The 56,588-nt window shown below is 60.1% G+C and carries 57 protein-coding genes and 1 tRNA gene (2 of these 58 running past the window's edge); 22 read left to right on the forward strand and 36 right to left on the reverse strand.

What is annotated here, in order from left to right:
* Positions 1–1,255, reverse strand: partial view of a methyl-accepting chemotaxis protein gene (locus BM151_RS05010; protein WP_177213024.1) — the 5' portion only. Its footprint begins 1,883 nt before the window's first position; 1,255 of the gene's 3,138 nt are visible here — the first part of the coding sequence; it begins with the start codon at positions 1,253–1,255; its stop codon lies beyond the left edge, outside the window.
* Positions 1,256–1,725: 470 nt separating this feature from the next.
* Between BM151_RS05010 and BM151_RS05015 the strand changes: the two genes are divergently transcribed.
* The 3 genes from BM151_RS05015 (at position 1,726) to BM151_RS05025 (ending at position 7,252) form a co-directional block, all read left to right on the forward strand.
* Positions 1,726–6,099 (forward strand): EAL domain-containing protein, encoded by a 4,374-nt coding sequence (locus BM151_RS05015; RefSeq protein WP_143093040.1) that lies wholly within the window; start codon positions 1,726–1,728, stop codon positions 6,097–6,099.
* 256 nt (positions 6,100–6,355) lie between these two features.
* A complete protein-coding gene (locus BM151_RS05020) occupies positions 6,356–6,541 on the forward strand; it encodes a hypothetical protein (RefSeq protein ID WP_090058424.1) in 186 nt (61 codons plus the stop codon).
* Between the two features lie 228 nt (positions 6,542–6,769).
* Positions 6,770–7,252: a YHS domain-containing (seleno)protein gene (locus BM151_RS05025; RefSeq protein WP_090058427.1), complete on the forward strand. Its 483-nt coding sequence runs from the start codon at positions 6,770–6,772 to the stop codon at positions 7,250–7,252.
* Between the two features lie 241 nt (positions 7,253–7,493).
* On the opposite strand, the gene BM151_RS05030 is transcribed toward BM151_RS05025, so the two are convergent.
* The 11 genes from BM151_RS05030 to BM151_RS05080 form a co-directional block, all read right to left on the reverse strand.
* Positions 7,494–8,255, reverse strand: a complete 762-nt coding sequence (locus tag BM151_RS05030) for a hypothetical protein (RefSeq protein WP_090058429.1) — start codon at positions 8,253–8,255, stop codon at positions 7,494–7,496.
* Positions 8,255–8,563, reverse strand: a complete 309-nt coding sequence (locus BM151_RS05035) for a hypothetical protein (protein ID WP_143093041.1) — start codon at positions 8,561–8,563, stop codon at positions 8,255–8,257. Before BM151_RS05035 ends, BM151_RS05030 begins: the two co-directional genes overlap by 1 nt.
* 492 nt (positions 8,564–9,055) lie before the next feature.
* Positions 9,056–9,583, reverse strand: a complete 528-nt coding sequence (locus tag BM151_RS05040; RefSeq protein WP_090058434.1) for a hypothetical protein — start codon at positions 9,581–9,583, stop codon at positions 9,056–9,058.
* A 52-nt stretch (positions 9,584–9,635) separates the two neighbouring features.
* On the reverse strand, positions 9,636–10,082 hold the full coding sequence (locus BM151_RS05045; RefSeq protein ID WP_143093042.1) for a hypothetical protein: 447 nt from the start codon (positions 10,080–10,082) through the stop codon (positions 9,636–9,638).
* A gap of 510 nt (positions 10,083–10,592) precedes the next feature.
* Positions 10,593–12,578: a phage tail tape measure protein gene (locus BM151_RS05050; RefSeq protein WP_090058439.1), complete on the reverse strand. Its 1,986-nt coding sequence runs from the start codon at positions 12,576–12,578 to the stop codon at positions 10,593–10,595.
* A gap of 18 nt (positions 12,579–12,596) precedes the next feature.
* On the reverse strand, positions 12,597–14,210 hold the full coding sequence (locus BM151_RS05055; protein WP_090058441.1) for a terminase large subunit: 1,614 nt from the start codon (positions 14,208–14,210) through the stop codon (positions 12,597–12,599).
* 3 nt (positions 14,211–14,213) lie between these two features.
* Positions 14,214–14,609: a phage terminase small subunit P27 family gene (locus tag BM151_RS05060; protein ID WP_090058443.1), complete on the reverse strand. Its 396-nt coding sequence runs from the start codon at positions 14,607–14,609 to the stop codon at positions 14,214–14,216.
* A complete protein-coding gene (locus BM151_RS05065; protein ID WP_090058446.1) occupies positions 14,606–14,920 on the reverse strand; it encodes a phage head closure protein in 315 nt (104 codons plus the stop codon). The genes BM151_RS05060 and BM151_RS05065 overlap by 4 nt, the downstream gene beginning before the upstream one ends.
* Before the next feature lie 2 nt (positions 14,921–14,922).
* Positions 14,923–15,345: a DUF3168 domain-containing protein gene (locus BM151_RS05070; RefSeq protein WP_090058448.1), complete on the reverse strand. Its 423-nt coding sequence runs from the start codon at positions 15,343–15,345 to the stop codon at positions 14,923–14,925.
* Positions 15,338–15,817, reverse strand: a complete 480-nt coding sequence (locus BM151_RS05075; RefSeq protein ID WP_090058451.1) for an HK97 gp10 family phage protein — start codon at positions 15,815–15,817, stop codon at positions 15,338–15,340. Before BM151_RS05075 ends, BM151_RS05070 begins: the two co-directional genes overlap by 8 nt.
* Complete coding sequence (locus tag BM151_RS05080; RefSeq protein WP_090058455.1) at positions 15,814–16,110, reverse strand: head-tail connector protein; 297 nt, start codon at positions 16,108–16,110, stop codon at positions 15,814–15,816. Before BM151_RS05080 ends, BM151_RS05075 begins: the two co-directional genes overlap by 4 nt.
* Positions 16,111–16,262: 152 nt before the next feature.
* On the opposite strand from BM151_RS05080, the gene BM151_RS05085 reads away from it, so the two are divergent.
* On the forward strand, positions 16,263–16,583 hold the full coding sequence (locus tag BM151_RS05085; RefSeq protein WP_090058458.1) for a hypothetical protein: 321 nt from the start codon (positions 16,263–16,265) through the stop codon (positions 16,581–16,583).
* 176 nt (positions 16,584–16,759) lie between these two features.
* The gene (locus tag BM151_RS05090) at positions 16,760–17,260 is read left to right on the forward strand and encodes a hypothetical protein (RefSeq protein WP_090058460.1); all 501 of its coding nucleotides are present in this window, start codon (positions 16,760–16,762) and stop codon (positions 17,258–17,260) included.
* Between the two features lie 11 nt (positions 17,261–17,271).
* Here BM151_RS05090 and BM151_RS05095 read toward each other — a convergent pair whose 3' ends face one another.
* On the reverse strand, positions 17,272–17,958 hold the full coding sequence (locus BM151_RS05095; RefSeq protein ID WP_090058463.1) for a hypothetical protein: 687 nt from the start codon (positions 17,956–17,958) through the stop codon (positions 17,272–17,274).
* Positions 17,959–18,145: 187 nt separating this feature from the next.
* On the opposite strand from BM151_RS05095, the gene BM151_RS21400 reads away from it, so the two are divergent.
* Complete coding sequence (locus tag BM151_RS21400; protein ID WP_143093043.1) at positions 18,146–18,487, forward strand: hypothetical protein; 342 nt, start codon at positions 18,146–18,148, stop codon at positions 18,485–18,487.
* A 16-nt stretch (positions 18,488–18,503) separates the two neighbouring features.
* Here BM151_RS21400 and BM151_RS05105 read toward each other — a convergent pair whose 3' ends face one another.
* The 14 genes from BM151_RS05105 to dksA all read right to left on the reverse strand — a co-directional run bounded on the left by BM151_RS05105 (position 18,504) and on the right by dksA (position 33,986).
* Positions 18,504–18,845 (reverse strand): HNH endonuclease signature motif containing protein, encoded by a 342-nt coding sequence (locus BM151_RS05105; RefSeq protein ID WP_090058468.1) that lies wholly within the window; start codon positions 18,843–18,845, stop codon positions 18,504–18,506.
* A complete protein-coding gene (locus BM151_RS05110; RefSeq protein ID WP_143093044.1) occupies positions 18,838–19,473 on the reverse strand; it encodes a hypothetical protein in 636 nt (211 codons plus the stop codon). The genes BM151_RS05105 and BM151_RS05110 overlap by 8 nt, the downstream gene beginning before the upstream one ends.
* 3 nt (positions 19,474–19,476) lie before the next feature.
* The gene (locus tag BM151_RS05115; protein WP_090058472.1) at positions 19,477–21,009 is read right to left on the reverse strand and encodes a phage major capsid protein; all 1,533 of its coding nucleotides are present in this window, start codon (positions 21,007–21,009) and stop codon (positions 19,477–19,479) included.
* On the reverse strand, positions 21,006–21,383 hold the full coding sequence (locus tag BM151_RS05120) for a gene transfer agent family protein (RefSeq protein ID WP_090058475.1): 378 nt from the start codon (positions 21,381–21,383) through the stop codon (positions 21,006–21,008). The genes BM151_RS05115 and BM151_RS05120 overlap by 4 nt, the downstream gene beginning before the upstream one ends.
* Positions 21,376–22,563, reverse strand: coding sequence for a phage portal protein (locus BM151_RS05125; RefSeq protein ID WP_090058477.1), 1,188 nt, complete (start codon positions 22,561–22,563; stop codon positions 21,376–21,378). Before BM151_RS05125 ends, BM151_RS05120 begins: the two co-directional genes overlap by 8 nt.
* Before the next feature lie 91 nt (positions 22,564–22,654).
* Entirely contained in the window at positions 22,655–24,232 is a 1,578-nt protein-coding gene (locus tag BM151_RS05130) for a DUF6538 domain-containing protein (RefSeq protein ID WP_090058480.1), read from the reverse strand.
* Between the two features lie 91 nt (positions 24,233–24,323).
* A tRNA-Val gene (locus BM151_RS05135) sits at positions 24,324–24,398 on the reverse strand.
* Positions 24,399–24,549: 151 nt separating this feature from the next.
* A complete protein-coding gene (locus tag BM151_RS21760) occupies positions 24,550–24,996 on the reverse strand; it encodes an HU family DNA-binding protein (RefSeq protein WP_090058483.1) in 447 nt (148 codons plus the stop codon).
* Between the two features lie 379 nt (positions 24,997–25,375).
* On the reverse strand, positions 25,376–27,781 hold the full coding sequence (gene lon, locus BM151_RS05145; protein WP_090058485.1) for an endopeptidase La: 2,406 nt from the start codon (positions 27,779–27,781) through the stop codon (positions 25,376–25,378).
* A gap of 460 nt (positions 27,782–28,241) precedes the next feature.
* The gene (locus BM151_RS05150) at positions 28,242–28,769 is read right to left on the reverse strand and encodes a hypothetical protein (protein WP_143093045.1); all 528 of its coding nucleotides are present in this window, start codon (positions 28,767–28,769) and stop codon (positions 28,242–28,244) included.
* Positions 28,770–28,849: 80 nt separating this feature from the next.
* On the reverse strand, positions 28,850–29,995 hold the full coding sequence (tgt, locus tag BM151_RS05155) for a tRNA guanosine(34) transglycosylase Tgt (protein ID WP_090058490.1): 1,146 nt from the start codon (positions 29,993–29,995) through the stop codon (positions 28,850–28,852).
* 314 nt (positions 29,996–30,309) lie between these two features.
* Complete coding sequence (locus tag BM151_RS05160; RefSeq protein ID WP_090058493.1) at positions 30,310–31,671, reverse strand: nucleobase:cation symporter-2 family protein; 1,362 nt, start codon at positions 31,669–31,671, stop codon at positions 30,310–30,312.
* Positions 31,672–32,154: 483 nt separating this feature from the next.
* Positions 32,155–33,327: an FAD-dependent monooxygenase gene (locus BM151_RS05165; RefSeq protein WP_090058495.1), complete on the reverse strand. Its 1,173-nt coding sequence runs from the start codon at positions 33,325–33,327 to the stop codon at positions 32,155–32,157.
* Positions 33,328–33,563: 236 nt separating this feature from the next.
* Positions 33,564–33,986, reverse strand: coding sequence for an RNA polymerase-binding protein DksA (dksA, locus tag BM151_RS05170; protein WP_090059209.1), 423 nt, complete (start codon positions 33,984–33,986; stop codon positions 33,564–33,566).
* A gap of 190 nt (positions 33,987–34,176) precedes the next feature.
* Between dksA and BM151_RS05175 the strand changes: the two genes are divergently transcribed.
* A complete protein-coding gene (locus BM151_RS05175; protein WP_090058497.1) occupies positions 34,177–35,019 on the forward strand; it encodes an AAA family ATPase in 843 nt (280 codons plus the stop codon).
* A gap of 21 nt (positions 35,020–35,040) precedes the next feature.
* On the opposite strand, the gene BM151_RS05180 is transcribed toward BM151_RS05175, so the two are convergent.
* A complete protein-coding gene (locus tag BM151_RS05180; protein WP_090058499.1) occupies positions 35,041–35,361 on the reverse strand; it encodes a DUF2934 domain-containing protein in 321 nt (106 codons plus the stop codon).
* 292 nt (positions 35,362–35,653) lie between these two features.
* On the opposite strand from BM151_RS05180, the gene BM151_RS05185 reads away from it, so the two are divergent.
* Positions 35,654–36,121 carry a GNAT family N-acetyltransferase gene (locus BM151_RS05185; protein WP_090058502.1) on the forward strand — a complete coding sequence of 156 codons (468 nt, stop codon included), beginning with the start codon at positions 35,654–35,656 and terminating at the stop codon, positions 36,119–36,121.
* A gap of 39 nt (positions 36,122–36,160) precedes the next feature.
* Here the strand turns inward: BM151_RS05185 and BM151_RS05190 are convergent, their stop codons facing one another.
* A complete protein-coding gene (locus BM151_RS05190) occupies positions 36,161–37,357 on the reverse strand; it encodes an acetyl-CoA C-acyltransferase (RefSeq protein WP_090058505.1) in 1,197 nt (398 codons plus the stop codon).
* A 116-nt stretch (positions 37,358–37,473) separates the two neighbouring features.
* Here BM151_RS05190 and BM151_RS05195 point away from each other — a divergent pair, with 116 nt between their 5' ends.
* Positions 37,474–38,028, forward strand: coding sequence for a TetR/AcrR family transcriptional regulator (locus BM151_RS05195; protein WP_090058508.1), 555 nt, complete (start codon positions 37,474–37,476; stop codon positions 38,026–38,028).
* Between the two features lie 268 nt (positions 38,029–38,296).
* Here BM151_RS05195 and BM151_RS05200 read toward each other — a convergent pair whose 3' ends face one another.
* Positions 38,297–38,749, reverse strand: coding sequence for a type II toxin-antitoxin system RatA family toxin (locus tag BM151_RS05200; RefSeq protein WP_090058511.1), 453 nt, complete (start codon positions 38,747–38,749; stop codon positions 38,297–38,299).
* Between the two features lie 76 nt (positions 38,750–38,825).
* On the opposite strand from BM151_RS05200, the gene hpt reads away from it, so the two are divergent.
* Together hpt and BM151_RS21575 are read left to right on the forward strand one after the other, a co-directional pair.
* The gene (gene hpt, locus BM151_RS05205; protein ID WP_090058514.1) at positions 38,826–39,386 is read left to right on the forward strand and encodes a hypoxanthine phosphoribosyltransferase; all 561 of its coding nucleotides are present in this window, start codon (positions 38,826–38,828) and stop codon (positions 39,384–39,386) included.
* Positions 39,383–39,526: a hypothetical protein gene (locus tag BM151_RS21575; RefSeq protein WP_177213026.1), complete on the forward strand. Its 144-nt coding sequence runs from the start codon at positions 39,383–39,385 to the stop codon at positions 39,524–39,526. Before hpt ends, BM151_RS21575 begins: the two co-directional genes overlap by 4 nt.
* A gap of 92 nt (positions 39,527–39,618) precedes the next feature.
* On the opposite strand, the gene BM151_RS05210 is transcribed toward BM151_RS21575, so the two are convergent.
* The 3 genes from BM151_RS05210 to lipA all read right to left on the reverse strand — a co-directional run bounded on the left by BM151_RS05210 (position 39,619) and on the right by lipA (position 42,792).
* The gene (locus BM151_RS05210) at positions 39,619–40,497 is read right to left on the reverse strand and encodes a LysR family transcriptional regulator (RefSeq protein WP_090058515.1); all 879 of its coding nucleotides are present in this window, start codon (positions 40,495–40,497) and stop codon (positions 39,619–39,621) included.
* A gap of 165 nt (positions 40,498–40,662) precedes the next feature.
* Positions 40,663–41,778: a THUMP domain-containing class I SAM-dependent RNA methyltransferase gene (locus tag BM151_RS05215; protein ID WP_090058518.1), complete on the reverse strand. Its 1,116-nt coding sequence runs from the start codon at positions 41,776–41,778 to the stop codon at positions 40,663–40,665.
* Positions 41,779–42,792: a lipoyl synthase gene (gene lipA, locus BM151_RS05220; protein WP_425429534.1), complete on the reverse strand. Its 1,014-nt coding sequence runs from the start codon at positions 42,790–42,792 to the stop codon at positions 41,779–41,781.
* A gap of 156 nt (positions 42,793–42,948) precedes the next feature.
* Between lipA and BM151_RS05225 the strand changes: the two genes are divergently transcribed.
* Entirely contained in the window at positions 42,949–43,497 is a 549-nt protein-coding gene (locus tag BM151_RS05225; RefSeq protein WP_090058524.1) for a peroxiredoxin, read from the forward strand.
* A 166-nt stretch (positions 43,498–43,663) separates the two neighbouring features.
* On the opposite strand, the gene BM151_RS05230 is transcribed toward BM151_RS05225, so the two are convergent.
* The 3 genes from BM151_RS05230 to BM151_RS05240 all read right to left on the reverse strand — a co-directional run bounded on the left by BM151_RS05230 (position 43,664) and on the right by BM151_RS05240 (position 46,834).
* Positions 43,664–44,305, reverse strand: coding sequence for a hypothetical protein (locus BM151_RS05230; protein WP_090058527.1), 642 nt, complete (start codon positions 44,303–44,305; stop codon positions 43,664–43,666).
* 3 nt (positions 44,306–44,308) lie between these two features.
* Positions 44,309–45,232: a hydrogen peroxide-inducible genes activator gene (locus tag BM151_RS05235; RefSeq protein ID WP_090058532.1), complete on the reverse strand. Its 924-nt coding sequence runs from the start codon at positions 45,230–45,232 to the stop codon at positions 44,309–44,311.
* 393 nt (positions 45,233–45,625) lie between these two features.
* Positions 45,626–46,834 carry a DUF6456 domain-containing protein gene (locus BM151_RS05240; RefSeq protein ID WP_090058535.1) on the reverse strand — a complete coding sequence of 403 codons (1,209 nt, stop codon included), beginning with the start codon at positions 46,832–46,834 and terminating at the stop codon, positions 45,626–45,628.
* A 368-nt stretch (positions 46,835–47,202) separates the two neighbouring features.
* Between BM151_RS05240 and BM151_RS05245 the strand changes: the two genes are divergently transcribed.
* The 10 genes from BM151_RS05245 to ppk2 all read left to right on the forward strand — a co-directional run.
* Positions 47,203–47,532, forward strand: a complete 330-nt coding sequence (locus BM151_RS05245; protein ID WP_245781101.1) for a DUF6477 family protein — start codon at positions 47,203–47,205, stop codon at positions 47,530–47,532.
* Positions 47,533–47,716: 184 nt separating this feature from the next.
* Positions 47,717–49,300, forward strand: a complete 1,584-nt coding sequence (gene guaA, locus BM151_RS05250) for a glutamine-hydrolyzing GMP synthase (RefSeq protein WP_090058540.1) — start codon at positions 47,717–47,719, stop codon at positions 49,298–49,300.
* Positions 49,301–49,431: 131 nt separating this feature from the next.
* Positions 49,432–49,710: a putative quinol monooxygenase gene (locus BM151_RS05255; RefSeq protein WP_245781102.1), complete on the forward strand. Its 279-nt coding sequence runs from the start codon at positions 49,432–49,434 to the stop codon at positions 49,708–49,710.
* Positions 49,711–49,740: 30 nt separating this feature from the next.
* Entirely contained in the window at positions 49,741–50,640 is a 900-nt protein-coding gene (locus tag BM151_RS05260) for a DMT family transporter (protein WP_090058546.1), read from the forward strand.
* Positions 50,641–50,802: 162 nt separating this feature from the next.
* Positions 50,803–51,915, forward strand: coding sequence for an OmpP1/FadL family transporter (locus tag BM151_RS05265; protein ID WP_177213027.1), 1,113 nt, complete (start codon positions 50,803–50,805; stop codon positions 51,913–51,915).
* Between the two features lie 471 nt (positions 51,916–52,386).
* Complete coding sequence (locus BM151_RS05275) at positions 52,387–53,304, forward strand: DMT family transporter (RefSeq protein WP_090058555.1); 918 nt, start codon at positions 52,387–52,389, stop codon at positions 53,302–53,304.
* Positions 53,305–53,361: 57 nt separating this feature from the next.
* Complete coding sequence (locus BM151_RS05280; RefSeq protein ID WP_090058558.1) at positions 53,362–54,234, forward strand: ATPase; 873 nt, start codon at positions 53,362–53,364, stop codon at positions 54,232–54,234.
* Between the two features lie 31 nt (positions 54,235–54,265).
* Positions 54,266–55,189 (forward strand): homoserine O-succinyltransferase, encoded by a 924-nt coding sequence (locus tag BM151_RS05285; RefSeq protein ID WP_090058561.1) that lies wholly within the window; start codon positions 54,266–54,268, stop codon positions 55,187–55,189.
* A 5-nt stretch (positions 55,190–55,194) separates the two neighbouring features.
* Positions 55,195–56,139 (forward strand): alpha/beta fold hydrolase, encoded by a 945-nt coding sequence (locus BM151_RS05290; protein WP_090058564.1) that lies wholly within the window; start codon positions 55,195–55,197, stop codon positions 56,137–56,139.
* Between the two features lie 51 nt (positions 56,140–56,190).
* Positions 56,191–56,588 carry the beginning of a polyphosphate kinase 2 gene (gene ppk2 / locus BM151_RS05295; protein WP_090058567.1) on the forward strand. It continues 490 nt past the right edge of the window, so only the first 398 of its 888 coding nucleotides appear in the window; the start codon lies at positions 56,191–56,193; the stop codon falls past the right edge of the window.

Here is a 56,588-nt window from a genome sequence, read left to right on the forward strand (position 1 = left end):
GCGCATGGCGGAAATCGTCGAGCGCCGTGGCGATCTGACCGATCTCGTCGCCCCGTTCGATACCGGGAACCTCGACGCTGTAATCGCCCTCGGACACGGTGCGCATCGCGGCTTCGACACGGGTCAGCGGTTTGGAAATCGCGCGGGCGATGAAATAGGCCAGAACGGCCACGATCAGGGTCATCACCGCGCCCTGGATGGCGATGGTCTTCGCCAGTTGCGTGGCGGGTTCGAGGATCTCGTCGATCGTCTGTTCGACCACGAGCCCCCATTTCACACCATGCGTGCGCACCGGCACATAGGCTGCCATCTGCTCATGATCGTGGCCGGTCTCGGCGTTGACGTCCATCTCGCGCATCACCCCGGATTCCCCGGCGATGACATTGTGAGAAGAGGCCTCATCCATCGCGGTGTGGAGAATATCATCGCCATTGCCGTGGATGGTGTTGGAGCGCAGCAACATGTCCTCGCCCACGATATAGGCATCGCCGGTCCGGCCGAGCCCGGTCGAACGGGTGGTGATCATGTCGACCCGTTCCGTCGGAAGCTGAATGGCGATCACACCGCGGGTCTCGCCGCGGCGATCCAGAACCGGCGCAGCCAGGAAGGCGGCCGGCGCGCCATTGGACGGTGCGTAATGGGTGAAATCGGCGAAGAAGCTGCGGGGCGCGGTCGCGGCGAGGGCAGAGCGCACCACCGCACCGAGATTGCTGTCGGCATATTCACCATCGACAAAGTTGGTCGCGTAATCCTGTTCCTTGGCCATGGTATAGAGCAGGTCGCCCGTGCTCGAGAACAGGAAGACGTCGTAATAGCCTTTGTCCTTGGCGAGCTTGCGGAAATAGTCGTGGTAGAGCTTGTGAACCTGGCTGTAGGCCGATCCGTCGGCGGCATATTCGAGCTCGTCTTTCCGACCAAGTTCATTCGGGTTCTTGTCGATGTACCAGGATTTGAGATAGCCGCTGCGATCCCCCTCGAGCGCCAGCCAGGATTCTTCGAACCCGCGCACTGCCGAAAGCACGGCCGGGTTGTCCGCCTGGCTGAGCAGATCGACGTCGAGACCGTCGAGCCAGCTCTGAAGCTCCAGAGATTTCGCCTCGGCCACGGTGAGAAGCGCCTCTTGCGACTCGGCCAAGAGCGCTTTCGACGCGTTGCGGTAGGACACGACATTCGAGATCGCGATGGTCAAGACTGTCAGAGCGATCATGATCGCGGGCAATTTCTGGGCCAACTTGATCCGACTAAAAACCTTCATTTCTGTTCTCCTGGCCTCATAACTCACATCTTCGGGTGGCAGATGCGTGGGACAAATATTGATCAACAGGCGGGCACAGAGGCCCTCGTCCCAATGATCCATGCAGAGAAGGAATGAAGATTCGTTTAAGTCGCCTGTATTTTGCCCGCGCGTTCCGCGGGATTCTGGCCCCATTCTCGCCGCGAAAGGGTCGGCAGAGGACCGGCGCAGCGCGCGATATCGAGCCGCCGAGGCCAAAAGCAATCCGCCGGAAACCATTGCCCCTGTCCAAAAAGCCAGTTTGACACAGCTTTTGCCCGCAAAGGGAGAGCAGAATGTTGCCCTTTCAACCTAGAAGTCACTTTGCAAAGCGTAAGCCACGATGTTAATTAGTTATTTAGGAATTGCCTTCCGACAGACGATTTGGCCCGCACCGACCCTCTTTTGGGAACATCGACGTCCCTCACCCTTCCTCCAGGCGGAAAAAAACTGTGAAAAACACAGGAGAGCCAGCAGCGACACCGAAGCCGCGCAGAGACCATGATCGGGTCCTGCTCAATCTGCTCGGGCCAATGATCTTCCTGATGATGATGCAGGGCGTGGCGCATTTCTGGACCGGTGAGACATTGCCCCTCGCCTTTCTCGGCCTGGTGCATCCCACCGTGCTTCTGACCATGGCCGCCGTCACCATCGATCTCGCGCTTTTGTTGCGCAACAGCGCCAGAGGCCATCACCGCCGCACCCCCTATCTGGCCTATGGTGCGCCGCTGTGCCTGGTGCTGATCATCCTGCGGCTGGCGGATTTTCAGGGGCAGCCGCTGGGGGCAAGCCGCTGGCTGATCGGCAGCGTCGCCGACACACCGCATGTCAGCCTGGTGACCCTCGGGTGCTTCCTGCTGCTGTCGATGGTGCCCCTGTTCGGGCGGTCACGCCGGATTGGCGCCTGGCTGAGCCTGACGATCTTCGCCACCATCACGGCGACGGCGCTGGCCGGACTCGGCGCGGCCTTCGTCCATACCGACCTGCCGCCCTCTGCCTTTACCGCCACCGAAGCCTTCCTGTTCCTCGGGCTTGTCGGCCTGTCGGTACCGCTGTCGCGCGCCATGAACCTGTTGCACACGCCAGAGACCCCGCGGATCGACACGCTGCTGGCGCTGGTGCTCGGCGCCATCGGCTTGCGGATGTTGTCCGATTTCTGGTTCAGCAGCTGGAGCGGCTACGAGATCCCCCTGTTCATCCTCTCGACCCTGCTCGCGGTCTTCCTTGCAGAACAGGTTCTGCGCCCGCTGGAGCGCGCCGCAGCCGGCTTGGCGCCCGCCCCCTCGCGACGCCCGCCCCAGCCCTCTGCAACAGCGCGGCGAGACGTTCTCGAAGGCGCGCTCACGGCGCCCGCCCCGGCGCCGCTGCCGCATGCCCAGACCCTGGTTCAAGTTCGGGCTCAGGCTCAGGCTCAGGCGCAGGCCAAGACGCAGGCCGAGGACGACAGCAAGCTTCATGCCGTCGATGACGATCTCTCCGGCCAGACGGCGCGGTTGCCGCGACCGCTGCGCTTTCATCACTGGCTGGTCTTTCAGGCCAGCTATCTGCAACGGTTTCTCTGGGTCGGGCTGGTGCTCTATGCCGTCAGCGTCTTGCCGGAACTGCTCTTCCAGCGCCTGATCCCCGAGCTGACTGTGATCTGGTGGGCGGTGCCCGTTCTGGCCTATTATCTCCTGCTGACACCGATCGAGAAATGGCGCGGACAGTTCCTTGTCGGAACCGTGGCACTGATCCTGGCGCGGTTCACCCTTGGGGCGCCGGCGCCGGTCGCCTTTGCCAGCTCGCTGTTCGACAGTGCCATCGCCGGGGCCATTGCCGCGATCGCCGCCCAGACTCTCGAGGTCTCGCTGGTCGAACGCCGGGTGGTGCATTTCGACAGCCGGCCGCAAGCCATCATCGGCTTTTTGCTCTCGGCGCTGTTCTCCTATTTCCTGATCTCTCTGCTCGACGATGCCGCGCTCGGCATGATGGGAGAATTCCGCCCCGGCGCCGAGGTGCAATCCGACTGGCTGACCAATCTCACCGGCTTCAGCCTGCTCGCGCCACTCTTCATCGGGCTGATCTGGAAAATGCATTTCGGGCTGACCACCACGGCCCGACCGATTTTCCCGGCCATCCCCCTGACCCTGATGCTCTCAGCGCTCGCCTTCGTGGCCGGGCGCTTTCCATTCGAGGACTTCGGGGCCTCACCGGTTCTGGCCGTGGTGCTGGGCATGCTGCTGCCGCTCACCACCCTGACCCTGCCGACCCTTCTGCAGATCGGCCTCGCCAATTTCATCGTCTCCTCCGCCCTGCTCTTCGGCGCCGCGCTGAATTCGCAGCAAAGCTATTTCGAGAATTCCTTTCTGGTGATCCTGGCCTCGAGCCTCGTCGCCGTCGCCGGCGCCTACAAGCAACAGCGCACCCGCGACCGCTTGCTGCGCACCGAATTGCTCGAGAACAGCCCGTCGATGATGATCACGCTGGATTCGCAATATCGCATTTCCACCGCCTCCGACCGGATCTGTGCCTATCTCGGCGCGCCGCGCGAAGAGATCATCGGCCGCACCCCGACCGATGCCGGTTTCCTGCGCCTGCCCGAGCAGACCATCCAGTCGATGCGGCAATTCCTGCGCCATGCGCCGGACAAGAATCTCACACTCGAGATCGACCTCCGGCGCCGCGACGGCTCCATGCGCAAGGCGCTCGCGGCCATTCATCGGGCCAAGACCCCGGGCATGGCGCAATTCTATATCATCCAGATCACCGATACGACGGAGATCAGCCGCAACAGCCGTCTCTACAAGCTGACGCTGGAAGAAGGCCCGGCGCTTCTCCTGGTGCAGGACAGCGCGCGCCTCACCCTCGATATCGCACCGGCGCTGTGCAAGCTCCTGGGCTATTCCCGGGCCGAGATGCTCGGCAAGGACATGGCCGATCTGACCACGACACAATCGCGGAGCTTTGTCGACAAGATGCGGTCCCTGGGAGACGCTTTCACCCCGCCGCCCAGCAAGGTGCTCGAATTCACCACCAAATCCGGCCGGGTGTTGAAAATGACCGCAGAGCGCCGTGTGATCGACCCGCAGGCCTTTGGCGAACAGCCGAAATATGTCGTGCTCTTCTCGGATGTGACCGAGCTCGAGGCGCAGCGCAGCCTGACCGAGACGCTGTTGAACCGCAATGCCGCCATCGTGATTTCCCAGGATCGCGACTGGCGCATTCAATCCACCTCGGATGCCTGGACCGCGCATTTCGGCTACACGCGCGAAGAAACCCTCGGCCGCGATCTTCTGGACTTCATCCCCGAAGACGACCACGCCCGCTCGAAAAGCTTCCGGCGCCATGTTCTCGCCAATGTCAGCGGCAAGGAGACCATGTCCAACACCCTGTCACTGCTGACGAAATCCGGGGAACGCCGGATCGTCGAACTGCGCAGCGTCATTGAACAGAATGAGGACAACTGGCTCAACATCATCATGGTGGTCGACATCACCGAAGTCTCTCTGGCGCGTCAGAAACTCGAACATCTGGTGGCCCATGACGAGCTCACCGGACTTTTGTCCCGGCGCGGCTTCAAACATCTCTTCGCCGATGGCAAACGCCGCCGTGACGTCGATCTGTTCATGATCGATGTCGATCACTTCAAGAGCGTCAACGATGCCTATGGCCATGAGGCCGGCGACGAGCTGTTGCGCAAGATCGCCAGGGTGCTCAGCGAGATGACCGGCAAACCGGGCTATGGCGCAAGCCGGATCGGCGGCGAGGAATTCGCCATCATCCGCCCGGCCACGCAGGGCAGGCCAAGCCGCAAATTCGCCGAGGAGCTTGCCGCCGCGATCGCAGAAGTCTCTGTCAGCACCTCCTCGGGGCCGATTTCGCGCACCGTCTCCGTCGGCCTGATCCGGCTCGAGCGCGACGGCGGGCTCGAAGAGGCGATCAAATGGGCCGACTGGGCGCTCAGGGAAGCCAAGGCGGACGGGCGCAACAAGATCGTCGTGGCCGATGACAGCTTCTCCGAGCGGCTGCGCCAGACCGGCATGCTGACCAGCCATCAGGACATCATCACCGCGCTCAAGCGCGACGAGATCGTCAAATATGTCCAACCGATCTTTGATGCCCGCGACGAGACGGTCGTGGGCTTCGAGGCGCTGATGCGCTGGGAACGCCCCTCGGGCGAGGTGATGTCGCCGCGGCATTTCCTGCCACAGCTGCAAAACGTGCTTCTGGCCGAGGACTTCGCCGAAGTGCCCGGACAGTTGCGCGCCAGCCTGCTCAATCGGCTCGAGGCCAGCCCCGGCTGTTACGTCAGTTTCAACACCCGGCTCGAGGCGCTCTCCTTCCCCGGCGCGGCCAAGTCGATGATCCGCGAATTCAACGCGATGCTGACCGGCCGGCATCGGGTGGTGCTCGAGATCTGCGAGGACGCGATCACCGACCGGATCGACATGGATCAGGCGATGACCGAGATCGCCATTCTGCGCAATCACGGCTTCCTCATCGCGCTGGATGATTTCGGCAAGGAGGCCTCGAACCTCAACCGTTTGACCCATCTGCCGATCGATATCGTCAAGATCGACAAATCCCTGATCGACCGGATCGTCACCGACCGGCGCTCGCGCGAGGCGCTGCGCTCGATCATCTATCTCGCCGATGCGCTCGAATTCGAGATCATCGCCGAAGGGGTGGAAACCACGGCACAGCGCAAGATGCTGTTGGACATGGGGCTGCACCTACATCAGGGCTTCCTCTATGCCCGTCCGATGCCCGCCACCGAAGCCAATCACCTTTACCCCGACCCTGCCGCTCTCGGCGCGCAGCACACCGAAAGTGCGGAAACCGACTGAGCCCCCGCGCGGCACGGTCTGCGCTGGCCCTGTTTCCGGATGACGCCAAAGACCGCGAATTTCTCTTCGCGGCCGCGTCGCATCGGGCGGAGCCATCGCGAAATGACTTCCAGTTTCCGGAAGGAAGAGTTTCACATTTACCCAATACCGCCGATTTATGGAAAGACCTACTGTCCCGGGGAGAAACGACGAGAGACGTAACCCCCGCCCGCGCGACGCCCGTCGCCCGTGGCGCGCCCTCACCGGGAGGACAGACATGCAAAGACCCTTCAAGACCTTCGCCCCGCTCCTCATCACCGCGCTCCTGGGCGCCGGCGTGACCGTCACGGTCGTCAGCCTGGCCGCGATGATCGTCGGATTGGGACGTGGCTCCCTCACGGCGCAGGAGATCCTGCCCGATCCGTTACGGATCCCCCTCGCCGTCGCCATGGCGACCGCCTAGCCCGATCAGGACCCGATACAGGGCCCGATACAGAGCCCGGTACAGGGCGCGGTACAGGGCGCTGTTACTAGCACCGGGTTTCGCCCACCGCGGCACAGGCGCCTCCACCTCTGCAAGATTGCGAATTTCCGGACGCCCGCAGCCCGCGCGGCGCCGGATCTCCCGATCCCGACGGCATGTCGCCGCGGGAAACCGCCAGCCATTGGCACTATTCAAAGGACACAGACCATGATCACCAAGACCACCCTCTGCCTCGCCTCCCTCGCCTTTCTCAGCTTCGCGGCGCCGGGCTTCGCCGAGGATGAATACAACGTCTCGACCGGCTATTCGCTCGAAGGCACACCGCTGGGCCTGCGCGGTTTTGACCCCGTCGCACTGACCACGCTCAACGCCATGGCAATCGGCGACGCCACCCATGTGGTCGAACATGACGGCGTGGCCTATTATTTCGCCTCCGAGATCACCGCGAAGACATTCAGCGCCGATCCCGAAGCCTATATTCCGCAATATGGCGGCTTCTGTGCCTTTGCCATCGCCATCGGCAAGAAGCTCGACGGCGATCCGCGCTATGCCGATATCGTCGACGGCAAGCTCTACCTGTTCGTCAACGCTGCGGTGTTCGAGACCTATAAGAAAAACCCGGAGGAGACCCTGCGCAAGGCAGAAGAGATGTGGCCCTCGATCCAGCACAAGGCGGTCGGCAGCCTGTAACCCTCCCGGTCCCGGCTGACACCAGGCCAAAAGACGAAACGCGCCCCGCAAGGGACGCGTTTCTGAAAACCGATGGTGGGTGATAAGAGATTTGAATTTTGCCCCGAGTTAATGATTTCAATTACTTACAAGTCATTTTGTAACCATGTTACCGCCCACAAAACGGACCAGATGACGTAGCGTCAACTGTGGGCAAAATTAAAGGCGAGGCACCGAAGCACCTCGCCCAAAACATTGGCTATTAGTATTCCTTCCCGATAAAATCGGTAAAGAATTGAAGCTTATCGCGATCTTGCTTGAACCTAAGACTGAATGTCTCAGCGGAAGTATTGCGCGAGAGCGCCCAATAGAGACGCGCCTCGCCAGCTTGTTCTTCCGCCTCTGTCGCGTTCAACGAAAGAAGAACGTCGAACAAATTCACGTTGGACCAATTGCAGCCAATATCTGTCACCCTCATTGTCAAAGACTTGGCACCATCCCGGTTCGGCGAAACAGTCAGCAATACCGCAGCGTTCCACTTCTGCGCCAGACGCTTCAAGCCGCGATAAGTAGCACCGCCTTCCGAAGCCATGAATTCGGGACAATCCACGACAATCAAATCAAATTCGGTTCCAGCCATTTGGCAACCGACAAGCGCAGCATCCAATGCGCCCGCCGTCAACTCATTAAGAGGAAAATCAACAACCTTCAGAATACCGCATTCACTCGCATCACTCACGGTCTCATCGGGCATGTTATCAATGAGCCTAGCGACGATCTCTTTTGCCACTTCAAGAGCGACATAAAGAACGTTGAAGCCAGCCTGAACTGCATTCTTGGCCATATCTCCGAGTGCGAGAGACTTTCCGAAACCATCATTGCAAAGAAGGCAGGAAAGCTCTTTGCGGCCCCACCCACCATGATACAGGTGACGATCAAATTCCGTATAGCCTGTGGTAATGCCGGACACTGTTTGTGCCGCCGCGCCATCAATCAGAGAGTTTGTAAGCGTATCCAGAGCCATTATGCCCCCTCCCCGTTCACTTCGCCCTCACCACGACCAAGAAAAAGCCGCGCGAAGCTGGCATGGGTCCGACCCTCATCAAGCCACTGTTTGAAATCAGCGGCACCAAGAGTGTCCACAACGTAGCCATTAGCGTCATGAGACATTTCGCTATGATCATCCGAGAAGCGCGCCAAAAACTCACTGAGCATTTGGACGGCTTGCCCACTTTCAGGCATGTGCAAATAACCTTCTGCCAACTTTTGAAGCATCTTCCTCTTAGACATTGCTTCGTTAGGATAATTGCGATATTCGATATTAGTGCTCACTGCTAATACTCCTTAGATTGAGCTTTGATTAAACCGGTGCTGCAACACCGGCAGGGTTTAAGAGCAGCGAATCAAAATCGCTGTTCTTACCTTTTTCACTGACACGAACGCAAGAATTATGCCGTTGGCATTTTGCCAATTTGGCACATGACGTAGCGTCACCTGACTTTTGGGATTAAATTTTAGGCAGCCAACACCTCACAATCCTCACGACACATTTCCGGCATGATCCCGGCAGACGCCAACGCCTCTTTGATCGCGGTTTCCGGGTCAATCGGGTGCGTGGCTGCGCTCGCAAGGTTCGCCGCAAGTTCAAACCACGCGGTGTCGGGAAGGTAATGGTTCTGCATTTCGTCTGCTCCAAATCGGTTTCGATATGGATAGATTCTAAACCTGCGCGGAATCCGAGAGCAAGACAGAAAATCACCTAAATGTATGATTTTATTGGATAAAGTAAGTAAGCACTTAGTCACTTCACAAAATAGCCAAACATCAGAACATGCCATAGTTCTTTTGCGCTTCGAGTGCCGCTTGTTCCGCATCGGCTTGCGCCTTGGCTTCGCGCTTTTTCTGGCGCGCCTCTTGCTTAATCACCAACGCAGCCTGAATCCTTTCTTCGGACCAGCCCGCCTTTTTCTTCTCACGCCTAAATCGGTTGTCGCTACTCTGATCAGATTTCGCCTGCTTTTCCTCCGGCGAGAGATTGCCATAGCGCTTCTGCTCTTTTTCGGCGTGACGCTTTTTCGCATTCTCGTCGTGCTCGTCTCTCGTCTTACCTTCGATCTTCTCATACGACCGAACGACACCACCGTTCTCAGCAGCATATTCGGCCCGCTGCCTCTGCTTTTGCGCCTCGTATTCTTGCGGATCGCGCTCGGCCTTCCACCGCCTCGCATTACGCGCTGAATGGAGGTCTGCGTTCTCTTGCTTGATCTTCGCTCGCGTGTTTCTGATCAGGTCACGCTGTTGCGGTTTAAGGTTGGAACGACCTTGTGTGTCGTCGCTATTTTTGCTATTCATTTCCTACACCAAGTTATCAAAGAGGTGAGCGTTCCCGCGCTCGCCTCTTTTCTTATTTTGCGGCCTCTTCGATCACATTTGCCAGATCGGTCGCCACGTCGAGATTGAGCGGGTATTCTTTCTTCGTGATCGGCGAGACCAGTTTGAGGCCGTTCCCTGCGCGCTTCACCTCAATACCACTCAAAGCCGCAGCACCTTCGATCCAGCGTTTCTTGCGCTCAATATCCTTCGCAGTGAAAGAACCGGCAGACGCCAAGACCTCGGCGACGGTCGGCCCCTCACCCATCGGAATGAGCGCTTCCATATCGCCCGCGACGATCTTGATACCATCCTCAGACTTGGCGACGTCCACGCCCGGAATGTCAGCCGGGATTGTTCCCGCTTCGATCTCGCTGCGGACGTAATCGCCGATCACCTCGGAAATGGTTTTGTTTTTGGCTTCCGCGATCATGCGAAGTTGTTCAACGCGTTCACCGGGAAGACGAATGTGGTTACTCATAGGGTATTCCTTATTACTAAATTCAGATATAAGTTAACAGTTAACTGTTAGTGCGTCAATCGGAAATTTGGAGAAAAATGTTTCTGCGTATTTCTTGAGAGCACTTCAAACCGGGGGAAAAGTGTTTCTGCGCATTCCGCAGGAAGGTGTTTAGACAGCCACAGGAGGAATGTTTCTGCGTATTTCTTGCCTGTTAGGTATATATATAAATTATTAGTATTTATTAAACACTCAAGAAATACGCAGAAACATTTGTTACGTCCAAAACGACACGCATCCTCATAACACCCTCCTCCGGCTAACTCTTCCTCCCTCTCCCGGCCATATCAGGCTCAGCCCCACAAGGCACCAAAACCCGCCGTTCCGGTTCTGCCACCCCTGCCCCACACGGTAGCACGCGCGCACAGTCTCACAGAGAGTCACCAGACGCCCGTTGCGGCCTTCCGAGTCCACACCCACCGAAAGACCGCTACAGGCGCTCTAAGGCGCCTCTCAGCGCACTTTTGAAAATCAGGCCGCAGACCGCCGCAACACACCACCGGGGCGCATCATCTTCGTGATTTCGGACTGGACCAACGCTTTCATACTGCGTTCGGTCTCACTGGCGATCTTGGCGGCAAGGTCACGGTTCTTTTCCGGCGATCCGCCCGAAGCGTTCACGCTGATATTCGGCGCAATGGTGATCGAAGGTGCGGCGCTCATGGTCGGCTGTGACAGGCTGCTTGCCTTCGCCGCACCGACGAACCCGCCGCTCGCATAACCGCGAAGTGCAGAGCGATGCAGCGCATCGAGGTTCGCAACTCCGAGGCGTTCGGTCGCACGCTTCGACATAACGAATTCACCTCCATGCACGACACCCTTCGGCTCAAACGTGCCACCATCGCCAGTGTAGCCACCCGAAGCGAACGGCAGGAGACCACCAACCGCAGACGACACCCCGCCAAAAGCCCCAGAAAAGAGTTGCATCAAGAGCTTGTTCATGGCCGCCTGTGCGAGCTGCGCCAGTAAATCAAGAACCGCTTGTTCGGCAGATTTTGCGCCAGAGAAGACGCTCATGAACATTCCACTCAAAGCCTCTGCACCCCGTTGGCCCGCACCTTCGACCTGTTCGAGTTTCTTCGCGGCCTGCTCCGCATTCATGCCTGCCGTGACATACGCCTTTGCAAGCCGATCAATCTCGGCACTCAATTCCGGCGTGATCGCACGGCCTTCCGCCTGAGCCGCTGCCAGAAGCTGCGCACGCACACGGGCATATTCAACCGCATCACCGTAGCCCTGCGCCTGTGTCGCCGCCTGTTGCGCGGCTTGTGCTTCCGCCACATAGGCAAGGCGCTGGCGTTCCAGAGCCGCCACTGCGCCTTCATAGCCGCCCTGAGACCCTGCGCCGCCACCTGCGCCCGGTCCGGTGCCTGACGTGCCTCCTACGGGCGTCTCTGGTGGCGTCCAAGCATCACCCGAGGGCGACCAAGCCGGGGTGTTTCGCTGGCTCAAAATACCGATGATCTTGTTTTCTTCCGCGTCCAGTTCAGCAATGCGTTCCTGAAGGATTTCCGAAGGTGTCCCACTGCGTGAGCGCTTGCGATCAGACCAACCCGATTGCTCTTGATCGGTCGCATAGAGACCGGCTTTCTCTGCCATGATTTCGGCTTGGCGGCTTTCAAGTGTGGCGGTGCGCTGCGCTTCGAACGCCCGGAACCCGTCGATAAACTCCGAGAGCGAATAGGCCGCTGAGATGATCGCAGACTTCAAAGTCGTGCCGACCGTGTTCGCAACGGTCGTGAATTGCCGGTCGAGAATATCAGCCTTTGCAATCAAGTCATCACTCATGACCAGCCCGAGGTTCACGGCCTCGCGTTTGGTCTCTTCGATCTTGCGCGCGCCCTGCCCCAGAAGTTCAACAAAGCGCTCGCCGCCGGTGCCACCGAACAATTCGTCAGCGATCCGAATTTGCGCCGCCTTGTCCATCTGTTCGAGACGTTCGAGAATTTCGGACATGAGCGCAGACGGGTCTTTGAGTTTTCGCGCCAATTCTTCGGCGGTGTATCCGAGACGTTGAAAAGCATCCGCCCCACTGCCCTTGCCGGTCATGACGAATTCGTCGGCGCGAAGATTGAGTTCTTTCAAGCCATCGATCAGGCTATCAACCGGAATTCGGTTTTGCTCTGCGACGTGCGCCCAGATTTGAAAGTCTTCGGCACTCACACCGGCACGGCGGGCTTCATTGCCCACGGTTGCCACTTCCCGCGCAAGCACACGGGTCTGTGCAATCGCGGTTGCCGCGGCCCCGGCGATCAAAGTCACGCCTGCGGCAACGCCAGCGCCTGAGAATTTCACACCGCCAAACGCCTTGTTCATTTTGCCAGCGGTGCGTTTGGAACGGCTCTCAGCGTCGCGGGCAAATCTTTGCTGTGCGCGGTTTGCTTTCGCTAGTGCCTTTTCAAGTCGATCGATACGCCCCTCAATTGGGACAATCAGGCCGGGAAGTTCATTCGTCATTGTTCAAATACTCTTAGTTTAAAATGTAAAAAGTCCGCCCGAATTCGGGTCGTTGTAGGCACTCATGTTGGATTGACCGAGAGTCAGGCGGTAGACCGCCATGGCCGCAGCAACGGCACCGTCAATGCGGTCGGTCTTCTTGCCTTTGTGCATCTTCACCAGCCCGCTATCGGTGCGGACAGCGACCACGCTCGCGAGGTGATGCCGCAAGATCGGGTGTCCATCGTGGCGAATGAGCTTGCCGTTCACGATACGCTCAAGATCGGCACCGGCTGCGCCCATCGTCAGCGGACCTTGGCGCACTTCCACAACCGGCAAACCATCATCGTAAAGTCGTTGCATGATCCGTTGCGCAAGGTGCGGGTCAAAGCCGATTTCGCGCACGTCATACGTCGCGCACAACTCGCGAATTTCGTCTTCAACATCCTCTTCCGAGATGATCGGACCAGCACAGAGGCGAATGAGCCCTTTATCGGCCCATTCCTGATACGGCACCCCATCACGGTCAGATCGGGCTTTCAGGTCTTCCCCTGGCACAAAGAACGTGGGCTTCAACGTCACCTGCCCGTCAGGATGTTGGAACGCCGCGACAACGGCGGTCAGGTCGCCAGAGCGCGACAGGTCAACCCCAAGCCAACACGGCAGGGTTTCGAGGTCTGCCGGATCGTCATCAAACTGGCGCGCGTCATAGGTTGCGAAGTCAAAGAGCGGGTCGCGGCTGTTCGCAAACCAGCGGTTCAAGTTGTATTGTTCGAAGCTGTAACGCTCGCTCGGACTGTCCGCCGCTTTCTTCGCCACAGACCGCAGCCCGTCCAGATCGGGGAAGCCGTAAGGCAAGCCGGGGTTGACCTTGTGCCAAACCTCTTCGTCGTCCCATTGGTCGCCCTCTTCCGGCTCAAACAGGATCGGCAACACCTCTTCGTTTTCGATCTGACCGAGGGCAACACCGCGCGCATAGTTGTAGAGATCGGCGGCAAGCCCTTCGTTTCCGCGACCGGCAGTTGTCGCAATGACCGTCAAGCCACCTGCCCGCTTCACCATGCCCGATTGCAGCGCTTCCCAAAGATCATTGCCGCGCCATGTGTGGATTTCATCGGCGAGCACAAAGGTCGGCGTCGTGCCGTGCTGTGCGCGCCCGTCCGAGGATACAGACTTGAGCGAAGACCCGTCCAACGCGCTCTTGATCGTCTTCGGCGCGTTGTGGGCGTCGTAAATCTTGGTCACGCCTTCAAGACGTTTGTCTTGGCGCACAATCTCCGCAGCCTCACGGAAACCAATGCCCGCTTGTTCACGGTCTGACGCAGCAAAGATGATCTGACCCGCCGCTACCCGCTCAGGTCCGAGAAGATGCAGAAGTGCGAGCGCCGCAGCCAGCGAGGTCTTGCGATTACCGCGCGGGATCATGAGAAAAACCTGTTTCACGATCCGCGACCCGTCAGGTTTGCGCGGGCCGTAAATCCGGCGAACGATACGCTCTTGCCACGGCGCGAGCTGAAAGGCGCGTTTTGGTGCCGTGCTCGCCGGATGCCGCAGACGCCGCAAGAATTCCACCGCGCGCTCACCGAAGCCCATCGGATCGGGAATAGGTGAATTGTCCGTCACCCATGTCGGATAGGTGCTCTTCGTGCTCATGGCTTACACCGCAAGCGGGTCGTCGTCGTCCGCATCCTCTGGCGCATTTGAGCCGATCCGGGCGCGTGACGTGGGCGTGAGGCCGTATTCGCTGGCGAACTGCCGTGCGGTCTGTGCTGCGCGGTTCATCACACCGAAGAGCTTCACGTCGATATGCCCACCGGCGGCGGCGCGTTCCTCTTCGATCTGGCGCACGATACCGACCGAGATGCAGTAACTTTCCACGCCCGCAAGATCGGCTTTCGTGATGATCCGTCGCGCGATCAGTTGCGGCATGATCCGCTTCCATTCGGCTTTGGCGTGGGCGCTAAGATATTTCGGCGCGGTCGGTGCCTTCGTCAAAGCGTCTGTGTCGGGGGTCAGGGCGGGCTTAATGCCGCGCATGTGTATGGCGCTCATACCGCTGCCCCTGTGATTTGCAGACCACCACGGCGATCAAGCTCGACAATCTGGCGAATGTCATAGCTCTGCCCTTTGTATGTCACCCGGTCGTCGGTCGTGATCGTCGCAGGCGTCCAGCGGATCACAAAGACCCGTGTCGCTTTCTCGCCTTCACCGAGATCAAGCGTGACCTGATCCGCCATGAGGTCACGCACTTCGGCGCGCACGGTCAGGAAGGTTTCCCACGTCTCAAGGGTCGCGCCGGTCTCTGTGATCTCTTCGGCCTTACGCTCAAAGCTCACTTGCCGGTCAAGATTACCTGCTTTCATGGTCACACCTTCCACCGAATTACGGCCTCAAGGCTCATTGCGCCATGTGTGAGCGTCAGGTTCGGCTGCGGATCACGCACCCAAACCACACTCGGCTTGTGCCATTCATCCACGAAAATCTCACCATTCGCATTCGGACCAAATTCCAGCGCGTCAAACACCGCCGCACCGATCTGGTGCGCCGTGTCTGCGCCATCCTCTTGCGCCCACATGTGCAAGATCAGGGACACACGGGCGGCGCGGTTTGATCGTCCAGCACGTCCGAGGTAATCCGTCGCCGCGTTGGAAAACAGGATTGAAGGAAGGTTGTCAGGGCGACCACCAGCGGCACGAATGTTCTTCGGCTCGACAAGCGCGGTCACATCCGGCGCCGCAATCAAGGTCTGGCGAATAGCGGTCTGAAAACCAAGAACAGGGTCAAGCATTGCCGCCCCCGTTCTTCGCAGCGTTGCGCACCGCCTTACCAATGGCGCGACCGATCCGGCGCTTGTTCCGATCCTGCGTCAGACGGATTGCGGGCAAGAGAAACGGCTGTGCGTCGGTGCCGGGGTGGTCTGTGCCTTCAAACTGCCCGCCGTTCTTGTGCGGATCGGTGCCGAATTCGACAAGATGCCCGTGGCGTTGATCGGGATTACCGACCGTCACAAGGGCTTGGTTCTCATTTGCTTGGCGACGTCCACCACCCTGCGCATAGGCTGGCGTGACACCACCGGGCGCGGTCACTTCAATGGAGTCGATCAGGTCGCCTGTGTCTTCCGGTGCGAGGGCTTTGGCGACGTTGGCGAGATCATTTGCCGAAGCGATCAGTGCGGGTTTGATCTCTGCAATGATCTCCGAGGGGATGGCTTCAAGACGTGCAGCAAGGCGTTTGGACTGTGCTTTGAGATCGCTTGTCATGTGGCACCACCCACATTCCACTTGCGATGCGCTTGCAAGAGATCATGGACCCCGAACGGCACCACAGCGGCTTTGCTGCCAGCTTGTGCGGCTTCGCGGTTCTCATACCAAAATCCCGCAAGCATGAGCACCGCGAGCTGAATATCCGGATAATTGACGTTAACATAGGAGCTACCTGTGTAGCGGGTCGCATACTGTTCGGCGGCGTCGAGGTAGGTCGTCAAAAGATCGTCGTCGAGATCGTGCTCAAGATTCAAATGGGCTTTGAGCAAGGCCACAGGGATAACGGACATGAAAAATCAATCGGCTTAAAGAATGTTAATAAAATTAACATATAGCAAATTAAACGTATTGTGAAGTTCGCCATAGCAGACATATTGCTATTCAAGATTTAATGAGCGTAACTTTTAGCGCGATATTGATTTAAGCCTTGAGGAGAAAAGATATGACCAACGGCTATGCCCTCACTACATTTCTGAACGACAACCATATCGAAAAAGATCAATTTGGACGCGGGAACTTTCCTGCCGACGTATCTCTCAATTCTGCAAATCCTATTTCGGCAGAAATGACAGTCCATTTCGATCTGTTTAGCGACTTTTCTGAACACCTAACTCTTGAAGAGGTCGGTGGCTTTATCGCAGGACAGACGCCAATCGGCTTCAAAAGGGATTTCGGGGAATGGGTTCATTCCGGGAAAAAACTTACGATTTCTGGGAACTATCCAGCCACCGGCCCTTACACCGTAGAAATCTTGTTGAAGTGATGAGACACACGACCAAGATCCAAAAAGTTATTTAACGCAAATCGTGTGCGAACCTCCCCCCGCCGGTCCTCTGCTATAGGGCAAAGTTCAAGACTACCCCCGGCACTGTTACCTATTGCACCCTCATACCTTCCAGCACTATGAATCAGACAAAGAACATATGAGGAACGTGCAGAATGGACCTAACAAGTGTTTCCGAGATCATTGGCCTTGCCACAGGCGCAGTTGGTCTCACGGGCAAAGCCGCATCCACAGCAGAGACGATCAAAGGTTTGATCTCGTCTGACAAAGAACCAGACAAGGGCGAAACGGCTCAGCTACTGAATACCCTAGCTTCACAGCTAACTGCCGCGAACCTAATGAACGTGCAGCTCAGTGAGGCTCTTCGATCACTAAGTGCAGACCTTCAAAAACAAGATGAATTTGAGCGAGAGAAGGCGCGTTATGAATTACATGAAACCGGAGATGAAGCGCTTGTGTTTAAGCTTCGCGAGGACGCAGCGAACGGCCAGCCGATGCACTACCTTTGCCCTGTTTGTCTTCACCGGGATAAGCTCTTTAGTTACCTACAGGGCGACAACAAGATAAAATTCTGTCAAACGGACTCAACGCACTTCTTTCATTTCGCCCCTAGAGAGCCAAGGAAACCAAGACGGGGTTCAGCTTGGGTTGTGTGATAGTGATCGCGTCACGCACTACGCAAATCACCCACCGTCAGCACCTTCTCAGTCGGCATACCTTTCCGAAGGCGCGTCTTAATCGTCGCGGCGTTGATACCTGTGCGCCAAGACCATTCTTTCACAGTCAAGGTCTCGCCGTTGTGGGTAATCGTCAATTCTGGCGGTCCACGCCGCCACGTCTTCTTTTGAGCTTCGCGACAAGCACGACCCTGCACCTCTTGGCGCGCCTCTTCCTGTGCATCTTCGACACTCACCGATAGAGCTTTAGCCAGAGGCCAGCCACGGCCAAGACGCGCATGAATAGTGCTCACCTTGAGGCCCGTGCGTTCTGACCATTCCGCAAGCGTCAGGGTTTCGCCGTTGTGCGTATAGGTCGGGATTGATCGCTTCTCTTGCTCTTTCCGCTGGCTGGCGTTGAACTCAATCTTTCGCTTCTGCACACCATCCAAAAGCTCTTCTGCGGTCGGTGCCTCTGCGATCCGCTTCCGCATGTGTTCGATCACCTGCATCATATCCGGATCAGCACCATCACAGACGATTTGTAAGTCTTCGTTCTCGGTCGTCAGGAATGTGCGTGTCTCTTCGATCATCCGCAGCTTTGTTTTTCGTGAGGAACCACTCTCGCCACCAATGCCGAATGTGGCGTCTTCCACGGCAAGCAAGAGCACAGCGGTCCAGAGATCGCGCTCAGCCATTACTGTTCCCTTTCGATGGGAGCGAACCACCTCCAAAAAGAGACCAGAAAATCCGTATGATGATAAAATAACACATCTTAATTTGGTCACATTTACGCGATTGCCGATAAGAGAACGGCTGCATAGAAAAGCTGCACGCAATTTCGCGTGGGAAACATTCATCTTTAGATTTCATTCGGGGGAAACTGTGAAAAAAGTTCTGACAGCCGCCTTTATTTCCGTTGCTGCGCTTACCGCCTGCGAACAAGCAAGCGTTCCAGAAATGACGCACTACAATGGCAGACCGCTTCAACTTGTAGCCAAAATGACACCGGGCATGTTCGATGAAGAGGTCAAGCTCTATATCGACAATGAACTCGTCATCAATGAGCGCTCGCAACCTTTCGGCGGCTCGTCTCAGACGTTTGAGGGAACTTGGAAAGGTCGCAAGGTAGTTGCCCGCGCCACCGCTGTGCAGAAGTTCATGACCAGCTACATCATGGTTGACGTCTTTATCGACGGAACACTGGTCGATACACTCACCATCTAAATTTCGAATAGCGCGCTCAGACATGGGCGCGCTCTTCCCGTTGCTTCTGCCGGTCGTGGCACGGCTTGCACAGCGCTTGCCAATTGCTCTTATCCCAGAATAGCCGGTCGTCGCCTTTGTGTGGAATGATGTGATCCACCACGGTCGCGGGCGACCCGCAGCGGGCGCAAACAGGGAAGTATTTCAGGAACTCAAGACGGGCTTTGCGCCATGTGTGGTTGTAGCCCCTCTGAGCCGCCATAGGGCGTCTTTGGTCGTGGCGTTTGTTCCGGGCGCGGGTGCGGGCGATCTGACACGCACAGCGCTCGCCATGCGGCACCACGCGACCGCAGGAACAGACGTGCGGCGGTTTAGGCATTCAGCCTCGCTTTCAGGCCGTGCAGCTTGTTTCGATCAAAGGCCGGGTCGTGTCCAAGCTCTTCAATCTCTTTCAGGCGTTCCGGCGTGTAATCATTTGCTTGCGGTGCGGGGTCTTCCTCTGCGCTGCCGTGAATGGCTTTCAACATGGCAAGCTTGCCTTTGAAGGCTTCGGTGATCTCGGTCGGTGTTGCCGCCCATGTTTCTTGCGGCGTCCAGCCAAGCCAGCCCGTGCCGATCTGGTAAAGCTCTGCGTAGGCGTCAGACCATGAGAGCGCTTTGCCGGTCTTCTTGGGTGTCTCTGCGCCCTGTCCTTCATCATCGCCGGTGGGGTTCAGGAACCTGCTCAGGAGCGCCACACAGGGGCCTTCCAGAGTCGCCTTGATCTGTTTGAGGGGTTTACCCTCCAGAGAAGACAAAAGAGCCTCAGCGGCAACGTGGGACACCGCTGAGGCTCGAATGAGCGTTTGCACCGTGTTCAAGTGGAATTGGTCGAAGTGAAGGAGAAAGCCCGACCAACCGTTATACAAACGCTCAAGGGTCATCGCAGCCCGCAAGGTCGGTCGCAGAGTCACGACATGACCACCGTGACGAACTGTGACCTCTTCCAAGCGGGCGAGCGGTGTCATGGCTTATGCAGCCATGAGCAACTTACGGAACGCAGTCGGACGCACGACACCGGCACCAACGCGGCGGCGGGCATGGTAACGCATCAAACCGGATGTGCGCACTGTGTAGGGGTCGGCCATCACAGCGAGAGACAGGCGGTCATAAATGCGGTAGCCGCGTTTGAAGTCACCGAAGATGATCGGTTCGGCACCGTCTGCCACGTCAGGCATGTCCACAGCTTCGACCACCGGGCGACCGAGGATCGTCTCAGGTTGACCGGACTGATAGGACGGCTGCCACAGATAGTTGCCGTTGCCGTCTTTCATGGTGCGGATCGTGGCGAGGGTCGCGCCGTTCATGACGAACGTCCCGGCGTTCCGGTAGGTCGCCGGGAGCGCATACATCATCGCGATAAGAGCGTCAGCATCGAGGTCGGTCGCGTGACCGTTCGAGGTCGCGGCGATATTGGTGTCTTGCATAAAACCGGACGGCTCAAGAGCGGTGCTGCCGTTCACGAATGACAGGGCTTCTTTCTGACCGAAGTCTTCGGACAGGGCGAGATTGACCTCACCGAGAACGTTCGCACTGTCTTCTGCAAGTTGAAGCGACAGGTCCACATAGGTCGCCATTTCCTTGATCGCCAGTTCACCTTGATCAAAGGTCGGCTCACTGCCGGTGCGGGTATCGGTTTCACCAACCCAAACGGCATTGGTCACAGAGGTCCGTTTCGGCAAAAGAACGGTATGGGACGCGGTGGTGCGCACATCGGCAATGCCACGGATCGGCGAGAACTCGACAAGGTTGCGAATGAACTCGCTCGAAGTATCTTCCGGTGCGAGCACATAGTTCGGATTGTCGTTCGCAACGGTCAGCGATTTCTTTTCGGCGTCGTTGCCTTGCAGGTAAGAGACGAACGCTTTCTGTTCGGGCTTCTGACCGTTCACAATAGCCGGTGCGCCGGTCGGGCGGTTCGATTTGGCTTCCAGAGCGTCAAGACGCGCGTTCACGCGGTCGAAAGCTTTGGTGTCCATTTGCGGTGCATTGGCCGGTGCCGCTTTGGCTTCCGGCTCATTGGTTTCGATGTCTTCGTTTTCCATGAGAATTTCCTTGTTCAAATTTGAAGATTTTAAAGAGGTGATCTGCGCCCCCGGATGAGCCGGAACGGCAACAATGCTGATTTCGTGAAGTTCAAGCGCAGTAATCTTGCGCCCCTTGCCCACGCGCTTTGCGTCTTTTGTGAAGAACCCAATGGAAAGCCCTGAGATCGCACCTGATTTTACCATCGCGCGCACTTCACGGGCGCGTTCAACGTCTTCGATCAGAAGACGCCCCTTCACGGTCAAACCGGCGTCGGTTTCTGTCAGTTCATCCCAGACGCCCACCACCTGCGCTTGGTCGTGAGCGAAGAGCATGGGAAGGGTTTTCGGACCTGAGAACGCGCCCTTTTCGATCACATCGCCCACGCGGTCGGCAGAGCCGAACGGCCACGCAATGCCGGTGATCTCGCCCGTGTCCGTGACGCTCAGGTCGGCTTTGATTTCGAGACGGTCGGTCATGCCGCGACACTCAGGGAAGCCCCCAGATCACCGGTCGCGGCGACTTCGGTCTCTTCATCTTTGGCGCTCACACCGCTCCAACGGGCTTCCATGATCTCGAATGCGAGCGGGAAGACCTCAGACAGCGGACGGTTTGCGGCGTAGGCGTCACAGAGACGTTTCGCGTCTTCCGGGTCAGCACCGCCACCGATTAGACCGAGGCGAATGACCTCTGTGAGAAGGTTCACCGGATAGGCACCATTCACGAACTGGAAATAGAGCGCACCGACACCAAGGCCGGTAATCCGTTCAAGTTCAGCAAGCATGGGATCGGTCAGGCAAAAGGCGTGGTCGCGATCACCGAAAAAGCCGGTGTAGGTAATCTGTTCATTCATTGGAAATGTCTTCTTTCTCAGGCGCGGAAATTGCGCCGGTTGTCGTGTAAGGGTTCTGCAATTCGTTGCCGTTGGCGTGGGGCTGCAAATTCAGCCCTGCCCGCACTTCATTCGCAGTCATGACACCCATGCTGCGATATTGGCCGTAAGCGGCGGCACGGGCGGCGGTGTCGGTCGTGGTGAGATCATCGGTCACGAACTCCGCATAAAGCTCACGGCGCTCTTCCGGCGTCAGGAGACAACGCGCATAAGCCCATGCCCAATTGGTCAGCCACGGTTTGAGCGTCACTTGAAGGAACTGGCGCGCCATTTCTTCGGTGTTCGACCATGTGCCACGGGTCAGCTCGAAAAGCATCGTGGGCGGGACACGGAAGACACGGGCGATTTCTCGGATTTGTTCGAGGCGGTTCTCGGCGAACTGTGCGTCGGTGAGCGTCATCGTCACCGCCTCATAGCTCATGCCCTCGTCAAGAATGGCCGTGCCGCCGGAATTGCCGGAACCATGTGCAGCGGTCCAGCTTGTCGCCAGATTGCGTTTGGCTTCATCACCAAGGGCTTTCTCGGATTTGATGATGCCGCCGGGTTTGCCACCATTGGCGAAGAGGCGCGCGATATGAGCCTCAAAGGCAAGCGCAAGCCCGATAGCCTCGCGACCGAGAACAATCGGTGAGACACCACCAAAGGCTTCAACGTGTAGAATGTCTGTGAATGTGTAGCGGCGCGGACCGTCTGCATGTTGCACGATGTAGGTGGGTTCGCCGTAACTATCTGTTTCGATCTGCAAGGCGGAAGGCTCAATGCGGTGAAGCTCAACCGGGTCGCCAATGCCGTTGCGCACCACCAAAGCACAGCCACGACCGTAAAGAAGCGCGTCGGTCGTCAGTTGCTCGCGAAGAGCTTGCGCAGACGTCCACGGGTTCGCTTCGTCGTGCATGAGCTTATACGCGGGATGATCGGTAACAGACGCCCTACCCTCGCGCTCATAGAGCTTCACAGGCAAGCTGCCGACCGTCTCAGAGATCAGAGAGACCGCACAGGCCACCGCAGGAACGCGCATGGCGGACTCTGACGTGACGGTCTGACCAGTGATTGAAGGCGTAATGTTGAAAATGGGGAAAGCGGCGGACGTCGAAACGCCCACCGCCTTCTTAGTAAATCTTGAAAGGACTTTTTGAAACACGAACTAAAAACACTTGAACTAAATAACGGTATCATAATACCCCATTAAGCGCATAATGTGAATCCCTGTTCGAAAGAAAGTTTCAGGAGATTTAGGTGAGATCGTATGCCGGTAGCTGATTGATCGCGTTGACCTTGGTCGCAAGCGTCACGTCGCCGTAGTTGTCGCCCGCAGTCTTTCCGGCGTGTCCTTGAATTGCATCGGCCACACGGTCAGAGATACCAAGCTCACGGCATTGCGTTTTCAGCCGGTGCCGCCATGCGTGGTTTGGTTGCGCAAGATCATCAGGCGTCAGCTTTTCAGCGCGAAGCCATTCTGAAAGCTGGTTCGAGATACGAACCGCCTTTTGCAAATACTTCGCCGGATCGGTCCCATTGTGGAACAAGGGACCATTGCCAGAGGCTTCCACAAACGCCGGAAAACCCTCTTTGACGATCTGAGGGTGCAAAGGCACGTCACGATAGCCGCCAGCCTTCACAGTGCCCGCCTCTGGCGTGATACGGATTACCCAGACGTCACCCTCTTGCCGCACATCCTCTTTCCGAAGCTGTGTGATCTCAGTGACCCGTGCGCCGGTGAAAGCACAGATGATAGGAACCCAACGTTTAGCGGCGACCAATTGCGGCTTTTCGCGAACCCTGCCCCATGCGTCTTCGTTTGGTTCATATGACCTAGAGGCTTTGAGCACCTTAACAGCTTCCGTGTCGGTGTAGCCCTTCTCACGGGTCACAACCCGTTTTTGCTTGCTTTGCTTCACCGTCGCAGCGACATTCTCGGAAAGGCGCTCATTCTCAAACGCCCACTGCAACAGCGAGCGCACCGTTGAAAGGTAGACCGTGCTCACGGTTGTTGCCGACTTGCTTTTCAGAAGATCGTCACGCCATGCAATCACGTCCTTACGGGTGATTTTGGCCGCGTCGTCATGTTTGAGAAATTTGCGAAGGTTCTCAATTACCGTGGTGAGGCGCTTGCCCCCATCCTTCATGGAACCGGCTTGTTTGCGCATCGCCACATAATCAGACCAAAGGCGTTTAATGCTCACCGGCTCTGGCGTGTCTTGCGGGGGCTGTGCGTCTCTAATGATCGGCGCGCTAGGTGTGCCGGTAAAATCGCCTTCGTCGCGCTCTGCAACCCGTCCTAAAGCCTCTAGCTCTGCACTACACAGCGCACGGGCAATCACACGCCATTCATCGCTTCCGATCTCCGCAGCGAGGTTGCCAGCCGCCCGGAACCGTTCAACCTGATAGCCGACCAATTCCGACAACTCTGCATCGTCGGCACGTCCAGCAACCGCATTGCGAAGCCGCGAAACTAGGTCATCATCAATACCAACGTTTGCATATCGGCGATCATTCCTAAGTTCGTCATCAAAGGCGAGGCGCTGCGTGTAGTGGCTGTGCGCGATCTGTTGCGGCGTCAGGATGTAGCGAGGATCAGGCGCAATGTTCCGCCCGGTCTGTTGCGCATACATTCGTTCGGCGTCCGCGATCTCGCGTTGATGGTTCGCCACGGCACCCGGCAAAAGCTTGAGCGCTTGGCGGTAGTCACCACCGAGAGGGGTTCGCAGTTCCCACTTATTACTAAAGAAACCCCGAAGGTGTTGCGGCACAACTACCCGTGCATGATAACGCCCCGACCGATTCACTAAATGACGAACTTTTCCGGCCATTTTTAAATCCCGTTTGTAACCAAAGTTGTAACCTTGAAACGGACATAAGCCCTTATTTGCAAGGGTTTTCTTTGATTACAAAGGGATAGGATGGTGGGTGATAAGAGATTTGAACTCCTGACATCTTCGATGTGAACGAAGCGCTCTACCACTGAGCTAATCACCCAAGGGTCACTGTCACCAGTGATCCGGTGGCGCGGTTTCTAGCCTCTGGCTTGCGGGAGCGCAAGAGGGTTTTTCGAAAAATTCCGCACCTGAGTTTGCAGGCAGGAGACCGGCGCAGAGATGGCACCGATCCCGGCCTCGCGACACGGGTCTCAGCGCTCTTCGCTGGCGCTGCCCTCCGCGTCCTCGGCGTCCGGCGTCTCGTTCAGCATCGCCTTGGAGCGGCGCAGCTTGGCGATGATTACATGGGCACCGGTCGCCTCTTTCTGGCGATTCACGGAAATCTTGCCCAGGGGCGGCAGGTTGAGCTCCGTACCCTCCTGAAGCGCATCGCCGATGATTTTCAACGTTGCTACCATCGCCTTTTTGGCCTCGGAGCGTTTGACGCCCGACAGCTCGGCAACTTTTTCGATCATCTCTTTCTTTTTCATGGTTTCGACCACACTGGTTTTGGGCGCTTGGACCGGCGCGGGAGCGGCGCTCACGGCGATGGTCTTTTGCGGCGCGGGTTTCGGTTTCGCCGAGGCGGCAGGTGCTTTGCGCTGAGGCGTTTTTCTTGCCGTCCCGGTCGCTTTCGATGCGGATTTCCGCGGTGCCATGGAAGCCCCTTTCTGGACGTCCCGGTCTGAAACGCCGATCTGGATGTTGCGGGGTCATTTGCCCTCACAAGACTCTTAACGCCGGAGCCGCGCCGCGCGCAAATGGGAATTTTCGAAATCGTTTCCCCAGCGTGAAGCGCGTGGAAAATGCATCATTCTCAACAGGTTTTGCTCAACAGCCGCCCATCCGCAAAGGCTCCCGGTATCGCCATGAGCCCCATGTCGCCCACACCAAGGGACACGCCATGAAACCCACACAAAGAAAACCACGGAAAGAAAAAGCCGGCCCTCAAGGCCGGCTTTTCCGAATGTCATATCCGGCGCAGGATCAACCGTCCCCGGGCCCCTGCCCGGCGCGTGATCTCGCCGCGTTCAGGGCTCAATGCGCCAGAGCGCCCTGGCTTTCGCCGCTGCCGGAGAGTTTCGCCAGACGCGCGGCCTCCTCGGCCGCCTCGTCCCATTCCACCGGCTCCGGCTGACGCACCAGCGCGTGTTTCAGCACTTCGGAGACATGGGTGACAGGGATGATTTCCAGCCCTTCCTTGACGTTGTCCGGGATCTCCGCGAGATCCTTGACGTTTTCCTCGGGGATCAGAACCGTCTTGATGCCGCCACGAAGCGCTGCGAGGAGTTTCTCCTTCAGCCCGCCGATGGCGGTGGCATTGCCGCGCAGGGACACTTCGCCGGTCATGGCGATATCTTTGCGCACCGGGATCTGGGTCAAAACCGAAACGATGGTGGTGACCATGGCGAGACCGGCCGAGGGGCCGTCTTTCGGCGTTGCGCCATCGGGCACGTGGACGTGGATGTCCATCGTGTCAAACAGCGGCGGTTTCACCCCGATCGAGGGCGCAATCGAGCGCACATAGGAGCTTGCCGCGTCGATCGACTCTTTCATCACATCGCCGAGCTTGCCGGTGGTCTTCATCCGCCCCTTGCCGGGGAGTTTCAGCGCCTCGATCTGCAACAGATCGCCGCCAACGGAGGTATAGGCCAGCCCGGTGACAACCCCGATCTGATCCTCTTTCTCGGCCAGACCATAGCGGAATTTCTTCACGCCCAGGAAGTCTTCGAGATTGGCCGGCGTCACCGCGACGCTTTCCACCTCTTTCTTGACCAGTTTGGTCACCGCCTTGCGGGCGATCTTGGCAAACTCGCGCTCGAGATTCCGCACCCCGGCCTCGCGGGTGTAATAGCGGATCACATCCATGATCGCCGCGTCAGAGACCGAGAATTCCTTGGCCTTGAGGCCGTGGTTCTTGATCTGCTTCGGCAGCAAATGCTGTTTCGCGATCTCGGATTTCTCCTCTTCGGTATACCCCGAAAGCGGAATGATCTCCATCCGGTCGAGAAGCGGCCCCGGCATGTTGTAGCTGTTCGAGGTGGTCAGGAACATCACGTTGGAGAGATCGTATTCGACCTCCATATAGTGGTCCACGAAGGTGGAGTTCTGTTCCGGATCAAGCACTTCGAGCATCGCCGACGCCGGATCGCCACGGAAATCCTGACCCATCTTGTCGATCTCGTCCAAGAGGATCAGCGGGTTCGTGGTCTTGGCCTTTTTCAACGCCTGGATGATCTTGCCCGGCATGGAGCCAATGTAGGTCCGGCGGTGACCGCGGATCTCGGACTCGTCGCGCACACCGCCCAAGGAGATGCGAATGAACTCGCGCCCCGTGGCCTTGGCGACAGATTTGCCGAGAGAGGTCTTACCGACGCCCGGCGGGCCGACGAGGCACATGATCGGGCCTTTCAGCTTCTGCGAGCGTTGCTGCACCGCGAGATATTCGACGATGCGTTCCTTGACCTTCTCAAGCCCGTAGTGATCGGTATCGAGGATCTCCTCGGCTCGGCTCAGATCCTTTTTCACCCGCGACTTGGTGCCCCACGGAATGGACAGCATCCAGTCGAGGTAGTTGCGCACCACCGTGGCCTCGGCCGACATCGGCGACATGTTCTTGAGCTTCTTGAGCTCGCCAAGCGCCTTTTCCTCGGCCTCTTTCGACAGCTTGGTCTCGGCGATCTTTTCCTCGAGCTCGGCAATTTCGCCTTCGCCCTCTTCGCCGTCGCCCAGCTCCTTCTGAATGGCTTTCATCTGCTCATTCAGATAATATTCGCGCTGGGTGCGCTCCATCTGGCTCTTGACCCGGGTCTTGATCTTCTTCTCGACCTGCAAGACGGACATTTCGCCCTGCATCAAGCCATAGACAGCCTCGAGACGTTCATCGACCCCCAGGGTTTCGAGCAGTTTCTGCTTCTGCTCCACCTCGACGCCCAGATGACCGGCGACGAGATCGGCGAGTTTCGCCGGTTCACGGGTCTCGGAGACGGCGACCAGCGCCTCTTCCGGGATGTTCTTTTTGACCTTGGCGTAGCTTTCGAACTCTTCGCGCACCGAACGCAGGAGCGCCACCACGGCCTCGGCATCGCCTTCGACCTCGTCGAGCGGCACGACCTCGGCCTCGAAATAGGCGTCGTTTTCGCGGAACGCTTCAAGCCGCACCCGGCGCTCGCCCTCGACCAGCACTTTCACCGTGCCATCGGGCAGTTTCAGAAGTTGCAGCACATTGGCGAGAACGCCAACGCGGTAAATCCCGTCTTCGGTCGGGTCGTCCACCGCCGGATCGATCTGCGCCGAAAGCAGGATCTGCTTGTCTTGCGACATCACCTCTTCGAGCGCTTTGACCGATTTTTCACGGCCGACGAACAGCGGCACGACCATGTGGGGGAAGACCACGATGTCGCGCAGCGGCAGGACGGGATAGGATTGGAGTTGCTCGTGCATTTTCATTCCTCGTATTGGCAAAAGAGCCCGGCCCCGCTCGGCGGCAGCCTCCGCTCTTTCCTGTCTTGACCCTATATCTGGGGGCCTGTCCCCGTGATTTCAACCAAGTCAAGTTTCGGCTTGCCGGGTAGTCTGCCCCTCATGGCGCGGCGCCGCAAGGGCGGATTTGCCTCGGTTTGCGCGGGATTTCACCGCGCGGAAACCAGATTTCATCTTGTGCCGGAGCCCGATGTGCCGCGGGGTGGGAAAAACCAAAGAAATTCAGACCGGTCCGGTGCCAGTCTCGCTCAGGCGCCGCGCTCTGGGCGCGACCGCCCGTTTTCCAGGCATCTTTTCGGGCATCGCGGTTATCCACAGGCAGCGTCCTGAAATCCGGTGCAAGGCCCGGAAGAAAAGGCTTGGCAGAATCGTGCCACCACGTGCCACCATGAGATCTCCCGCCACACCGCGATGGACGAGGTTATTCGGCGCTCGTCCCTGTCCCGGTCGCCGGGGTCAGATAGCCGGTGCCGATCACCTCCGAGTGCCCCCAATCGCCCGGATAATCGATCCTGAACAGCATCAGGACCCGATCCGTGAAATAGGGGATCAGCGTGACATCGCCCGAGAGCCCTGCCCCAGCTAGGAAACCGGCGCGGAGCTGCGGCAGGTCCTCGGGGCCACAGCGCGTCTCGGACAGCGCATCGGCGATCCACGCGGCCTCGGTGGTCGCCAGAAGATCGTCCACCTGATCGACATCATAGCCGGTTTCCGTGGGCGCGAGCTGCACCGGGACCCCGATCAACTCATCGAGAAAGGCGTTGAGGAATGATCCATCCGCCTCGATCAGGGCCCAGTCGCCCTCGATCTCGCGCAGGGTGGAGATCGTTTCGGCTTCAACCTGCACCGAGAGCGCGCTGTCCCATTCACCGGCGATTTCGGCAAGGATTGCGGCGGCATCGCGACGCCCGCAGAGGCTCTCGCCTGTCAGCACGGGGCCTGCAAACATGGAACCAACGAACATGGGGCCAACAGACACAGATCCGGCGAGAAGGCACAGGGCAACAGGGCCAAAGCACCGTTTCAGCATCAGATCGGCTCGATATCGCCCAGGGCCCGCGTGGCGTGGAACTCTGCCTCCCAGGCCGCAAACCCGCCTTCCGCGATGGCGTCGCGCATGCCTTGCATGATTTCCTGAAAATAATGCAAGTTGTGCCAGGTCAGCAGCATCGAGGAGATGATCTCCTGCGAGCGGAAGACATGGTGCAGATAGGCACGGGAATAGTTTGAGCAGGCCGGGCATGTGCAATGCTCATCCAGGGGCCGCGGATCGTCGGCGTGGCGGGCGTTCTTGATATTGACCTGACCTCTGCGGGTCCAGGCCTGACCGGTGCGGCCGGAGCGCGAGGGCAGAACACAATCCATCATGTCGACGCCGCGTTTCACCGCGCCGACGATGTCATCGGGCTTGCCCACGCCCATCAGGTAGCGCGGCCTGTCCGTGGGCAGCATGTCGGGGGCAAAATCCAGCGCGCCGAACATCGCCTCCTGCCCCTCGCCCACGGCAAGCCCACCGATCGCGTAGCCGTCGAACCCGATCTCTTTCAGCGCCTCGGCGCTTTCCGCGCGGAAATCCTGTTCCAGCCCGCCTTGCTGAATGCCGAAAAGCGCGTGCCCCGGACGGTCGCCAAAGGCCTCTTTCGAGCGGGCCGCCCACCGCATCGACAGCCGCATGCTCTCGGCGATCCGGTCGCGGTCGGCCGGCAATGCCGGGCATTCGTCGAAACACATGACGATGTCGGAGCCCAGAAGTTTCTGGATCTCCATCGAGCGTTCCGGGGTCAGCTCGTGTTTCGAGCCATCGATATGGGAGCGGAAGGTCACGCCCTTTTCGGTCAGCTTGCGCAGATCCGAGAGGCTCATCACCTGAAACCCGCCGCTGTCCGTGAGGATCGGCCGCTCCCAGTTCATGAACTTGTGCAACCCGCCCAGATTGGCGATGCGCTCGGCGGTCGGGCGCAGCATCAAATGATAGGTGTTGCCCAGGAGGATATCGGCGCCGGTGGCGCGCACGCTTTCGGGCATCATTGCCTTGACGGTTGCCGCCGTGCCCACCGGCATGAAGGCCGGCGTGCGGATCTCGCCGCGCGGGGTGGAGATCACCCCGGTGCGGGCCTTGCCGTCGGTGGCATGGAGGGAAAATGAGAATCGTTGGGTCTGGGCGTCTTGTGTCATGCGCCGGATTTAGCCCGAAACGCGCGCCGGGGCCAGAGAGAGAGCTGAGAGCGGGCCGAGGGGGAACGGCAGAGCGGCGTCGAATGTCGCAAGGGAGCCCGTTGGCGACATTGGGAGCTGTCGCGCAACCGCCCGGAACAGCCACGAAGTGGCCCGGGCGTGCGCCGGACCGTCCCGGCGGTCAGGCGCACGCCCTCACGTCAGTCCGGTGACCAATATCCACTTCGTCCCGCAAAGCAGATGTCGCACCCTTCCCCAAAAGTGCGGAACCCGCCCCTTCCGGGACGGGTTCGCATGTCAGGATCGCGCGGAAATCACTCCGCCGCTTCGATCGTTGCCTTGGCATCTTCGGGGATCGCCAGAGACAGGATGATCGCCGACAGGCCCGCGATGGTGATCGGCGCCGCGAAGACCTGCTTGAGGAAGGTCGGCAGGTTCTGGGTCGCGTCCGGCACCAGCGTCACGCCGAGCGCCAGACCAAAGGACACGGCCATGATATAGACCCGGCGCAGGGTGATTTCCTCCGCAGAGAGAATGCGGATACCGGCCACGGCGATGGTCGAGAACAGCACCAGCGTGGCGCCGCCCAGAACCGGCTTCGGAATGATCAGAAAGAAGGTGCCGATCACCGGGAACAGCCCGAGAATGACCAGAAAGCCCCCCATGTACATCCCCACATGCCGTGAGGCGACGCCGGTCATCTGAATGACGCCGTTGTTCTGCGAAAATGTCGTGTTCGGGAAGGTGTTGAAAATCGCCGCCAGCGCCGAGTTGACGCCATCGCCCAGCACACCGCCCTTGATCCGTTTCATGTAGAGCGGGCCTTCGACCGGCTGGCCGGAGATCACCGAGTTTGCAGTCAGGTCCCCCGAGGTCTCGATCGCTGTGACGAGATAGAGAAAGGCCAGCGGAATGAAGAGGCCGAAATCAAAATCAAAACCGTATTTGAACGGGATCGGCATGGCAAAGAGCTGCGCCGATTTCAACAGACCGAAGTTCACCAAGCCAAAGAAGCTCGCCACAATCGTGCCGACGATCAGCCCGATCATGATGGCGGAGATCCGGAGCATCGGCTTGCCGATGAAGGTCATCACCAGAATGATCGCCACCACCAGCGTGCCCAGGAGCAGATAGAGCGGCTTGCCGAGATCTTCGCCCGCCATGGCACCGCCGGCAAAATCGGTAAAACCGGCCTTGATCAGCGACAGCCCGATCACGGTGATGACGATGCCGGTGACCGTGGGGGTGATGATGCGTTGCAGCTTGTCCAGAAATTGCGACAGGATGATCTCGACCAGCGAGCCGACGAGGCACAGCCCGAAAATCATCGCGAGGATATCTTCCGGCGTGCCGCCGCGCCCCTTGACCGCGAAGCCTGCAGCGAGAATGGCGCCGAGGAACGCAAAAGACGTCCCTTGCAAAGACAACAGCCCGGAGCCCACCGGGCCGATGGTCTTGCATTGAATGAAGGTCGCCACGCCAGAGACGAAAAACGCCATGGCGATCAGGTAAGGGGTGTATTCCCCCAGCCCAAGCGCCCCGCCGATGATCAGCGACGGCGTGGCAATCCCGACGATCGAGGCCAAGACGTGCTGTACCGCGGCCAGCGCCGCCTTGGGCGGTGGCGGCACATCGTCGAGCTTATAGACCAAAGGCATGAATTCTTGCTGGCTCATCTTCTGATTTCCCGTAAAATTATTCCTGCCCCGAGCCTGCGCCGGGGGCCTCTGTAACGAAAGCGTTACAAAGCCCGGTCTCGGGAGACAGCGCGAATGGTGCGGGATTTGCGCAAGAAACGGGCATGTTTGCGGCAATCTGCACAAGCGCGCCCCGTTCTGAGGTCCCGTTAGAGCCTATGGGGCGTGGCGCCAACGAAGGCGAACCTTGAGCCCTGTGGGGGCATTCGCCTGTCGGCGCGGAACAAGGCGAAGCCGCCGCGCCTGCGGTCATGCTGAAAGCGTGCCTAAGGCATGACCTGTCCCCGCAGGCTGGCGCATTTCACTGGCGCGCAAGAGATTGAACTTCCACGGGCTTGGCTGAGATAAAGCGTAGACCTCTTAGGTCAAAGCGCCATCCCACAGGCAGGCGTGTCACCGCCCCGGTTTCACCAGCCGAACGCCCGCTCAGTCCGTAACGCAGACGTGCCGGGGTTCCCTCGCTCAGCCTTTCGTCACATCGTGATCGTAGAGCCAGGAGAACCGTTCCACCGCCTGTTTCGGCGCGATCTGACCGGCGAGACGCAGCGCCGCATGACCGAGGAAGCGTTTCGCCCCGCTCATGTGATAATTCCGGGCATTGGCGTTGGCGGCATCGATGACCCGCACGACGCGGGATCGCCGCTTGGCCTGATAGGCCGGCAGGGCCTGTTCAAGCGGCAGGGTCCCCAGACAATCCGCCAGCACCCAGGCATCTTCCAGCGCCATATTGGCGCCCTGGGCCAGGAACGGCAGGGTCGGATGCGCCGCATCGCCCAGAAGCGCGGTGCGGTCCGAATGCCAGCGCAATGCCACCGGATGGCGGAACAGCCCCCAGCGCGAGACCTCCTCGACCCGGCTCAGAAGCGCTTTCACCCCCGGGCCGAAATTGGCGAAATTGCGCATCATCTCGGCCGGATCGCCCGTATGATGCCAGCCTTCTTCGACCCAGTCCTCGCACTCTTCGACGGCAACGATATTGATCAGGCTGCCCTTTCTCAGCGGATAGCTCACGACGTGACGGCCCGCCGCCATATGCACCATCGCCACCGGGTCCTCATTGCCAAGCGCCGGCACCGTGGCGCGCCAGGCGGTCTGGCCGGTAAAGAACGGCTTCGCCGGCCCGTTGAGCATTGGCCGCAGCTTGGAATGGAGCCCGTCGGCGCCGATCACCACGGCGTGGCGCGCCTCTGCACGCCCCCCTGCGCCATCGGCAAATGTCAGGCTCACCCCGTCCGGATCGCCATGGATCTCCGCAACCGTATGGGACAGGCGGATCTCGACACCGGCCTCACGCGCGCCGTCTTCCAGAAGCGCGATCAGGTCGGCGCGATGCATCAACAGGAAATCATCATCGGGCCGCGCCACGGTAAAATCGAGATGCAGCACCTCGCGCCCCATATAGCCGTCCATCAGCCGCACGCCCTCGGAGCGCACCGATTTCGAGACCGCATCGAGCCCGAGAGCTTTCAGCACCCGCGCGCCGTTGGGCGTGATCTGCAGGCCCGCGCCCACCTCGGTGATCTCGGGCGCCTGCTCATAGACGGTGACCTTGGCGCCCCTGAGCGCCAATGCCCGCGACACGGCCAACCCGGCCACACCTGCGCCCAAGACCGCGATATCCTGACCGATCAACATAGCATAGCGCTCCCTTTTTCGTTTCTCGTCCCCCGATGTCGCGACTGTAACCGTGCCTGAAATAAAAAACACCGGGAGATCTCCCGGTGTCTGTCATATTTTTGCACAAAGCTCACGGGCACAAATTGCCGCGAGAAACCATGTCGCAGCGGGATTTGGCGCATTTCGGAAATGACGCCTGCCGCGCCATGACCGCATCAGGCAATCATGGCAGCAACATTCATCCGCCGCAGGTCTCAGTCGTCGCGATGGACCTTTTCGCGGCGTTCGTGGCGCTCCTGGGCTTCGAGCGTCATGGTGGCGATCGGACGCGCGTCGAGACGTTTCAGCGAAATCGGTTCGCCGGTCACTTCGCAATAGCCGTATTCGCCCTCGTCGATCCGGCGCAGGGCGGATTCGATCTTGGTCACCAGCTTGCGCTGCCGGTCGCGGGTGCGCAGCTCGAGCGCCCGGTCGGTTTCCTCGGAGGCGCGGTCGGTGATGTCGGGAATATTGCGGGTGCTGTCCTGCAGCCCCTCGATGGTGTGGCGGCTCTCGTCCAGCAGTTCCGCCTTCCAGGCCAAAAGCTTGCGACGAAAATATTCGAGCTGACGCTCATTCATGAATGGTTCGTCCTCGGCGGGACGATAATCATCAGGCAGAAAAACCTCAGCCTTCATAGTGCTCACCTCTGTCGTGGTCGCGCCTGCGGCAGAATTTTGAATGTTGTCAGCCATAAGGCACCCTCCAATTGCGGCTCGTTTACCCCTTTTGCCCCGGGATGTCACGTCACAATCTCGGCTCCCTTGCACCTTTCCTGCCCCGCGCTATGATCTCCGGCAATCCCAGCCGACATAAGGTCCGTGCCCGATGAAATTCACCTCCACCGAGAGCTATGTCGCCCCTGCGGATCTCTCCGTCGCGGTCAATGCCGCGATCGCTCTGGAACGGCCCCTGCTTGTGAAGGGCGAGCCCGGCACCGGCAAGACCGAACTGGCCCGACAAGTGGCCGCCTCGCTCGGGCTCACGATGATCGAGTGGAATATCAAATCCACCACCCGCGCCCAGCAAGGGCTCTATGAATACGATGCGGTCTCGCGGCTCCGGGACAGCCAGCTGGGCGATCCCCGGGTCGAGGACGTCGGCCATTATATCAAAAAAGGCAAACTTTGGCAGGCGTTCGAAGCGCCCGAAAAAGTCGTGCTTCTGATCGATGAGATCGACAAGGCCGATATCGAGTTTCCGAATGATCTGTTGCAGGAGCTCGACAAGATGGCCTTCCATGTCTACGAGACCGGTGAAACCGTCGCCGCGTACCAGCGCCCGGTGGTGATCATCACCTCGAACAACGAAAAGGAATTGCCCGACGCCTTCCTGCGTCGCTGCTTCTTCCATTACATCCGTTTCCCGGACATGGAGACGATGAAACAGATCGTCGAGGTGCATTTCCCGGGGCTGAAAGCCGAGCTCCTGAGCGCCGCGCTGACGCAGTTCTACGAGATCCGCGACACCCAGGGGCTGAAAAAGAAACCCTCGACCTCGGAAGTGCTCGACTGGCTGAAACTCCTCCTGGCCGAAGATCTGTCGCCCGAGGACCTCAAGCGTGACGGGATCAATGCCCTGCCGAAACTCCACGGCGCACTTTTGAAGAACGAACAGGACGTGGCCCTGTTCGAACGCTTGGCATTTCTGGCCCGCGGACAGCGCCGGTAGCGGCGCGGCCCCGCCGGCGGCTTACTCGGCCTTGGTCTCGGCAGCTTTCGTGGCGGCTTTGGTGGCGCGCGGCTTTTTCGCAGCGGGCTTTTTCGCCGCCGGCTTCTTGGCTGCGGTGGTTTTCGGCGCGGCCGCCTTGGTCGCCGCCGGTTTTGCCGCAGTTTTCGCCGGAGCTTTGGTGGCAGCCTTCTTGCGCGGGGCGCGCTTCGGTTTCGGCGGGCTCAGGGCCTCCACCGCCATATGCCAATGCGCCTCGTCACGGCCTTCCGGCTGGCCCTCTTCAAGCCAGAGGTAATAGGCCGCTTCCTGGATCTTGGTGTCTTCAACTGTCGTCTGGGTCATTCTCAACTCGCTGTCAGTCTCAAATTTCTGAACGGGATGATCGTTACTGCGGGTACTATTCCCTCTCAAATCTAACATTCGGGTGAATTCAAGCGCGAAGAAATCCGCAGTGTCCCACGGTTCGGCAGGCGTTCGCGCCGATCAGTCCGATTTTTCGCGTATTTTTTGAGCGCATCTGCGGAAAATTCGGCGAGAAAATTCAGGCACGGGCTTGCACATCCTGTCTCGGCTGCGCCAGAAGGTTAACGAAACCCCGTTCAATCCCCATTAAATCCCGGTCACAGGCTCTCTCATGTCCAGCGCGCACTCCACCTCTCCTGCCCTCACCATCCGCCCCCTCAGAGCCGAAGACCGCCCCGAATGGCAGGCGCTCTGGCAGGCCTATCTCACCTTCTACGAGAGCAGCCTGCCACCGGAGATCTATGAGGCGACATTTGCCCGCAATGTCGATCCCGAGGCCAAGGAACGCGGGGCATTCGTCGCCGAGCGCGACGGCGCGCTGATCGGTCTCGTGCATTACATTTTCCACGCCCATAACTGGCATATCGAAGATGTCTGTTATTTGCAGGATCTCTACGTCTCCGAAGCGGCGCGGGGCACCGGCGCCGGGCGCGCGCTGATCGAAGCGGTGTACCGGCGCGCCGATGAGAATGGCACGCCGACGGTCTACTGGACGACCCAGGAGTTCAATGAAACCGCGCGCAAGCTCTACGATCGGATCGGCAAGCTGACGCCCTTCATCAAATATCAGCGTCCCTGACCGGACCGCGCTGCCCCGCGCCGAGCGCAACAGCGCAGATCAGCCGACAAGTTCCACCGCCACGGCCGTCGCCTCGCCACCGCCGATACAGAGGCTGGCAATGCCGCGCCTGCCACCGCGGGCGCGCAGCGCGTGGATCAGGGTGACGAGGATGCGCGCGCCGGTGGCGCCGATCGGATGGCCGAGCGCACAGGCGCCCCCGTTGACATTGAGCCGGTCGCGCGCAATGCCCAGTTCCTTCGCCGCCGCCATGGCGACCACGGCAAAGGCCTCGTTGATCTCGAACAGATCGACATCTCCGACCGTCCAGCCCACTTGGCTGAGCAGTTTCTCAATCGCCGGGATCGGCGCGGTGGTGAACCATTCGGGCTCTTGCGCATGCGTCCTGTGGCCGAGAATGCGGGCCAGGACCGGCAGTCCCTCTGCCTCGGCTGTCGATTTTGCACAGAGCACCAGTGCCGCCGCGCCATCGGCATTGGCCGAAGAACTCGCGGCGGTGATCGTCCCGCCTTCGCCAAAGGCGCTGCGCAGGGTCGGGATCTTTTCCGGCGCGATCTGCGGCGGGCGCTCGTCATGGCTGACCACGACCTCGCCCTTGCGGGTCTTTACGCTCACCGGCGCGCATTCCGCCTCGAACGCCCCGCCGCCCACCGCCGCCTGGGCGCGCTCGAGCGTCTCGATGGCATAGGCATCCTGTTCCGCCCGGCTGAAGCCGTAGCGCGCCGCCGTGGCCTCGCCGAACTCGCCCATGGGCCTGCCGCGCTGATAGGCATCCTCGAGCCCGTCCATCATCATGTGATCGATCACTTCGGAACTGCCGGCCTTGCGCCCCTTGCGCATCTCCTTGAGCAGGAACGGCGCGCCGGACATCACCTCCATGCCGCCGGCCACGACGATCTTCGCGCTGCCGGCCCGGATCAGATCATGGCCCAGCATCACCGCTTTCATGCCGGACCCGCAGACCTTGTTGATCGTGGTGGCGCCGGTGGCATCGATGAGCCCTGCCCCACGCGCCGCCTGACGTGCCGGCGCCTGACCGAGCCCGGCCGGCAGGACGCAGCCCATCAACACCTCAGAGACCTGATCCATGCTCAGCCCGGCGTCGCCAAGTGCTGCGCGGATCGCCACCGCGCCCAGCTCGGGCGTCGGCATATCGGCCAGAGCCCCCATGAAGGCGCCGAGCGGGGTGCGGCGGGCGGCGGCAATGACGATCGGGTCGAACGGGCTGTCGGTCATGATGAAGATCCTCCTGAATTTTCATTTAGATTATGATCGTCATCATTGTTGTCAACATTTAGATTGTGATGATAATCTAACGAAAGCCATCACGACATCAGAAGCGGGATCAGATCATGCGCATGAGCCGGGCCGAGGCCGCCGAAAACCGGAAGAAGGTCGTCCAGACCGCCAGCGAGCTGTTTCGCGAGCAAGGCTATGACGGCATTGGCATCGCCGGGCTGATGGCCGCCGCCGGGCTGACCCATGGCGGGTTTTACAAGAAATTCGCCAGCAAGGAGGCGCTGATCACCGAGGCGACCGCCGCCGGGCTGGCGGAAAATGCCGTGGCCTGGCAGACGGTCCTGGATCGCGCGGGAGACGAACCGCTCGCGGATTTTTCCCGTTGGTATCTGTCAGAAGATCACATCACCCACCGGGACAAGGGCTGTACCTATGCGACGCTGGCCTGCGAGGCGCCACGGCACGGGCCGGACTTGCGCCAGGCTTTCGAGGACGGGCTGAAAACGAGTGTCGATCAGCTCTCCGGTGCCAGCGGGATGTCGCAGGCGGAGGCGATCCGCGAGATGTCCCGCTTGATCGGCGCCCTGATCCTCGCCCGCGCGGTCGAGGACCCGGCGCTTGCGGAACAGATCGTCTCCGCCAATCTGGAGAGGAAGACCCAGCGGTAAGGCTCGAAGAGGCCATTGGGGACATTCGCCATCCAGCTCAAGCCGTGACAAGCCTGCCCGTGGGGTGGCGCTCTGAGAATTGTACGATGCGGTTTATGGTGCAAAAGACATCCACGATCTGAGGTCTTTGCGCGGATGACAATGCGCCTCCCCGCCGGGACGGGCAGGCGCAGGCGCGGCGGCCTTCGGCCTTGTTCCGCGCCGAAAGCGAATGTCCCGTCCGTCCCGCAAAGCGGCGCTCCAGCCGGCGCGACAAACCGTGCCCGGCTCAGGCCGTGCCGTAAAGCTCCTGCGCCCGGCGCTCGAACGCCCGGACGATCCGGTGCATGGCATCGTTGAACACCACACCGATCACCCCCTGCAGAATGGCATTCTTGAACTCGAAATCGACGAAGAACTCGACATCGCAGCCGCCGTCCTCGGCCGGGTGAAAGATCCACCAGCTTTTCATGTAGCGAAACGGCCCGTCGAGATATTCGGTGTCGATCCGGCGCTCAGCGGGAAACAGCTTCACGCGTGAGCCGAATTTTTCCCGGAACACTTTGAAAGAGATGACAAGATCGGCGAGCATCAGCTCGTGATCGCCCATATCACTACGGCTTCTGATCCGTGCCGCGGCGTTCCACGGCAGGAATTTCGGATAGCTCTCGACATCCGCGACGAGCGCGTACATCTGATCGGCACTATAGGGGAGATGTTTTGTTTCCTGATGCGTCGGCATGGTCACTGGTTTTCTTTGCTCAGACTGATATGTCTATGGCCGGGGCGGAAAATGCAAGGGGACAAAAGGAACCACCATGCCAGAGCGGCCATATCACATCGAGGTCATGATTTCAGCCAAGGCGATCGCCGCCCGGATCGAGGCGCTCTCCAAAGAGATTCGCCGGGCCTATAAGGACACCGACAAGTTGGTGGTGGTCGGGTTGTTGCGCGGCTCTTTCGTTTTCATCGCCGATCTGGTGCGCGAGCTCGAGATGAATGTCGAGGTCGATTTTCTCGAAGCCTCTTCCTATGGCAATGCCACCGAAAGCTCGCGCGAGGTGAAGATCCTCAAGGATCTGCGCGGCCCGATCGAAGGCCGCGACGTGCTGGTGGTCGAGGATATCGTCGACACCGGCCATACGCTCTCGGCGGTGCTCAAACTTTTGAAATCGCGCAATCCGCGCAAGCTCGAGACCATCGCGCTTCTCGACAAGCCGGCGCGGCGCGAGGTCGATCTCAAGGCGACCTGGACCGGGTTCGAGATCCCCGACGCGTTTGTCGTCGGCTATGGCATCGATTTCGCCCAGGCCAATCGCAACCTGCCCTACATCGGCTCCGTCGTGTTCGAAGATGAGGCGAAAGGGTCCGAGGCGTGAACGAGCTGCGCTGGATGCTGCGCGCCAAACGCTGGGCGCAAAATCCGCCCTCGGCCAAACGGGTCAAATTCGTCTTTGCCGTCATCGCCATCTGCATCGGCCTCTATGCCGTGGAAAAGACCGTCGGCCTGCCGGATTAGATGGAGGTCAACGGCTCGACAAAGGTAAAGGCGCGCCACATCTCCCCCTGATATGACGCGCCACCCTCCCCTTGCTGGTCCCCTTCCGCCCCTCAGGCGGCCACGCCCAGCAAATGCGGTTCCTGTGCCGCCAGCGCCGCGGCGATGCGTTTGCGTGCCTGTCTCAGCCGCGGGGCATCCGCCAGATCGGCATGCGATGCGACGAAAATCGGCATCGACGGCAATTCGATCAGCGGCTCGAGCTTCACCAGATCGGGCGAGCTGTTGCCCAGGAAGGTCGGCAGGAGCACCCGGCCCATGCCCTCCTCGGCCAGCGCCTTGAGCGACATGAAACTGTCGGAGGCGGCGGTGAATCGAACTTTGCGCCGCTCCAATTCCTCGCGCAGCTTATGCGCCGCATGCGAGCGCCCGATGGCACCGGTGAGACCGAGCCAGCGGTCTTCCGGAATTTCATGGGAACGGGCGTAGAAGCCAAAGCGCATCTGTGCCGCCACCTCGCCCACCAGATCGTCGGGCAGCTTGTAGGTCGGGCGCACGGTGACATCGGCCTGCAACCGCGCCAGATCGACATGGAGATTGGAGGAGATCAGCTCAAACGAGAGATCGCGTTCGCGGGCCGAAAGATGCGCCAGGATCTTTGGCAGCATATAGGCACAAAGCGTATCGGTGGAGGTGACGCGGATCACGCCCGCGAGCGCGGTATCGCCGACCTGTGCCAGACGCTCCACCGCCCCCACCGCGGCCTCGACCTCGCGCGCCGCCTCGATCAGTCGCAGCTTTTCGGGCGCAATCTCATAGCCGCGCACCGATTTCTCGAACAGCTCGACGCCGAGCCGCGCCTCGATCGCCGCCACGCGCCTGAGCACCGTGGCATGGTTCACTCCCAGCTCGCGTGCCGCCCCGGACACCGAACCGGAGCGCGCCACAGCCAGGACGAAGCGATAATCGTCCCAATTTGGCCTGTGCAACATTTCGAGACCTCCCTCTCGTCGATGTGCTGATCTTAGCACAGGGGTTTGCCGCTTCGCTTTGAGGGAGATCACGCACGAGACAGAGCCCTGAAATGATCGAAACCCTGTTCTCGGCCCGTGGCTGACTCGTGGCTAGCCCGTAGATCCCCTATCCCGCGCGCCGCTTCAGCGCAGCGGATCGGTCTTGTAGAGCTTCACCTTCAACCCGCCGTGGGCAATCGGTGCGCCGGTCGGCAGCCAAGGCAGTTTCGTCGCCTTGGCGAGGCTGTCGTCCGAGGTGATCATGCCAACGCGCCATCCGGAAAATTTTTCCGCCATCACCTGTCCGAAAGCGCCATAGAGGGCGAAGAGGTCCTTTTTCTTGCCGATCCGCGCCCCGTAAGGCGGGTTGACGATGACCAGACCGGGCGGGCCGTCGGGGCGCTCAATCGCCGAGACCGGCACCGGTTTGAATGTGCAGAGATCCGCCACCCCGGCCCGTTCGGCATTGTCATTCGCCATCTGGATCACGTTCACATTGCGATCGGAGCCGTAGAAATGCTGATCCGTCTCACGCATCTGCCAGCCGTCCTTGTAGCTGCGCAAAACTTGGGGATCGAAACAGGCGAGCTGTTCAAAGGCAAAACGGCGCTCCCGTCCGGGCATCAGCCCACGGGCGATCTCGGCCGCTTCAATGACGAAAGTCCCGGAGCCGCACATCGGATCGAGCACCGGCTCATGCCCGTCATAACCACAGGCGCGCAGGAAGGCGGCGGCCATGGTCTCGCGCATCGGCGCCTTGCCGACGCCCGCCTTGAACCCGCGCTTGTGCAGCGCCTCGCCGGAGGTATCGACGGAGATGCGCACCAGATCGTCCTCGATCCGCACCTTGAGCACCACCTCGGCCTCGGGTGACACCGGCGCGCCGAGCTCCTCGGTGATGGCGCGTTCGATCCGCTCCTGCGCCGCCCCGGCATGGTAGATCTTGTTGCGCTTGCCGGTCACCACCTCGACGCGGAACGCCACATCGGGGCGGAGCACGTCGCCCCATGGGAACTTGCGCGAGCGTTTGTCGAGCTGGGCCAGATGAAAGGCGCGGAATTCGCCGATCCGGGCCAGGACCCGCGCCGCGGTCCGCAGGCTCAGGTTGGCACGGATCACATCGTCCCAGCTGCCCTCAAAGGTCACACCACCGCCGACGGCCACGGGCGCCGGGAACCCGGCCGCGATGGCCTCGTCGAGCAGGACCTCTTCGAGACCCGGCTGGGTCCCGAGGAAAATTTCAAAAGTCTCTGACGCCACTTACGCCTGCCCGAGCTTTTTCAGGCGGTTCTCGCGCAGACGGGCGAAATCATCACCGGCATGGTAGGACGAGCGCGTCAGCGGCGTGGCGGAGACCATCAGGAAGCCCTTGTTCACCGCAGCTTTCTCATAGCTCTTGAACGCGTCGGGCGTCACGAATTCGGCCACCACGTGGTGTTTCGGCGTCGGCTGCAGATATTGCCCGATGGTCATGAAATCGATGTCGGCGGCGCGCATGTCATCCATGACCTGCAACACCTCGGGGCGTTTCTCGCCGAGGCCCACCATGATACCGGATTTGGTGAACATGGTCGGATCGAGTTCCTTCACCCGCTGCAACAGCCGCAGGGAGTGGAAATAGCGCGCGCCGGGGCGCACCTCGTGATAGAGGCCCGGCACGGTCTCGAGATTGTGGTTGAACACATCGGGCCGGGCTTCGACCACGGTTTCCAGCGCCGAAGGGGCACATTTCAGGAAGTCGGGCGTCAGGATCTCGATCGTGGTCTCGGGGCTCCGTTTGCGCACGGCGCGGATGGTCATGGCGAAATGCTCCGCGCCCCCGTCCTCAAGGTCATCGCGATCGACCGAGGTGATCACCACATGTTTCAGCCCAAGCTTCTGAACCGCATCGGCGACTCGCCCCGGTTCGAACACGTCGAGCTCATCCGGCCGCCCGGTGGCGACGTTGCAGAAGGTACAGCCGCGGGTACAGATCTCGCCCATGATCATCATCGTGGCGTGGCCCTGCGACCAGCATTCGCCGGCATTCGGACAGCCCGCCTCTTCGCAGACCGTGGTGAGCTTGTGCTCGCGCATGATCTTATGCGTGTCCATATAGCCCTTGGATGTCGGCGCCTTGACCCGGATCCAGTCCGGTTTCTTGGGCTGGGCATTGTCGGGGCGATGCGCCTTTTCAGGGTGACGCTGATCGGGGATCTTGAGATCACGCATATCTGGGCCTTTCTCGGGAGCTTTCTCCGTTTGGACCACGATATAGGCAAAGCGTCCGCAAATGTCTCGCGAAAACCGCGAAATGCCGCCGCGCAGAACATGTGCGGGGCTTCTCGCTGCATGTGCATTGATGCGGGCTTTAGAATCGCTCTAAAAGACCTGCGACAGAATGAAGCGCCGCCCTCCCCGCGCCGCTTTGAAACCCAAAGGAGCACTCATATGAAAGCCGGTTACAAACTCCCCGAAGTGACCTTCCACACCCGCGTGCGCGACGAGAGCATCGGCGGCGACAACCCGTTCAAATGGGAAGACAAGACCACCGCCGACTATTTTGCCGGCAAGCGCGTCGTGCTGTTCTCCCTGCCGGGCGCTTTCACCCCCACCTGCTCCACCTACCAGCTGCCGGGCTTTGAAAAAGGCTTCCCGGAATTTGCCGCCGAGGGCATCGACGCGATCTATTGCATGTCCGTCAACGACAGCTTCGTCATGAACAAATGGGCGCAATCTCAAGAGCTTGAGAATGTCGGCGTGATCCCGGACGGCTCCGGCGAATTCACCCGCCGCGTCGGCATGCTGGTGCGCAAGGACAACCTGGGCTTCGGTCTGCGCTCCTGGCGCTATGCCGCCGTCGTCAATGACGGTGTCGTCGAAGCCTGGTTCGAAGAGCCGGGTCTGTCCGACAACCACGGCTCCGACCCCTACGGCGTCTCCTCGCCGGAGAACGTGCTGAAATGGCTCAAGGGCGAAGAGGCGGAAGCCGTCGCCTAAGCCAATCGGTTTCGCCGGACAGGCATTAGACAGACAAGAGGCCCGTGGAGCAATCCGCGGGCCTTTTCCCTGGTGACGATGCAAGCGCAGCATTTCGGTGCGATGCGAACGCCACAGCCACCGGCGGAATACCGCTGCATACCGAAATTGCGCCGGATGCATGGCTTCATGTCATGAAGAGCAGGATCAGAAATGGCACGCCAAAAAGGAAGAACATGACATACAAAACCATCCAGTTGAGATGCGAATTCAGGCTCTTGTTCACAGTGGCCGAAATTGCCTCCATCCGCCGCTCGGCTTCGGTCCGGACATAGGGCTTGCTCCGTAATTCCCCGATCTCGCGCGCAATGCGCTCGGCCCCCGCTTCGGTGTCAATGAGACCGAAGAGCGAAATCTCCAGAGGCGGACCTTCGGGTTTTCCCACCTCTTCCAGCCCGAAGAACTGAAAGAGACGTGTGGAACCGGGTTGCGATGCCATCCCGACACGCAAAGCCCCGACCTTGGACAGATCGACGGTTACGCGCTTGCCGATATGAGCCGGGACGTAATCGAGCCTGTCGGGGGTGACGCCTAAAATGAGGCGTCCGCGCAAGAGCCTCAGGAACACCACCAATGACTGCCAGACGCCGAAGGTGCAGAACGCGACGACGAGGCCAGAGACCAGTTTGAGCCAAAGCGCGTTGAGCAGCAGCAAAAGCGATAGCCCGACCGCCAACCCAAACCCGCTCCCAAGGCCAAGAAAAATCAGATAGAGGACATCCGTCTTGGTCCATTTTCGGCGATAGAGAAGATACTCCGGCTCCGACATCCCCTATCCCCGCTCCCGCGCCTCATGCATCAGCTCCTCGCCCGCCTCGGATAGCAACGCCGCCAGTTCGGTGAACCAGGCTTTCGCCTCCGTCGATTGCCGCCGCACCAGGGCGACCGTGCGCTCGGGCTGCGGCTCCGGAAAGCGCAGCACCGCCATCTCGGGGCTGGCGGCTTTCTCCGAGCAGAGCGCGATCTCCGGCAAGAGCGTCAGGCCAAACCCCTGCGCCACCAGCCCGCAGAGCGTCGCCAGCGAGGAGGCGCCGAGATCGACCGTCTGATGCGTGCGCTTGACGCCACAGACATCGAGCGCCTGATCGGCGAGGCAATGCCCCTCGTCCAAGAGCAATAGCGCATCGGGCGAGAGATCGGTCGGGCGCGGCACGGTCTGCGCCGTCAGCGCGTCGAGCCGCGATTGTGACCCGGCCAGAAGGAAATGATCGGTAAACAGCGGCTCCGCCAGCAGGCCCGGCGTGTCATAGGGCAGCGCGATCACCGCGGCGTCGAGCTGGCCGCGCGAGACATCGGCGATCAGCTCGGCGGTCTGGGCCTCGCGCACCCTGAGATCTAGATCGAGCGCCGCCGCCTTGATCCTCGTGAGGGCCCGCGGCAAGAGATAGGGCGCGATGGTCGGGATGACGCCGAGGGTGAGCCGCCCGGTGAGACCTTTCGAGAGCCGGATCTCGGCCTCGAGATCGCGGGTCATGCCGAGGATCTTCTGGCTGCGGTCGAGCACCACCTGGCCTGCGCGGGTGAGGCGAATGTCGCGCGGCAGCCGCTCGACGAGCAGGGTGCCAAGCGTGGCCTCCATCTCCTTGATCTGTTGTGACAGGGCCGGCTGGGTCACATGCACCCGTTCGGCGGCGCCGGAAAAGCTCCGCGCCTCGGCCAGGGCCACGAAATAGGTCATTTGTTTCAATGTCAGCATGGCGCCCCTTTCGATTAGAATATCTAATACGAATGGCGCGCGGTGACAATTTCGAAGACGGGGGGATGAGCCCTTTGGGGGCATTCGAGCGATGAGCGCCTGCGCAGGCCCGTGGGTGAGCGCCGAGCCTTCAGAGGTCATCACTTTATACTTGCCAAATCCGTGAAACTTCAATGCGTTGTGCGCGGTTGGCAATGCGCTCGCCCGCCGGAACGGGCCAGCGCAGGCGCGGCGGCTTCGCCTTGTTCCGCGCCAGATGCACGTCGTTCGGACGCCCGCTAAGTCCCGCAAAGCGGTCATGCAAGACGTTGACCAGCCCCCTTCCCGCTGCCCCCTTTCTTCGCCAGAGTCTTTGCACGGGCCTCATCCGGGGGGCTTCGCCCCGGCTCTCGCTCACCCAATCAGATTGCTATATCCGGCCGCATCATAATGTTTCTTCAGCCGCTGCAAGGCGATGCGCAGCACGATCTTGCCGGAGCGCGCCGACCAGCCCATGCGCTTTTCCGCCTGCTCCATGCCTTCGAGATAACAGCAACAGCGGAGCGCCACATCGCCGAGCCCAGGCCCGAGATCCGAGAGCGCCGCGGCGAGCCGCGCCCTGGCCGGCTCGATGCCGAACCCGCGCACATCGCCAAGCGTCCCCGCATCGATGCGACCGGTCAGGAAGCGATCCCAATTCTGGGTCACATGCGGCGCCATCTGCGCCAGTTCGAAATCCTCGCGCAGCCGCTCGGCCACGGCGACCAGTTCGGGCGCCAGAAACGGCTCCCCGTGCTTGTCGCGACGCCGGGCCAGCACGAGGATCGGGCTTTCGGCCGCCTGATACCGAATACGCCGCGAGGTCTTTCGCGCCGGTTCCACCCCTGCCCCCGAGCCATCCGCCGGACCGGCACGCTCTTCGGGCGCGTCGAGCGCGCCGTCCCGCTCCAGCCCGAAGCGCATCGGCGCCTCGGCAAACCCGGCCCGCGTGCCCTCCTCCTGCGCCAGGATTTCACGCAGCGCGGCGCGGCCTGCGGCGGTGATCGTGTAGCGGCGAATCTGCCCCTTGGTGGTGGCGCTGATCCAGTCCTTGAGCGCCATGGCCTGAGCAATCGTGCGATCGAGCACCGCCGTGCGCGTGGTGCGCCCGTCCGGCAGGTCGCGCACCACCACCGCCTTGTCCATGTCCCGTGCCACCGCGAGACAGGCCCCGGGTTCGCAGAGCCGTCGGAGTACCCGCCGGGCCTCGCGCAGAATCGTGGCGTCATCCGGCGGGCTGCTCTCTGGGGTCTCATCGAACGGGGATTGCTCGGTCATGCTGTCCGGCTCCTTGTCGGGGGATCTCTTCGGGAATGACATGTCGCCGCCGATCCGGGCCGCATTTCGCTCCGGCGCCAACCGGCGCAAGGCGTTCAGCGCCTCATCGATCAGCGGGTCATCGCGTTTCAACTCGAGCCTTCGGACCTGCCGCAGAACGGTCGAGGGGGCGCAGCCATCGCGCCGCGCAAGCTCACGCAACGAGTTGCCGCGTTCCGTATGCGCCAGGTAGCGAACGGCCTCCTTCGGCACCCATTTCGGCAACGTACCCGTCCGGGGTGGCAGCCCTTTTCCAATCTCCAACATCATTTCCCCCAATTCATGTTGTTCCAGGTCGTGTTGTTACGGGTTCGAGCGTCTGCACATTGTTCTGATTTTTAAAACAATCGAATCTGCGGCAACTTCAATTCACAGGAAATCCACAGAAAACCTCAGGGTTATCCACGCATTTTCCGCAATGTTATCCACAATCTTATCACAACTATGGGTTGCATTCATTATGCAAAGGATTTTCACCCGGTACGTTGACAGAATTGTTCACCATCAGTGAACAAAGAGAAAAACGACCGCACGTCATCTTTCTACCGTGCGCAACACACCCACAGGTTGTGCAAAGCTCCTGATGTCACGCCGCGCCGCGTGGCCCCGCCACCTCGCAAGATCAGGAGACACCGATGACCGCCCCACCGATGCCCGGCTCCCTCTCCACCCTGAACGCGCTGCGCCGCCCGAGGCTTCTGGTCCGGGCGGCCTGTTTCGGGCTCGGGACCTACAATCGCAACCGCGATCTCAGAGTCAGGCTGCACCTGCAGACCCTGCCCTCACCGCAACGGGCGCTGTCGCTCCTGATCGAGGAAGAGGCCAGATGCGAGGCGGGCCGTCGCGCCGGCGACACCGATTACAATGTGAGGCAGCATGTCGAGCTTCTGATCGCACTCATGGGCGAGGCCCGAGGCCTGTTGCGGCACAGCACCTCAAGCGCGGAGACTTCGACGCATTCGTAAAAACTGCCAGACCTGAAAACTGCGGCCTGAAAACGGCCGGGGTGACACATCGCGGCGTTTCGACGGCCAGCGAGCGGCTCAGACGGCCTCCAAAGCTGGTCTGGCCCCGCAACATTCCCACTCAGGCCCCACTCAGACCTGAATCCATCTTGCCTCACGCGCGCCGGGCGCATAAAGGCAAGACATGACCCAGATTTCCCATGACCGCCTCCTCATCATCGACTTTGGCTCTCAGGTGACGCAGCTCATCGCGCGGCGTCTGCGCGAGCTCAATGTCTATTGCGAAATCCACCCTTATCAGAAGGTCACCGACGCGAGCCTCAAGGAGTTCGATCCGAAAGCGATCATCTTCTCCGGCGGCCCGGATTCGGTGATGCGCGAGGGCAGCCCGCGCCCGCCGAAAGCGGCCTATGAGCTGGGCGTGCCGATCCTCGGCATCTGCTACGGCCAGCAGGTGATGATGCACGATCTGGGCGGCCGGGTCGAAGCCGGTGAACATGCCACCGCCGAGTTTGGCCGCGCCTATGTGACGCCCTCCGAGACCCGTCCGGATTTCCTCAATGGCTGGTTCATGGACGGCACAGAAAAGGGCGTCGGCAAGGAACAGGTCTGGATGTCCCATGGCGACCACGTGGCAGAGATCGCCCCGGGGTTCGAGGTCTACGGCACAAGCCCTGGCGCGCCCTTCGCCATCACCGCCGATCTCGCCCGCAATTTCTACGCCGTGCAATTCCACCCGGAAGTGCACCACACGCCGAATGGCGCCACGCTCTATGAAAATTTCGTGCGCCTCGCCGGTTTCAAAGGCGACTGGACCATGGGCGCCTATCGCGAAGAGATGATCCAGAAGATCCGCGAACAGGTCGGTGACAGCCATGTGATCTGCGGCCTTTCCGGTGGCGTCGACAGCTCCGTCACCGCGATCCTGCTCCATGAAGCGATCGGCGATCAGCTGACCTGCGTCTTTGTGGATCACGGCCTTCTGCGCCTCAACGAGGCCGAAGAAGTCGTGAAAATGTTCCGCGACAATTACAACATCAAGCTGATCCATGCCGACGAATCCGATCTGTTCCTCGGCGAATTGGAAGGCGTCTCCGACCCGGAGGTCAAACGCAAGACCATCGGCAAACTGTTCATCGACGTATTCCAGAAATACGCCTCCGAGATCGAGGATGCCGAATTCCTTGCCCAGGGCACGCTCTACCCGGATGTGATTGAAAGCGTCTCCTTCTCCGGCGGCCCCTCGGTGACGATCAAATCGCACCACAATGTCGGCGGGCTGCCCGAGAAAATGGGGCTCAAACTCGTAGAACCGCTCAGAGAGCTGTTCAAGGACGAGGTGCGTGCGCTGGGCCATGAGCTCGGCCTGCCGGCAAGCTTCATTGGCCGTCACCCCTTCCCCGGGCCGGGCCTGGCGATCCGGTGTCCCGGCGAGATCACCCGCGACAAGCTGGAAATCCTGCGCAAGGCCGATGCGGTCTATATCGATCAGATCCGCAAACACGGGCTTTACGACGAGATCTGGCAGGCCTTTGCCGCCATCCTGCCGATGCGCACCGTCGGCGTGATGGGCGATGGGCGCACCTACGATTACGCGCTGGCGCTGCGCGCGGTGACGAGCGTGGACGGCATGACCGCCGATTACTACCCGTTCAGCCACGAGTTCCTGGGCGAGACCTCGACCCGGATCATCAACGAGGTCAAGGGCGTCAACCGCGTGTTCTACGATTGCACCTCGAAACCGCCGGGCACGATCGAGCTGGAGTGAGCCGGGCCGCAGCAAAGCGCGCCCCTCCCACAAAAATGCAAAGGCGTTCCCATGATCGGGAGCGCCTTTTCTTTTGCCAAGCCGGACCGCGTCTCGCTATGCAGGACGAACCGAAGACTGAGGAGGCGACGGTGAGCAAAATCCTGCTGACAGGCACCATGACCTGCGCGCAAGACGAAATCGAAAGCGTGGTGTCGCTTCTGCCGATGCATATCCGCCAGTCGCGGGCCGAGCCGGGCTGTCTGCAGTTCGAGCTGTGGCAGGATGAATTGAAACCCACCGAGTTCCACATCACCGAAGTGTTCCGCGACGAACGCGCCTTCGAGGCGCATCAGGATCGCACCCGCAATTCCGACTGGTTCCGGGTCACCGGCCATATGATGCGCGACTATCGAAAGTCCTCCGCATGAGAAAGACACCGGCATGAGAAAGATCCCGGCATGAGCCAGCACAGCCATCCGTTGAAAGCCGCGCTCTGGATGAGCGGCGCGCTTTTGGGGTTCTCCTCCATGGCCGTGGCCGGGCGACAGCTGGCGGGCCATCTCGACACGTTCGAAATCCTCGGCTATCGCTCGTTTTTCGGCCTGCTGATCGTCCTGACGGCCGGCATCGCCCAGAACCGCCTGGCGGAGTTCCGGCCCAAGGCCATGGCGCTGCATATCGGCCGCAACCTCGGGCATTTCGCGGGACAGAACCTCTGGCTCTTCGCGCTCACCCTCATTCCCATGGCGCAGCTCTTTGCGCTCGAATTCTCCTACCCGATCCTCGTCGGGCTCGGCGCCACGGTGTTTCTCGGCGAAAAGATGACACCGACGCGGGCGCTGACCTCGATCATGGGCTTTGCCGGGATTCTGGTCGTCGCCCGCCCCTTTGGAGGCGATGAATTTTCCATCGGGCTGATCGCCGCCGTGCTCTGTGCCTTTGGCTTTGCCGCTTCGGCGCTGTTCACCAAACGTCTGACCCTGACCGCCCATGTCTCCGTGCTGGGCATCATGTTCTGGATGGTCACTTTGCAGCTCCTGTTCGGGCTGATCTGCGCCCTGGCCGATAGCCATGCCGTGCTGCCAAGGCTGATCGATCTGCCCTGGGTGATCGTCGTCGCCGTCGCCGGGCTCGGGGCACATTTCTGCCTGACCACGGCGCTGTCGCTGGCGCCCGCCTCGATCGTCACCCCGATCGACTTCCTGCGCCTGCCGATCATCGCCGTGGTCGGAATGCTGTTCTACGGCGAGTCCCTCGACATCTACGTCTTCATCGGCGCTTTGATCATTTTTTCCGGCAATTATATCAACATATTGTCGGAGAACCGTCGAATTGCACGGGTCCCGCCGCAGCCCTGATGCAGAAATGTCAATGCGGTCAGACGAATCTATGACGCGGCGTCAGAATTGCTTGAAAATTAACCGCAGCTTAGGCTGTCTGGACAATAAGAGCGGAAATTCGCTCACCACGACACTTTTGGATCTATAGAGCGGGCCCGGTGCCCGTCAGGGATGGAGATCATGAAAAATACGACACTTTTGGCCGCTTCGCTCGCTGTTGGCGCAGTTGGCGGCGCAACCGGCGCCTTTGCCGGCGGGATGGACCGTTCGGGCCAGTCCATCAATGCCATTTTCGAAACCGGCACCTATGTCGAGCTGAGCTTTGGTTCGGTGAACCCGGATGTTTCGGGCTATTTCCCGCATCCGCTTGCCGGCGATCTCGAGTCCGGCAACATGGCCGCGTCCTACACGCAAATTGCCGGCGCCTATAAGCGCGACCTGTCGGACCAGCTTTCGATGGCGCTGATCATCGACCAGCCTTTTGGTGCCGACGTGGATTATCCGGCCACGACCAGCTACCCACTCGCCGGCTCCACGGCAACCGTGGATACCTGGGCCGTGACCGCATTGCTGCGTTACAAGTTCAACGACCGGTTCTCCGTCCATGGCGGTGTCCGCCATCTCTCCACCAAGGGCGAAGTCGATCTCTACAGCTCGGGCTCGAACTTCTACAACATGTCGACCTCGACCGAGAGCGACTGGGGCTACCTTGTGGGCGCAGCTTATGAGATCCCGGATATCGCCCTGCGCGCCTCGCTGACCTACAATTCGCAGATCGACATCGACTTCACGGCAGATGAGGTCTCAGCACTTGGCGCGAATACCTCCGATTTGGCTGTGAGCCTGCCGCAATCTGTGAATTTCGATTTCCAAACGGGGATCGCCGCCGATACGCTGCTGATGTTCTCGGCCCGCTGGGCAGAATGGACAAAAACCACCATCGCGCCGGATGATTACGTGACGATCATCGGTGACAACCTCGTTGACCATGACAACGACACGATTTCCTACAGCCTCGGCGTCGGACGTCGTTTCAACGACAAACTGTCGGGCTCGCTCTCTGTGGGTTATGAAAAATCCTATGGCGGCATTCAGGGCAACCTCGCGCCGCGTGATGGTTACACCTCGCTCACCGCAGGCCTGAAATACCAGATGACCGAACAAACCGCGATTTCGGGCGGTGTCTCCTATGTGTGGGTCGGCGATGCCAATACCACGATCTCGGGGATCGACACCGAGTTCACCGACAACACCGCGATCGGCTTTGGCCTGAAACTGTCGCATCACTTCTGATCTGCGGCTCATCAAAGCATTGCGAGGCCCTGCCATTTGGCGGGGCCTTTTCTTTTGCTATGCCAAAAGCTCTTTGACTGCCTGATGCGACGTTTCATGTTCAGCCCTCAGAGCCGCGATGAGCCCATTGGGGACATTTGGATACTGAGCGCCAGCGCTGGCCCGTGGGGGAGCGCTTTGACCTCTGTGGTCGCCGCTTTATGCTTGCCAGATCCGTGTAGGATCAATCCGTTGAGCGCGGCTGAGAATGCGCTCGCCCGCCGGAACGGGCCAGCGCAGGCGCGGCGGCTTCGCCTTGTTCCGCGCCTGATAGAACTTCGTTTGAACAGCAGAAAAGTCCGCAAAGCCCCCTCCCCCCACAGGCCCGCTCTCCTGCGCATCGTTCATTTTCCGCGACGGGGGTTTGCGCAAGTTCCGGTTTGTCTTTGACCCTCTGCTGGCGCACATCTGTCACCAAAACGGAGAGACGCCATGGCCCCCCAGAAAACCATATCCGCCGCCGCATGGGCAGGGCTCTTTGCCATGGGCTTTCTCTGGGGCTGTTCCTTTCTCGCCGTGGCCATCCTGATCCGCGAATTGCCGATCTACTGGGTGGTGGCCGGACGTGTCACGATCGCCTCGATCGTGCTTTGGTCCTATGTGCTGATCATGCGCCTGCCGGTGCCGGTGCTGTCGCGCTATCTCTGGCGTTTTGTCGTCGTCGGCTGCCTGACCTCGGCCCTGCCGTTCCTTCTGATCACCTGGGCGCAGCAGCATATCCCGTCGGGGCTTGCCGGCATTCTCAACGCTTCGACCGCGATTTTCGGCGTGTTGTTTGCGGCGCTGATCTTTGCCGATGAAAAACTCGGACTGCGCAAGGGCACGGGCGTTCTCCTCGGCGTTCTGGGCATCGTCACCGTGATCGGGCCGGAGGCGCTCAAATCCTTTGATCTTACCTCGCTCGGGCAGATCGCGATGATTGCGGCGACGCTCTCCTACGGGCTGTCGAATGCGGTGGGGCGCATCCTCTTGTCGGATCTGCGCCCCGAAGTCGCCGCCGCGGGCATGCTCTCCGGCGCCGCGCTCTTTGCCCTGCCCGTCGCGCTTTTCACCTCCGGCCTGCCGCCGGTCGCGCTCAAACCCGAGACCTGGGGCGCGTTGTTCTATCTTGCCATCATGTCCACCAGCCTGACCTACATCATCTATTACAAGGTGATGAAGGCCGCCGGCGCGGGCAACACCTCGCTGACCACGCTGATCGTGGCGCCGGTGTCGATTGCATTGGGCGCTCTGGTGCTGGGCGAAAGCCTGCCGGTTCAGGCCTATTTCGGCTTTGGCCTGATCGCGCTTGGGCTTTTGGTGATCGACGGGCGGATTTTGCGGCGGTTGCGCGCGATGATCCCCGCTTAAACTCTTGCAGCACCGCGCGCCCCGTGGCACCAAACGGGCGGGCAACGGGAAAGACAGATGACATATAGTTCCAGCGCAGATTGGCAGGCCTGTTCGGCCAAACGGCTCATTCTTTTCGGCATGTCCGGTCTCGGCAAGACCGTGATTTCCAACATGCTGCGCGACACCAAACAGTGGTATCACTACTCGGTCGATTACCGCATCGGCACGCGTTATCTGGGCGAGGCGATCGACGACAACCTGAAAAAGGTGGCGATGCGCGAACCGTTCCTGCGCGAGCAATTCCTGTCGAACAGCATCTATATCAAGGCCAATCTGACCTTCGACAATCTCGCACCCGTCTCCTATTTCCTCGGCAAACCCGGCGCAGAAGATCTGGGCGGCATTCCGATCAAGGAATTCCAGCGCCGCCAGGCGCTGTTTCGCGAGGCCGAGGAGGCTGCGCTCTTGGACACCGGACATTTCATCGACCGGGCGCAGGCGCTCTATGACTATCCGCATTTCGTCTGTGACACCGGCGGGTCGATCTGTGAATGGGTCGATCCCGAAGACCCCGAGGACAAGATCCTCAAGGCGCTCTCCGAAGATGCGCTTCTGGTGTGGCTCAAGGGCAGCGAGGATCACACAGAGGAACTCATTCGCCGCTTCGACAAGGCGCCGAAACCGATGTCCTATCAGCCGGAATTCCTCGCCGCGATCTGGGCGGAATATCTCGCCGAGAAAGGCGTCGCAGAAACCGAGGTCAACCCGGATGATTTCATCCGCTACACCTATGCCCGGGCGCTCAACCACCGCCAGCCGCGCTACGAGGCGATGGCGAAAAACTGGGGCATCACCCTCGACTATGAGGATGTAAAACGGATCACCGGCCCCGAAGACCTTTTCGCGCTCATTGGCCAGGCGCTTGATAAACGCAATCAACAGGCCTAAATCAATCTCCTTCTGACAAAGGACCCGAACCATGCCGATCACCCTGCCCGAGACCCTTCCCGCCTATGACGTGCTTTCCTCCGAGGGCGTCATGGTCATGGGCGAAGGCCGGGCGAAATCGCAGGAGATCCGGCCGCTCAAGATCGCGTTGTTGAATCTGATGCCGAAAAAGATCCAGACGGAGAACCAGTTCGCCCGTCTGATCGGCGCGACGCCGCTGCAGATCGATTTCAAGCTCATCCGCATGAGCGAACATCAGACCCGCAACACCGCGGCCGAGCATATGGAACAGTTCTACCGCCCGTTCAACGAGGTGAAAGCCTCGGGCGAAAAATTCGACGGGCTGATCATCACCGGCGCGCCGATCGAGCATCTGGCCTTTGACGAGGTCACCTATTGGGATGAGCTCAAGGATGTGTTCGAGTGGACCCAGAGCCATGTGCATTCCACCTTCGGCGTCTGCTGGGGCGGCATGGCGATGATCAACTATTTCCACGGTGTCAAAAAATACCCGCTCGATCACAAGGCTTTCGGTCTTTTCCAACAGGAAAACCTGGCGCCGAACTCGCCCTATCTGCGCGGGTTCTCGGATCAGTGTTTCATCCCGGTGAGCCGCTGGACCGAGATGCGCCAGTCAGAGATCGACGCCGTGCCGACGCTCATTCCGCTTCTGGGATCGGACGAGACCGGCCCCTGTCTGGTGCAGGACCCGGAGCATCGCGCGCTCTACATCTTCAACCATTTCGAATATGACACGGGCACGTTGTTCGAGGAATATCAACGGGATGTCGATGGCGGCAAGGAGATCATCCTGCCCAAACATTATTTCCCCGATGACAATCCGGCGCTCAAACCGGTGAACCGCTGGCGCAGCCATGCGCATCTTCTCTACGGCAACTGGATCAACGAGATCTATCAGACCACGCCCTATCATCTGGAAGAGATCGGGAGTTAACTCCGTTGGGTTTCACCGATGGACCACGCAAACTTGCGGACGCGTACCATATCACCAGTAATCGTGGCTTTCAGCGCGCACTCAAGACCCGCCGTCGCGGCGATCTGGTCAAAACCTCGGAGGGCGCGCAGATCCATGTCGAGGCCTATGGCCAGAAAGACGCGCCACCGGTGGTGCTGATCCATGGCGCCTCGGGTTCCACCTATGACATGAATTTCCGCCTCGCGCCGGCGCTGGCGCAAGAGTTCTGCGTCTATGTGGTCGACCGGCCAGGGTACGGCCACAGCCCGCGGATCAAGGACGAAAGCCTCGCGGCGCAGGCGCGCACTCTGCGCGACGCGATCCGGATCCTCGACAGCCGCCGCCCGATCGTGCTGGGGCAATCCTACGGCGGCGCTGTCGCGCTCGAATGGGCATTGCAATCGCAGGAGGTGGCGGCGCTGGTGCTGGTCTCCGCGCCCTCGCATGACTGGGAGACCGGCCATCCGCTGCTGCACCGTACGCTGGCGCGTCCCTATCTCGGTTGGTGGGCGGCAGAGCTGATTTCACTCCTTGTGCCCGCGTTCATCGTCGATAAACAGCTGGCCGAGGTCTTTGCCCCCGATCCGGTGCCCGAGGGCTATGGCGAGCATTTTCAGCCGCGCAATTCGATCTTTCCGCCGCGCCACCGGATGAACGCGCGCCAGCGCATCGCATTAAAATCCGAGATCGCCACCATGGTGCCGCGCTACCCTGACCTCACCCTGCCGATCGAGAGCCTGCATGGCACGGCGGACACCATCGTTCCTGATCATGTCCACGCCCTGCCCTTTGACGCGGCTGTCGAGAGCAATCGCCTGACGCGTTTGCCGGACACCGGCCATATGCCGCATCACGTGGCCACCGAAGCGGTGGTGCAGGCGGTCACGCGGGCGGGCGAGCGGGCGGGCAGCCGTGCCGCATTGCACTGAGGGGCCAAAGCCCTCATAGTGTTAAACAGATTAACAAGGACAAGCTGCAACATGACCGATCTGCCTTTTGATGGTGCCATCTCGAAATACTTCGAGAAAGACGCCCCGAAATCCATTCGCAAGGCAATCGAGGACGGCAGCAAAAAGGAAATTCTCTCTCCGTCCTTCCCCTATGACAAATGGATGAAGAAATCCGATTACGAGGATGAGATCAAAGCCCTGCAACGGGAGTTGGTCAAGATGCTCGCCGATGTGCGCCAGACCGGCAAGCGCGTGGTCGTGGTCTTCGAGGGCCGCGATGCCGCCGGCAAGGGCGGCACGATCAAACGCTTTCGCGAGAATCTGAACCCGCGCTCGGCCCGTGTCGTGGCGCTGTCGAAACCGACCGAACGCGAAGCCGGTCAGTGGTATTTCCAGCGCTATATCGATCATCTGCCGACCGAGGGCGA

Source organism: Celeribacter neptunius, from assembly GCF_900113955.1.
In the GTDB taxonomy this organism is placed as follows: Bacteria; Pseudomonadota; Alphaproteobacteria; order Rhodobacterales; family Rhodobacteraceae; genus Celeribacter; species Celeribacter neptunius.

What these genes read in the sequence shown, in the direction of transcription:
- BM151_RS05020 (WP_090058424.1), top strand. Translation starts at nt 6,356, where the DNA reads ATGCAAAGACCCTTCAAGACCTTCGCCCCGCTCCTCATCACCGCGCTC.
- BM151_RS05025 (WP_090058427.1), top strand. Translation starts at nt 6,770, where the DNA reads ATGATCACCAAGACCACCCTCTGCCTCGCCTCCCTCGCCTTTCTCAGC.
- BM151_RS05030 (WP_090058429.1), bottom strand. Translation starts at nt 8,255, where the DNA reads ATGGCTCTGGATACGCTTACAAACTCTCTGATTGATGGCGCGGCGGCA.
- BM151_RS05040 (WP_090058434.1), bottom strand. Translation starts at nt 9,583, where the DNA reads ATGAATAGCAAAAATAGCGACGACACACAAGGTCGTTCCAACCTTAAA.
- BM151_RS05045 (WP_143093042.1), bottom strand. Translation starts at nt 10,082, where the DNA reads ATGAGTAACCACATTCGTCTTCCCGGTGAACGCGTTGAACAACTTCGC.
- BM151_RS05050 (WP_090058439.1), bottom strand. Translation starts at nt 12,578, where the DNA reads ATGACGAATGAACTTCCCGGCCTGATTGTCCCAATTGAGGGGCGTATC.
- BM151_RS05055 (WP_090058441.1), bottom strand. Translation starts at nt 14,210, where the DNA reads ATGAGCACGAAGAGCACCTATCCGACATGGGTGACGGACAATTCACCT.
- BM151_RS05060 (WP_090058443.1), bottom strand. Translation starts at nt 14,609, where the DNA reads ATGAGCGCCATACACATGCGCGGCATTAAGCCCGCCCTGACCCCCGAC.
- BM151_RS05065 (WP_090058446.1), bottom strand. Translation starts at nt 14,920, where the DNA reads ATGAAAGCAGGTAATCTTGACCGGCAAGTGAGCTTTGAGCGTAAGGCC.
- BM151_RS05070 (WP_090058448.1), bottom strand. Translation starts at nt 15,345, where the DNA reads ATGCTTGACCCTGTTCTTGGTTTTCAGACCGCTATTCGCCAGACCTTG.
- BM151_RS05075 (WP_090058451.1), bottom strand. Translation starts at nt 15,817, where the DNA reads ATGACAAGCGATCTCAAAGCACAGTCCAAACGCCTTGCTGCACGTCTT.
- BM151_RS05080 (WP_090058455.1), bottom strand. Translation starts at nt 16,110, where the DNA reads ATGTCCGTTATCCCTGTGGCCTTGCTCAAAGCCCATTTGAATCTTGAG.
- BM151_RS05085 (WP_090058458.1), top strand. Translation starts at nt 16,263, where the DNA reads ATGACCAACGGCTATGCCCTCACTACATTTCTGAACGACAACCATATC.
- BM151_RS05090 (WP_090058460.1), top strand. Translation starts at nt 16,760, where the DNA reads ATGGACCTAACAAGTGTTTCCGAGATCATTGGCCTTGCCACAGGCGCA.
- BM151_RS05095 (WP_090058463.1), bottom strand. Translation starts at nt 17,958, where the DNA reads ATGGCTGAGCGCGATCTCTGGACCGCTGTGCTCTTGCTTGCCGTGGAA.
- BM151_RS05105 (WP_090058468.1), bottom strand. Translation starts at nt 18,845, where the DNA reads ATGCCTAAACCGCCGCACGTCTGTTCCTGCGGTCGCGTGGTGCCGCAT.
- BM151_RS05110 (WP_143093044.1), bottom strand. Translation starts at nt 19,473, where the DNA reads ATGACACCGCTCGCCCGCTTGGAAGAGGTCACAGTTCGTCACGGTGGT.
- BM151_RS05115 (WP_090058472.1), bottom strand. Translation starts at nt 21,009, where the DNA reads ATGACCGACCGTCTCGAAATCAAAGCCGACCTGAGCGTCACGGACACG.
- BM151_RS05120 (WP_090058475.1), bottom strand. Translation starts at nt 21,383, where the DNA reads ATGAATGAACAGATTACCTACACCGGCTTTTTCGGTGATCGCGACCAC.
- BM151_RS05130 (WP_090058480.1), bottom strand. Translation starts at nt 24,232, where the DNA reads ATGGCCGGAAAAGTTCGTCATTTAGTGAATCGGTCGGGGCGTTATCAT.
- BM151_RS21760 (WP_090058483.1), bottom strand. Translation starts at nt 24,996, where the DNA reads ATGGCACCGCGGAAATCCGCATCGAAAGCGACCGGGACGGCAAGAAAA.
- lon (WP_090058485.1), bottom strand. Translation starts at nt 27,781, where the DNA reads ATGCACGAGCAACTCCAATCCTATCCCGTCCTGCCGCTGCGCGACATC.
- BM151_RS05150 (WP_143093045.1), bottom strand. Translation starts at nt 28,769, where the DNA reads ATGTTTGCAGGCCCCGTGCTGACAGGCGAGAGCCTCTGCGGGCGTCGC.
- tgt (WP_090058490.1), bottom strand. Translation starts at nt 29,995, where the DNA reads ATGACACAAGACGCCCAGACCCAACGATTCTCATTTTCCCTCCATGCC.
- BM151_RS05160 (WP_090058493.1), bottom strand. Translation starts at nt 31,671, where the DNA reads ATGAGCCAGCAAGAATTCATGCCTTTGGTCTATAAGCTCGACGATGTG.
- BM151_RS05165 (WP_090058495.1), bottom strand. Translation starts at nt 33,327, where the DNA reads ATGTTGATCGGTCAGGATATCGCGGTCTTGGGCGCAGGTGTGGCCGGG.
- dksA (WP_090059209.1), bottom strand. Translation starts at nt 33,986, where the DNA reads ATGAAGGCTGAGGTTTTTCTGCCTGATGATTATCGTCCCGCCGAGGAC.
- BM151_RS05175 (WP_090058497.1), top strand. Translation starts at nt 34,177, where the DNA reads ATGAAATTCACCTCCACCGAGAGCTATGTCGCCCCTGCGGATCTCTCC.
- BM151_RS05180 (WP_090058499.1), bottom strand. Translation starts at nt 35,361, where the DNA reads ATGACCCAGACGACAGTTGAAGACACCAAGATCCAGGAAGCGGCCTAT.
- BM151_RS05185 (WP_090058502.1), top strand. Translation starts at nt 35,654, where the DNA reads ATGTCCAGCGCGCACTCCACCTCTCCTGCCCTCACCATCCGCCCCCTC.
- BM151_RS05190 (WP_090058505.1), bottom strand. Translation starts at nt 37,357, where the DNA reads ATGACCGACAGCCCGTTCGACCCGATCGTCATTGCCGCCGCCCGCCGC.
- BM151_RS05195 (WP_090058508.1), top strand. Translation starts at nt 37,474, where the DNA reads ATGCGCATGAGCCGGGCCGAGGCCGCCGAAAACCGGAAGAAGGTCGTC.
- BM151_RS05200 (WP_090058511.1), bottom strand. Translation starts at nt 38,749, where the DNA reads ATGCCGACGCATCAGGAAACAAAACATCTCCCCTATAGTGCCGATCAG.
- hpt (WP_090058514.1), top strand. Translation starts at nt 38,826, where the DNA reads ATGCCAGAGCGGCCATATCACATCGAGGTCATGATTTCAGCCAAGGCG.
- BM151_RS05210 (WP_090058515.1), bottom strand. Translation starts at nt 40,497, where the DNA reads ATGTTGCACAGGCCAAATTGGGACGATTATCGCTTCGTCCTGGCTGTG.
- BM151_RS05225 (WP_090058524.1), top strand. Translation starts at nt 42,949, where the DNA reads ATGAAAGCCGGTTACAAACTCCCCGAAGTGACCTTCCACACCCGCGTG.
- BM151_RS05230 (WP_090058527.1), bottom strand. Translation starts at nt 44,305, where the DNA reads ATGTCGGAGCCGGAGTATCTTCTCTATCGCCGAAAATGGACCAAGACG.
- BM151_RS05235 (WP_090058532.1), bottom strand. Translation starts at nt 45,232, where the DNA reads ATGCTGACATTGAAACAAATGACCTATTTCGTGGCCCTGGCCGAGGCG.
- BM151_RS05240 (WP_090058535.1), bottom strand. Translation starts at nt 46,834, where the DNA reads ATGTTGGAGATTGGAAAAGGGCTGCCACCCCGGACGGGTACGTTGCCG.
- BM151_RS05245 (WP_245781101.1), top strand. Translation starts at nt 47,203, where the DNA reads ATGACCGCCCCACCGATGCCCGGCTCCCTCTCCACCCTGAACGCGCTG.
- guaA (WP_090058540.1), top strand. Translation starts at nt 47,717, where the DNA reads ATGACCCAGATTTCCCATGACCGCCTCCTCATCATCGACTTTGGCTCT.
- BM151_RS05260 (WP_090058546.1), top strand. Translation starts at nt 49,741, where the DNA reads ATGAGCCAGCACAGCCATCCGTTGAAAGCCGCGCTCTGGATGAGCGGC.
- BM151_RS05265 (WP_177213027.1), top strand. Translation starts at nt 50,803, where the DNA reads ATGAAAAATACGACACTTTTGGCCGCTTCGCTCGCTGTTGGCGCAGTT.
- BM151_RS05275 (WP_090058555.1), top strand. Translation starts at nt 52,387, where the DNA reads ATGGCCCCCCAGAAAACCATATCCGCCGCCGCATGGGCAGGGCTCTTT.
- BM151_RS05280 (WP_090058558.1), top strand. Translation starts at nt 53,362, where the DNA reads ATGACATATAGTTCCAGCGCAGATTGGCAGGCCTGTTCGGCCAAACGG.
- BM151_RS05285 (WP_090058561.1), top strand. Translation starts at nt 54,266, where the DNA reads ATGCCGATCACCCTGCCCGAGACCCTTCCCGCCTATGACGTGCTTTCC.